At 54.7% G+C, this 57,671-nt stretch carries 54 protein-coding genes (1 of these 54 running past the window's edge); 20 read left to right on the plus strand and 34 right to left on the minus strand.

Going from position 1 to position 57,671, the window contains the following annotated elements:
• Both copD and yobA read right to left on the minus strand, forming a co-directional pair.
• Positions 1–576, minus strand: the 5' portion of a protein-coding gene (gene copD / locus C3708_RS15190; protein WP_095282370.1) for a copper homeostasis membrane protein CopD. 297 nt of this gene lie to the left of the window's left edge; the window shows 576 of its 873 coding nt (coding positions 1–576); it begins with the start codon at positions 574–576; its stop codon lies off the left edge, out of view.
• 1 nt (position 577) lies between these two features.
• Positions 578–952, minus strand: a complete 375-nt coding sequence (gene yobA, locus C3708_RS15195) for a CopC domain-containing protein YobA (RefSeq protein WP_095282371.1) — start codon at positions 950–952, stop codon at positions 578–580.
• Between the two features lie 137 nt (positions 953–1,089).
• On the opposite strand from yobA, the gene C3708_RS15200 reads away from it, so the two are divergent.
• The 3 genes from C3708_RS15200 to exoX all read left to right on the plus strand — a co-directional run bounded on the left by C3708_RS15200 (position 1,090) and on the right by exoX (position 2,772).
• Entirely contained in the window at positions 1,090–1,320 is a 231-nt protein-coding gene (locus tag C3708_RS15200; RefSeq protein WP_095282372.1) for a DNA polymerase III subunit theta, read from the plus strand.
• Between the two features lie 108 nt (positions 1,321–1,428).
• Positions 1,429–2,085, plus strand: a complete 657-nt coding sequence (locus tag C3708_RS15205; RefSeq protein WP_103949653.1) for a carbon-nitrogen hydrolase family protein — start codon at positions 1,429–1,431, stop codon at positions 2,083–2,085.
• 24 nt (positions 2,086–2,109) lie between these two features.
• The gene (gene exoX, locus C3708_RS15210; RefSeq protein WP_095282374.1) at positions 2,110–2,772 is read left to right on the plus strand and encodes an exodeoxyribonuclease X; all 663 of its coding nucleotides are present in this window, start codon (positions 2,110–2,112) and stop codon (positions 2,770–2,772) included.
• On the opposite strand, the gene ptrB is transcribed toward exoX, so the two are convergent.
• Together ptrB and C3708_RS15220 are read right to left on the minus strand one after the other, a co-directional pair.
• On the minus strand, positions 2,769–4,829 hold the full coding sequence (ptrB, locus tag C3708_RS15215; RefSeq protein WP_095282375.1) for an oligopeptidase B: 2,061 nt from the start codon (positions 4,827–4,829) through the stop codon (positions 2,769–2,771). The genes exoX and ptrB overlap by 4 nt on opposite strands.
• An 87-nt stretch (positions 4,830–4,916) precedes the next feature.
• Positions 4,917–5,567, minus strand: a complete 651-nt coding sequence (locus C3708_RS15220) for a tellurite resistance TerB family protein (protein ID WP_095282376.1) — start codon at positions 5,565–5,567, stop codon at positions 4,917–4,919.
• A 177-nt stretch (positions 5,568–5,744) separates the two neighbouring features.
• On the opposite strand from C3708_RS15220, the gene purT reads away from it, so the two are divergent.
• Complete coding sequence (purT, locus tag C3708_RS15225) at positions 5,745–6,923, plus strand: formate-dependent phosphoribosylglycinamide formyltransferase (protein WP_103949654.1); 1,179 nt, start codon at positions 5,745–5,747, stop codon at positions 6,921–6,923.
• Positions 6,924–6,982: 59 nt separating this feature from the next.
• On the opposite strand, the gene kdgA is transcribed toward purT, so the two are convergent.
• The 3 genes from kdgA to zwf all read right to left on the minus strand — a co-directional run bounded on the left by kdgA (position 6,983) and on the right by zwf (position 11,181).
• Complete coding sequence (gene kdgA, locus C3708_RS15230) at positions 6,983–7,621, minus strand: bifunctional 4-hydroxy-2-oxoglutarate aldolase/2-dehydro-3-deoxy-phosphogluconate aldolase (RefSeq protein WP_095282378.1); 639 nt, start codon at positions 7,619–7,621, stop codon at positions 6,983–6,985.
• Between the two features lie 39 nt (positions 7,622–7,660).
• A complete protein-coding gene (gene edd / locus C3708_RS15235; RefSeq protein WP_103946075.1) occupies positions 7,661–9,472 on the minus strand; it encodes a phosphogluconate dehydratase in 1,812 nt (603 codons plus the stop codon).
• A gap of 233 nt (positions 9,473–9,705) precedes the next feature.
• On the minus strand, positions 9,706–11,181 hold the full coding sequence (zwf, locus tag C3708_RS15240; protein ID WP_095282380.1) for a glucose-6-phosphate dehydrogenase: 1,476 nt from the start codon (positions 11,179–11,181) through the stop codon (positions 9,706–9,708).
• Positions 11,182–11,540: 359 nt separating this feature from the next.
• Between zwf and C3708_RS15245 the strand changes: the two genes are divergently transcribed.
• Positions 11,541–12,410: a MurR/RpiR family transcriptional regulator gene (locus C3708_RS15245; RefSeq protein WP_095282381.1), complete on the plus strand. Its 870-nt coding sequence runs from the start codon at positions 11,541–11,543 to the stop codon at positions 12,408–12,410.
• 106 nt (positions 12,411–12,516) lie between these two features.
• On the plus strand, positions 12,517–13,959 hold the full coding sequence (pyk, locus tag C3708_RS15250) for a pyruvate kinase (protein WP_095282382.1): 1,443 nt from the start codon (positions 12,517–12,519) through the stop codon (positions 13,957–13,959).
• A 49-nt stretch (positions 13,960–14,008) separates the two neighbouring features.
• On the opposite strand, the gene lpxM is transcribed toward pyk, so the two are convergent.
• The 3 genes from lpxM to znuA form a co-directional block, all read right to left on the minus strand.
• Positions 14,009–14,980, minus strand: coding sequence for a lauroyl-Kdo(2)-lipid IV(A) myristoyltransferase (gene lpxM, locus C3708_RS15255; RefSeq protein ID WP_103949655.1), 972 nt, complete (start codon positions 14,978–14,980; stop codon positions 14,009–14,011).
• Between the two features lie 118 nt (positions 14,981–15,098).
• A complete protein-coding gene (mepM, locus tag C3708_RS15260) occupies positions 15,099–16,418 on the minus strand; it encodes a murein DD-endopeptidase MepM (protein ID WP_095282384.1) in 1,320 nt (439 codons plus the stop codon).
• 15 nt (positions 16,419–16,433) lie between these two features.
• The gene (gene znuA, locus C3708_RS15265; protein ID WP_103946077.1) at positions 16,434–17,378 is read right to left on the minus strand and encodes a zinc ABC transporter substrate-binding protein ZnuA; all 945 of its coding nucleotides are present in this window, start codon (positions 17,376–17,378) and stop codon (positions 16,434–16,436) included.
• Between the two features lie 77 nt (positions 17,379–17,455).
• Between znuA and znuC the strand changes: the two genes are divergently transcribed.
• Both znuC and znuB read left to right on the plus strand, forming a co-directional pair.
• Positions 17,456–18,211, plus strand: a complete 756-nt coding sequence (znuC, locus tag C3708_RS15270) for a zinc ABC transporter ATP-binding protein ZnuC (protein ID WP_095282386.1) — start codon at positions 17,456–17,458, stop codon at positions 18,209–18,211.
• A complete protein-coding gene (gene znuB, locus C3708_RS15275; RefSeq protein WP_095282387.1) occupies positions 18,208–18,993 on the plus strand; it encodes a zinc ABC transporter permease subunit ZnuB in 786 nt (261 codons plus the stop codon). The genes znuC and znuB overlap by 4 nt, the downstream gene beginning before the upstream one ends.
• Before the next feature lie 94 nt (positions 18,994–19,087).
• Here znuB and ruvB read toward each other — a convergent pair whose 3' ends face one another.
• The 6 genes from ruvB to aspS form a co-directional block, all read right to left on the minus strand.
• Positions 19,088–20,098, minus strand: coding sequence for a Holliday junction branch migration DNA helicase RuvB (gene ruvB / locus C3708_RS15280; RefSeq protein WP_095282388.1), 1,011 nt, complete (start codon positions 20,096–20,098; stop codon positions 19,088–19,090).
• An 8-nt stretch (positions 20,099–20,106) separates the two neighbouring features.
• Entirely contained in the window at positions 20,107–20,718 is a 612-nt protein-coding gene (gene ruvA / locus C3708_RS15285; RefSeq protein WP_095282389.1) for a Holliday junction branch migration protein RuvA, read from the minus strand.
• Between the two features lie 80 nt (positions 20,719–20,798).
• Positions 20,799–21,320, minus strand: coding sequence for a crossover junction endodeoxyribonuclease RuvC (ruvC, locus tag C3708_RS15290; RefSeq protein ID WP_095282390.1), 522 nt, complete (start codon positions 21,318–21,320; stop codon positions 20,799–20,801).
• Positions 21,321–21,474: 154 nt separating this feature from the next.
• A complete protein-coding gene (locus C3708_RS15295) occupies positions 21,475–22,215 on the minus strand; it encodes a YebC/PmpR family DNA-binding transcriptional regulator (protein ID WP_064326513.1) in 741 nt (246 codons plus the stop codon).
• 141 nt (positions 22,216–22,356) lie between these two features.
• On the minus strand, positions 22,357–22,800 hold the full coding sequence (gene nudB / locus C3708_RS15300; protein ID WP_095282391.1) for a dihydroneopterin triphosphate diphosphatase: 444 nt from the start codon (positions 22,798–22,800) through the stop codon (positions 22,357–22,359).
• A gap of 1 nt (position 22,801) precedes the next feature.
• Positions 22,802–24,574 (minus strand): aspartate--tRNA ligase, encoded by a 1,773-nt coding sequence (gene aspS, locus C3708_RS15305; protein WP_103946081.1) that lies wholly within the window; start codon positions 24,572–24,574, stop codon positions 22,802–22,804.
• A gap of 264 nt (positions 24,575–24,838) precedes the next feature.
• On the opposite strand from aspS, the gene C3708_RS15310 reads away from it, so the two are divergent.
• From C3708_RS15310 to cmoB, 5 genes are read left to right on the plus strand one after another with little or no spacing between them, the layout of a single operon-like run.
• Positions 24,839–25,405 carry a hydrolase gene (locus tag C3708_RS15310; protein WP_103946082.1) on the plus strand — a complete coding sequence of 189 codons (567 nt, stop codon included), beginning with the start codon at positions 24,839–24,841 and terminating at the stop codon, positions 25,403–25,405.
• Positions 25,402–26,220 carry a DUF72 domain-containing protein gene (locus C3708_RS15315; protein WP_103949656.1) on the plus strand — a complete coding sequence of 273 codons (819 nt, stop codon included), beginning with the start codon at positions 25,402–25,404 and terminating at the stop codon, positions 26,218–26,220. Before C3708_RS15310 ends, C3708_RS15315 begins: the two co-directional genes overlap by 4 nt.
• A 49-nt stretch (positions 26,221–26,269) precedes the next feature.
• Positions 26,270–26,665, plus strand: coding sequence for an MAPEG family protein (locus C3708_RS15320; protein WP_100779772.1), 396 nt, complete (start codon positions 26,270–26,272; stop codon positions 26,663–26,665).
• 40 nt (positions 26,666–26,705) lie between these two features.
• On the plus strand, positions 26,706–27,446 hold the full coding sequence (gene cmoA, locus C3708_RS15325) for a carboxy-S-adenosyl-L-methionine synthase CmoA (protein WP_095282396.1): 741 nt from the start codon (positions 26,706–26,708) through the stop codon (positions 27,444–27,446).
• Positions 27,443–28,414 (plus strand): tRNA 5-methoxyuridine(34)/uridine 5-oxyacetic acid(34) synthase CmoB, encoded by a 972-nt coding sequence (cmoB, locus tag C3708_RS15330; RefSeq protein WP_095282397.1) that lies wholly within the window; start codon positions 27,443–27,445, stop codon positions 28,412–28,414. Before cmoA ends, cmoB begins: the two co-directional genes overlap by 4 nt.
• 163 nt (positions 28,415–28,577) lie before the next feature.
• On the opposite strand, the gene cutC is transcribed toward cmoB, so the two are convergent.
• Both cutC and C3708_RS15340 read right to left on the minus strand, forming a co-directional pair.
• A complete protein-coding gene (gene cutC, locus C3708_RS15335; RefSeq protein ID WP_103949657.1) occupies positions 28,578–29,321 on the minus strand; it encodes a copper homeostasis protein CutC in 744 nt (247 codons plus the stop codon).
• 85 nt (positions 29,322–29,406) lie between these two features.
• Positions 29,407–29,967, minus strand: coding sequence for a VOC family protein (locus tag C3708_RS15340; protein ID WP_103949658.1), 561 nt, complete (start codon positions 29,965–29,967; stop codon positions 29,407–29,409).
• A 239-nt stretch (positions 29,968–30,206) separates the two neighbouring features.
• Between C3708_RS15340 and argS the strand changes: the two genes are divergently transcribed.
• On the plus strand, positions 30,207–31,940 hold the full coding sequence (gene argS, locus C3708_RS15345) for an arginine--tRNA ligase (RefSeq protein ID WP_103949659.1): 1,734 nt from the start codon (positions 30,207–30,209) through the stop codon (positions 31,938–31,940).
• Positions 31,941–32,060: 120 nt separating this feature from the next.
• Here argS and C3708_RS15350 read toward each other — a convergent pair whose 3' ends face one another.
• The 5 genes from C3708_RS15350 to flhB form a co-directional block, all read right to left on the minus strand.
• A complete protein-coding gene (locus tag C3708_RS15350) occupies positions 32,061–33,200 on the minus strand; it encodes a glycoside hydrolase family 105 protein (protein WP_095282401.1) in 1,140 nt (379 codons plus the stop codon).
• A 4-nt stretch (positions 33,201–33,204) separates the two neighbouring features.
• Positions 33,205–34,788: an MFS transporter gene (locus tag C3708_RS15355; RefSeq protein ID WP_095282402.1), complete on the minus strand. Its 1,584-nt coding sequence runs from the start codon at positions 34,786–34,788 to the stop codon at positions 33,205–33,207.
• A gap of 261 nt (positions 34,789–35,049) precedes the next feature.
• A complete protein-coding gene (locus tag C3708_RS15360; protein WP_095282403.1) occupies positions 35,050–35,442 on the minus strand; it encodes a flagellar protein FlhE in 393 nt (130 codons plus the stop codon).
• Entirely contained in the window at positions 35,442–37,520 is a 2,079-nt protein-coding gene (flhA, locus tag C3708_RS15365) for a flagellar biosynthesis protein FlhA (protein ID WP_095282404.1), read from the minus strand. Before flhA ends, C3708_RS15360 begins: the two co-directional genes overlap by 1 nt.
• Positions 37,513–38,661 carry a flagellar biosynthesis protein FlhB gene (flhB, locus tag C3708_RS15370; protein WP_095282405.1) on the minus strand — a complete coding sequence of 383 codons (1,149 nt, stop codon included), beginning with the start codon at positions 38,659–38,661 and terminating at the stop codon, positions 37,513–37,515. Before flhB ends, flhA begins: the two co-directional genes overlap by 8 nt.
• A gap of 506 nt (positions 38,662–39,167) precedes the next feature.
• Here flhB and C3708_RS15375 point away from each other — a divergent pair.
• From C3708_RS15375 to C3708_RS23920, 5 genes are all read left to right on the plus strand, one after another.
• On the plus strand, positions 39,168–39,743 hold the full coding sequence (locus C3708_RS15375) for a fimbrial protein (RefSeq protein WP_103946089.1): 576 nt from the start codon (positions 39,168–39,170) through the stop codon (positions 39,741–39,743).
• Positions 39,744–39,870: 127 nt separating this feature from the next.
• The gene (locus tag C3708_RS15380) at positions 39,871–40,563 is read left to right on the plus strand and encodes a molecular chaperone (protein ID WP_103949660.1); all 693 of its coding nucleotides are present in this window, start codon (positions 39,871–39,873) and stop codon (positions 40,561–40,563) included.
• A 6-nt stretch (positions 40,564–40,569) separates the two neighbouring features.
• Positions 40,570–43,116 (plus strand): fimbria/pilus outer membrane usher protein, encoded by a 2,547-nt coding sequence (locus C3708_RS15385; protein WP_103949661.1) that lies wholly within the window; start codon positions 40,570–40,572, stop codon positions 43,114–43,116.
• The gene (locus C3708_RS23915; protein WP_233210421.1) at positions 43,106–43,528 is read left to right on the plus strand and encodes a hypothetical protein; all 423 of its coding nucleotides are present in this window, start codon (positions 43,106–43,108) and stop codon (positions 43,526–43,528) included. Before C3708_RS15385 ends, C3708_RS23915 begins: the two co-directional genes overlap by 11 nt.
• A 6-nt stretch (positions 43,529–43,534) precedes the next feature.
• Entirely contained in the window at positions 43,535–44,251 is a 717-nt protein-coding gene (locus C3708_RS23920) for a fimbrial protein (protein WP_233210422.1), read from the plus strand.
• Positions 44,252–44,294: 43 nt separating this feature from the next.
• Here C3708_RS23920 and cheZ read toward each other — a convergent pair whose 3' ends face one another.
• The 11 genes from cheZ to C3708_RS15445 all read right to left on the minus strand — a co-directional run bounded on the left by cheZ (position 44,295) and on the right by C3708_RS15445 (position 55,904).
• Positions 44,295–44,939 carry a protein phosphatase CheZ gene (gene cheZ, locus C3708_RS15395; protein WP_095282409.1) on the minus strand — a complete coding sequence of 215 codons (645 nt, stop codon included), beginning with the start codon at positions 44,937–44,939 and terminating at the stop codon, positions 44,295–44,297.
• Between the two features lie 10 nt (positions 44,940–44,949).
• Positions 44,950–45,339 carry a chemotaxis response regulator CheY gene (gene cheY / locus C3708_RS15400; protein ID WP_095282410.1) on the minus strand — a complete coding sequence of 130 codons (390 nt, stop codon included), beginning with the start codon at positions 45,337–45,339 and terminating at the stop codon, positions 44,950–44,952.
• A 16-nt stretch (positions 45,340–45,355) separates the two neighbouring features.
• A complete protein-coding gene (locus tag C3708_RS15405) occupies positions 45,356–46,405 on the minus strand; it encodes a chemotaxis response regulator protein-glutamate methylesterase (RefSeq protein WP_095282411.1) in 1,050 nt (349 codons plus the stop codon).
• Positions 46,402–47,268, minus strand: a complete 867-nt coding sequence (gene cheR / locus C3708_RS15410) for a protein-glutamate O-methyltransferase CheR (protein ID WP_095282412.1) — start codon at positions 47,266–47,268, stop codon at positions 46,402–46,404. Before cheR ends, C3708_RS15405 begins: the two co-directional genes overlap by 4 nt.
• A gap of 19 nt (positions 47,269–47,287) precedes the next feature.
• On the minus strand, positions 47,288–48,889 hold the full coding sequence (gene tap, locus C3708_RS15415) for a methyl-accepting chemotaxis protein IV (RefSeq protein ID WP_095282413.1): 1,602 nt from the start codon (positions 48,887–48,889) through the stop codon (positions 47,288–47,290).
• A 43-nt stretch (positions 48,890–48,932) separates the two neighbouring features.
• Positions 48,933–50,600 carry a methyl-accepting chemotaxis protein II gene (gene tar, locus C3708_RS15420; protein WP_103949662.1) on the minus strand — a complete coding sequence of 556 codons (1,668 nt, stop codon included), beginning with the start codon at positions 50,598–50,600 and terminating at the stop codon, positions 48,933–48,935.
• Between the two features lie 84 nt (positions 50,601–50,684).
• Complete coding sequence (locus tag C3708_RS15425; RefSeq protein ID WP_095282415.1) at positions 50,685–51,650, minus strand: spore coat U domain-containing protein; 966 nt, start codon at positions 51,648–51,650, stop codon at positions 50,685–50,687.
• Positions 51,647–54,031, minus strand: a complete 2,385-nt coding sequence (locus tag C3708_RS15430; protein WP_103949663.1) for a fimbria/pilus outer membrane usher protein — start codon at positions 54,029–54,031, stop codon at positions 51,647–51,649. Before C3708_RS15430 ends, C3708_RS15425 begins: the two co-directional genes overlap by 4 nt.
• Complete coding sequence (locus tag C3708_RS15435) at positions 54,007–54,756, minus strand: molecular chaperone (RefSeq protein WP_095282417.1); 750 nt, start codon at positions 54,754–54,756, stop codon at positions 54,007–54,009. The genes C3708_RS15430 and C3708_RS15435 overlap by 25 nt, the downstream gene beginning before the upstream one ends.
• Before the next feature lie 15 nt (positions 54,757–54,771).
• Positions 54,772–55,320 carry a spore coat U domain-containing protein gene (locus tag C3708_RS15440; RefSeq protein ID WP_103949664.1) on the minus strand — a complete coding sequence of 183 codons (549 nt, stop codon included), beginning with the start codon at positions 55,318–55,320 and terminating at the stop codon, positions 54,772–54,774.
• Positions 55,321–55,334: 14 nt separating this feature from the next.
• Positions 55,335–55,904 (minus strand): spore coat protein U domain-containing protein, encoded by a 570-nt coding sequence (locus C3708_RS15445; RefSeq protein ID WP_095282419.1) that lies wholly within the window; start codon positions 55,902–55,904, stop codon positions 55,335–55,337.
• Between the two features lie 433 nt (positions 55,905–56,337).
• Here C3708_RS15445 and C3708_RS15450 point away from each other — a divergent pair, with 433 nt between their 5' ends.
• Complete coding sequence (locus tag C3708_RS15450) at positions 56,338–57,597, plus strand: dicarboxylate/amino acid:cation symporter (RefSeq protein ID WP_095282420.1); 1,260 nt, start codon at positions 56,338–56,340, stop codon at positions 57,595–57,597.
• Positions 57,598–57,671: the final 74 nt, after the last annotated feature.

Consider the following 57,671-nt stretch of genomic DNA (forward strand, 5'->3'; position numbering starts at 1 on the left):
ACGCGAAAAACGCATCATGGTATAGATGGCCTGCACGCGCCAGCGCCCTTTTGCCAGCCGCATGCAAAACACCAGCGGGAGCAACGCGCCAACCCAGGTCGCTGCGCTGAGCAAATGAACTGCGTGATTAATCCGCTGCAGAACGCCCGGAACGCCGTCGCGCATCGCCGCATGACCAACACCCGCGAGTAAAATAAACTGGCCGATGGCGAGCAACAGCAACAGGCGCGCGCTTTTCGCAGGTGCAATCCAGGCCGCACAAGCGGTGAGGAGTGCCAGCACGATTTGCCACAGCCAGACGCCGCCAAACCGCGTGCTGGCGACCGCCTGCCAGATTTCCGGCTGAATAACGTCACCCCAGCCGTCGCCCATTAATCCGCCCTGCACCGCCAGCATCAACAGCGCCGTGAACAGGCTCACCAGCGCGGCCATTTTTTGCTGCCACTGGAATCGACGCGTCATCAGCCTGTGCAGGGAAAACGGAGCCAGCCATGCGCTGTAAAACGCATTGCCGAATATCAGCATCAGCGCCGCAAAATGCACAAAACGCAGAGCGACGTAACTGAACGCCAGCATCTTATTTCACGCTAAAGTGATAGCTGCCTTTAGTTTTATGGCCGTCAACAGAGACGACATGCCAGTCAACAGCATAGCTACCCGGCGTCAATGGCTGCTCAATAGGCACAATCAGCTGCGTGTTGTCGTTTTCTGCACGCTTCACCGCGCCGATTTTAACAATCTGCTGTTTATCGCCGGTGATTGAAACACCGCTGAATTTAGGCTCAATTCCTTCCGAAAAATTGAGCGTCAGCGCCTGTGGGGCAGCGGTCACAGCTGCGTCGGCAGCCGGGTACTGATGCTTCAAATGGGCATGAGCTAGCGCGGCAGGTACCGTCGCCACGGAAAACAGAAATGTCAGAGCGCAAGCCGCGCGGGATGCAGTGAATACCATATCAATCATTCCTTTGGGTTATGTCTATATGACAGAGGATAACTCTGTATAATATCTGAGTCGAGGACGATCCTGTGCAGGCTTGTCAACGCAGAGCAACCACGGTAAGGTCAGCGCCGCATAATCAGGAGAAGGCAATGAAGATCAATCTGGCTACTATCCCCCAGGATGAAATGGACAAAGTGAATGTCGATCTCGCGGCGGCGGGCGTGGCATTCAAAGAGCGCTATAACATGCCGGTTATCGCGGAAGTCGTTGAGCGCGAGCAGCCCGCTCATCTGCGCGACTGGTTTCGCGAGCGCTTAATTGCCCATCGTCTTAAATCCGTCACGCTGTCGCGCTTACCGTACGAACCTAAAGTTAAGTAAACCCGGCGCGTCGTTACACTTCCTTACATGGATTGTGGCAGGATAGAAAAACCCTGAAGTATTCAGGTGTATTATCAATCCCTGAGACGAGTGTATAAGGAAGTCACGATGTCCCAATGGAATATTGCCGCCGCGCAGTATGCCCCCCGGCATAACTGCATCGATGCCCACGTGCAGCATCATCTTCGCTTTATCAACGCAGCCGCCCGTCAGCAGTGCCACTTGCTCGTTTTCCCTGAACTCTCTCTGACCGGCCCTGCCGACGCCGATGCCGCGTTGCCCGACGCGCCCAGCGAGCAAGCATTAGCCCCCCTCGTCGAGGCGGCGCATACTCTGTCTATTACCGTAATTGCCGGCATCACTGTGGAAATCGGCGGTGAGCGTCAGAAAGGTTTGGCCCTCTTTTCCCCGAATCAGACTCACGTTTTACGCTATTCGCAGGGCAGCGGTGCGTGCCTGACGCCGGGTAACACGCAGCTTACGATTGTGGATGGTCAAACGGAACGATTGAGTCTCGATCCCCAGGCGGCGTTATTCACCTGTAGCCAGGCGGTCGGTGAGATGCGCTGGCGTGATTCCATCAGCCGCCTGCAACGCTTTGCCCATAAATATGCCATTACCGTGCTGATGGCGAATTCAGATGGTCACAGCGCACTTTGGGATTCTAGCGGACAATTGATTGTGCGCGCCGACCGGGGTGAGCTGTTATTAACCGGAACATGGGGCAAGCAGGGTTGGCAAGGTGATATCATTCCTTTACGCTAACGTTTTTACGGCCAGGAGTGAGCCATGCTGCGTGTAATCGACACCGAAACCTGTGATCTTCAGGGCGGGATTGTAGAGGTTGCGTCCGTTGACGTGATTGACGGACAGATCGTTAACCCCATGAGCCATCTGGTTCGGCCCGATCGCCCTATTAGCGCACAGGCGATGGCGATTCATCGCATCACCGAATCGATGGTGGCGGACAAACCGTGGATTGAAGAGGTGATACCGAACTACTTCGGCAGCCCGTGGTACGTAGCGCATAACGCCAGTTTTGACCGCCGCGTGTTACCGGAGATGCCCGGCGAGTGGATTTGCACCATGAAGCTGGCCCGTCGCGCCTGGCCGGGAATTAAATACAGCAATATGGCACTGTATAAATCCCGTAAGCTCAGCGTGAAAACGCCGGAAGGGTTACATCATCACCGTGCGCTGTACGATTGCTACATCACGGCGGCGTTACTCATTGATATTATGAATAACACTGGCTGGACGCCGGACGAGATGGCGACCATCACCGGTCGCCCCGCTCTGCTGACCACCTTTACCTTTGGTAAATATCGTGGCAAACCGGTGTCCGAAGTGGCCGAGCGCGATCCGGGCTATCTGCGCTGGTTATACAACAACCTCGACCGCATGAGCCCGGAGTTGCGCCTGACGCTGCGTCATTATCTCGACGAAGCCTAATCCGCCGCGTGGCCTGGCAGCGTCTCTTGCGCCAGGCCAATCAGGAATGCATATTCAAGTGCCACGCCTTCATAGGATTTAAATCGCCCTGATTTCCCGCCGTGACCAGAATCCATATCGGTACAGAGCAAAAGGAGATTATCGTCGGTTTTTAGCTCTCGCAGTTTCGCCACCCATTTCGCCGGTTCCCAATACTGCACCTGAGAATCATGCAGGCCGGTGGTCACCAGCATATGCGGATAGGCCTTCGCTTCGACATTATCGTACGGGCTGTACGCTTTCATGTAGCGATAGTAGGTTTCGTCCTGAGGGTTGCCCCACTCTTCAAATTCGCCCGTCGTTAACGGAATTGACTCATCGAGCATCGTGGTCACGACGTCAACGAACGGCACCTGGGCGACGATACCTTTAAACAGCTCTGGGCGCTGGTTAATCACCGTCCCCATCAGCATCCCACCTGCGCTGCCGCCCATGCCAAAGCACAGTTTCGGACAGCCGTAGCCCAGTGCAATCAAGCCATCGCACACGTCGAGATAGTCGTTGAAGGTGTTTTTCTTTTTCAGGAACTTGCCTTCTTCGTACCAGTGCTGACCCAATTCCCCGCCGCCGCGAACGTGTGCAATAGCGAACACAAATCCTCGATCGAGCAGACTGAGTCTGCTGCCACTAAAATCGGCGTCCATGCTGGCACCGTATGAACCATAGCCATACACCAGCAGCGGATTTTTGCTCTTGCGGAAATGATCTTTGTGATACACCAGCGATACCGGTACTTCCACGCCGTCTCGCGCCGTTATCCACAGATGCTCGCTGCGATAGTGGCTGGCATCAAAACCAGCCACTTCGGATTGCTTCAGCACTTTCCGCTGTCCGGTATTCATATCAAGCTCGAACAACGTGTCGGGGGTGGTCATCGACGAATAGCCATAGCGCAGACGCGAGGATTCCGGCTCCGGGTTATAGCCAATCCAGGTCACGTACGCCGGATCGTCAAAGGCGATCCCCACCACTTCGCGCGTTTTACGGTTGATTTGTCGGATACTGGTCAGCCCGCGCTGGCGCTCTTCCACCACCAGCCAATCGGTAAAGAGCGTGAAGCCCTCCAGCATCACCTGCTCGCGCGCCGGGATCAGCACTTCCCATTTACGCTCATCGCGCACTTTGGTTTTATACAGGCCAAAATTTTTGCCTTCCCGATTTGAGCGCAGATAGAACGTGTGCTGGAAATGGTCAAGGCTGTACTCGTGGTCTTTGCGGCGCGGTAAAAAACAGAGAGGCTGCGCGTCGGGCAGTTCTGCATCGAGCAGCAGCACTTCGGTGGTGGTGGCGCTGGCCAGCGAGATAATGACATAGTGACGCGAGGTGGTTTTGTGCAGGCTAACGTAAAAAGTGTCGTCCTTTTCCTCGTACACCAGCTCATCGTTGCCAGAGGATGTCCCTACGGTGTGCCGCCAGACCTGATAAGGCAGCAGCGTCGAGGCGTGCTTTTTGACGTAATAGACCGTTTCGGAATCATTCGCCCAGACAAAATCGGACGAAACGTTGTCCAGCATTTCCGGATACCAGTTTCCCGTTTCCAGATTACGAAAACGCAGGCCGTACTGGCGGCGAGACAAGTAATCTTCCGCCAACGCCATAATGGTGTTATCGGGTGAAATCCCCATCCCACCGAGAGTATAAAATTCGCTGTGCGCCGCGCGCTGATTGGCATCGAGCAGCGTTTCCCACTCGTCCCATTCCGCACAAAGCACTGACTGGCGCTGGTAAATGGCGTATTCGCTGCCCGGCTCGTAAAGATGGCGATAGCGGTAGCCGTTTTTGGTCCAGGGCGCGGAGATATCGCGCTGCGGCACACGCGCGACCATTTCTGTCAGCAGGCTGTCCTGAAGCGCCTGCTGCGAAGACATCACCTTTCGGCCGTAATCATTTTCCTGGTGAAGGTAATCAAGCACTTCCGGCTGCGCACGATCGTCGTCGCGCAGCCAATAGTAATTATCAATGCGCGTATCACCGTGGGTGGTGAGCGCTTTGGGAATGCGTCGGGCTTTTGGCAACATATCAGTTTTTCTTTTTGGTTTTACACCCTATAAGGGTGGCAAAACGCACGCACGATGCAAGCGAAACGTGACAGCTGCCGGGTAAAATTAACCCTGTAATGCCTGTTTTTGCTGTTGAATATCCTGTTCAATCCCTTCGCGCACGTCCTGCGGAATTTTTAGCGCATCACCAAGCGCATTCAGATAGCTGCGCTCCATAAAGTGATCGATATCGATAGCCGCTGCACTCAGGAAATAAAGCTCAAGCGCCTCTTCCTCGTTTTTCACACTTTGCGCCAGACGGTTTGGGTCCAGCGGTTGTTCAATCGCCTGCGCCACCAGCGCCCGGCCCTGCTGTTCAACACCCGCTTCGCGCATTTGCTGTTCGATAGCGGCGCGTTCTTTGTCATCAATATGCCCGTCGCTTTTAGCGGCAAACACCAGCGCCAGAATCAGTCGTTCGGTGCGCAAATCCATCGGCGTAACTTGCTGACCAAATTGCGGCTCATCCTGATGGGCGGTGCGCACTTTATCTTTGTATTTGTTCCATAACACCGTTCCGGCGATGGCACCGCCACCCGCCAGCAACGCGCCGGTGCCGTATTTCGCCAGCAATTTACGCGAGGATTTATTGGCTACCAGCAGGCCTGCCAGCCCGCCGAGCGCTCCAGGCACCAGCAGCTTACTCAGCCCCTCTCCGCCCGTTGACGACGCCTTTTGCCCTAACATGGACTGCAATTGATTCAACCAGCCTGACATGATTTTCCCCACTTAACGGTTCGCAATGGTTACAGCCTATGCGAGGTGATGTCAGGAAATGTCTGTCGGCACTAAAGAAGCGCAAATTTCCCGGGCACATCATCACGCTGGCTTCTGAGGGAAGACAGACGCAAACGTTTTCGTTTATACTGCGCGCAACTTTTTCAGGGGGAATTTATGACTCTTTTAGGAACTGCACTGCGTCCAGCCGCGACGCGCGTCATGCTGTTGGGTTCAGGCGAACTGGGAAAAGAAGTGGCTATTGAGTGCCAGCGCCTGGGCGTAGAAGTGATCGCCGTCGATCGGTATGCCGATGCGCCCGCCATGCACGTGGCACACCGCTCATACGTGATCAATATGCTCGACGGTGATGCCCTTCACGCACTGATTGAGCAGGAAAAACCTGATTATGTGGTCCCGGAAATCGAAGCTATCGCCACCGATACACTGATTGCCCTGGAGCACGAAGGACAGCGCGTAGTCCCTTGCGCCCGAGCGGCAAAACTGACCATGAACCGGGAAGGCATTCGCCGTCTTGCCGCAGAAGAGTTAGCGATTCCCACATCACGCTACCGCTTTGCCGATGGAAAAGACGATTTCCTGCAGGCCGTGGAACAGATTGGTTACCCGTGCATCATTAAGCCGGTGATGAGCTCCTCCGGCAAAGGCCAGAGCTTTATCCGTGACGCATCCGCACTTGATAAGGCGTGGGATTACGCCCAACAAGGCGGCCGCGCAGGTGCCGGGCGCGTCATTGTTGAAGGCGTAGTGAAGTTTGATTTCGAAATCACCCTGCTGACGGTCAGCGCGGTGGACGGCGTGCATTTCTGCGACCCGATTGGTCATCGTCAGGAAGATGGCGATTATCGTGAGTCCTGGCAGCCGCAGCAGATGAGTCAACTGGCGCTGGAGCGCGCGCAGGAGATGGCCCGTAAAGTGGTGCTGGCGCTGGGCGGTTACGGTCTGTTTGGCGTTGAGCTGTTCGTCTGCGGTGATGAGGTGATTTTCAGTGAAGTCTCGCCACGTCCGCACGACACCGGGATGGTGACGCTGATTTCACAGGATCTTTCGGAATTCGCCCTGCACGTGCGGGCATTCCTCGGCTTGCCGGTCGGCGGCATTCGTCAGTATGGCCCGGCTGCTTCCGCCGTGATCCTGCCGCAGCTAACCAGTCAGAATGTGACCTTCGGAAACGTTGAAGCCGCTGTCGGCGCGGGTTTGCAGCTGCGTCTGTTTGGTAAACCGGAAATTGATGGAAGCCGTCGTCTGGGCGTAGCGTTAGCCACAGGTGAAAGCGTGGAAAGTGCGGTTGAGCGCGCGAAAAATGCAGCGCAGGCCGTCAGTGTGAAGGGATAAAAAAAGCCGGGTGGCGCTGACGCTTACCCGGCCTACTTTTCAGAGTTTAACGACGGATATTACTTCGCGCCTTCAACCGCTTCACGCGCCAGCTTAGTAATGCGATCCCAGTCGCCCGCTTCCAGCGCATCCGCCGGGACCAGCCAGGAGCCACCGATACACAGAACGCTTTTCAGCGCCAGGTAGTCACGGTAGTTCGCTGGAGAGATGCCACCCGTTGGGCAGAAACGCACCTGAGAGAACGGACCCGCGATCGCCTGCAACGCTTTGGTGCCGCCGTTAGCTTCAGCCGGGAAGAATTTGAACTCTTTCAGGCCGTAATCCATACCCAGCATCAGCTCGGACACGGTGCTGATCCCAGGGATCAACGGAATAGTGCCTTCTGTTGCGGCTTTCAGCAGCGGCTCGGTCAGGCCTGGACTGATGGCGAACTGTGCGCCCGCTTCAGTCACTTCCGCCAGTTGCTGTGGATTCAGAACCGTACCGGCACCGATAATCGCATCCGGCACTTCTTTCGCGATAGCGCGAATCGCGTCCATCGCGCAAGCGGTACGCAGTGTGACTTCCAGAACACGAACACCACCTGCAACCAGCGCTTTCGCCATTGGGACGGCATGCTCCAGTTTGTTCACCACGATAACCGGCACTACCGGGCCAGTTGTCAGGATTGCTTCTGCACTTGTTTTCCAGTTTTTCATCAGTGTTTTTCTCTCGCCAGATCGTTAATTCTTGTCGTCTTAAAACGTAATACAGGTTGCGCCCTGCTCTGCACCGGAGAGTTTCTCGCGCAGTGCACTGAACATTTCGCGTCCTGTTCCCACACGCGACGCGCTCAGGTCAGGAATATGCGGCTTACGGGCTGCAAGTTCGGCTTCATCCACCAGCAGGGTCAGTTCGCCTGTCTGGCCATTGACGCGGATAATATCGCCATCGCGGACTTTCGCCAGTAACCCACCGTCGTAAGCTTCGGGAGTGACGTGGATCGCTGATGGCACTTTACCTGATGCGCCAGAGAGTCGTCCATCGGTGACCAACGCAATTTTGAAACAGCGGTCCAATAATACACCAAGTGGTGGCATAAGTTTATGTAATTCTGGCATGCCGTTGGCTTTTGGTCCCTGATGGCGAACGACCACCACGCAGTCTTTGTTCAGCAGACCCGCTTCGAAGGCCGGCAGCACGTCGTGCTGGCTTTCGAAAATCACCGCAGGAGCTTCGACAATCTGGTTTTCAACCGGCACTGCGGAGGTTTTCATCACCGCGCGACCGAGGTTTCCGCTCAACACTTTGGTGCCGCCGTGATGGGAGAATGGCTTCGCGAAAGTGGCGATAACCTGCTCATCGAGAGAATCCTGCGCGCCTTCGCGCCAGTCGAGCTGGCCGTCGTTCAGCCACGGCTCCAGGGTGTAACGTTGCAGGCCAAAACCGGCCACCGTATTGACGTCTTCATGCAGCAGCCCGCCTTTCAGCAGCTCGCGGATCAGCACTGGTACGCCGCCCGCCGCCTGGAAGTGGTTGATATCTGCCGGGCCGTTCGGGTAGAGACGCGCCATCAGCGGCACAATTTCTGACAGATCGGAGAAATCATCCCAGTTGATCTGTATACCCGCCGCACGCGCCATCGCCACCAGATGCATAGTGTGGTTGGTGGAACCGCCGGTCGCCAGCAACGCGACGATCCCGTTGACGATCACTTTTTCGTCGACCATTTTACCCAGCGGCATCCACTCGTTGCCGTTGCCGGTCAGACGCGTCACCTGGCGTGCGGCGGCTTCGGTCAGCGCCTGACGCAGCGGAGCATCCGGCTGAACGAACGACGAACCAGGTAGCTGCATCCCCATGAACTCCACCACCATCTGGTTGGTGTTGGCAGTGCCGTAAAACGTACAGGTACCCGCGGCGTGATATGACGCGGCTTCGGCTTCCAGCAGTGCGCTGCGATCCACTTTGCCTTCGGCGTACAGCTGACGGATGCGGACTTTTTCTTTATTCGGTAAACCGCTCGCCATCGGGCCAGACGGGACGAAAATGGCGGGTAAATGGCCGAATGACAACGCCGCCATCGCCAGACCTGGTACAATCTTGTCGCACACACCGAGGTACAGCGCACCGTCAAACATATTGTGGGACAGCCCCACCGCCGCGGACATCGCGATAATTTCACGGCTCAACAGGGACAGTTCCATTCCGTCCTGGCCCTGGGTCACACCGTCACACATGGCGGGCACACCGCCCGCAACTTGCCCGACCGCATTGGCGCTGTGCAGCGCTTTGCGGATAATTTCCGGGTAATGTTCATATGGCTGATGGGCGGAGAGCATATCGTTGTAGGAGGTGATGATCGCAATATTGTTACGCAGCATGCTTTTCAGCGAGGCTTTATCGTCCGGCTGGCAGGCGGCGAAACCGTGGGCCAGGTTACCGCAAGCGAGTTGCGAACGATGTACCGTATCGGTCTTCGCCTGCTGGATGCGGGCGAGGTAGGCAGAACGCGTCTCTTTTGAGCGCTCAGTAATGCGTTGTGTTACGCGTAACAATACAGGATTCATAGAAGCTCCTCTAATTTATCTGTCCTGGCTCGGGAGTTAACAAGGTGAATCGCTTGTATTAACAAGGCTGAAACGCTTGCAGTCCGTAGCTCGGGGGCAAAATCGCTGCAGCCAGTGTAATAAAAAAAGCTCCACGGGTGAATCCACGTGGAGCTTAAATGCTTAAAAATTGTGCCACAATCTGTGTTAGATCATGTTACCGGTAAAATAACCCGTTCGGATTAGCTTCCGGCTTACTCGAACTCGTTCCAGGAACGGCCATCGCGGGTGATCATCGCCACTGAAGCGACCGGTCCCCAGGTACCTGCCTGATACGGTTTAGGCGCATCCTGATCGGCGGCCCAGGCTTCAGTAATGGAGTCGACCCATTTCCAGGCTTCTTCCACTTCATCACGACGTACGAACAGCGCCTGAATACCACGCATGGTTTCGAGCAGCAGACGCTCGTAAGCATCGGCCAGGTGCGTTTCGTTAAAGGTTTCGGAGTAGCTCAGGTCCAGCTTGGTGGTCTGCAGGTTGTGCTTATGATCCAGACCCGGCACTTTGTTCAGCACCTGAATATCCACGCCTTCATCAGGCTGCAAACGGATAGTCAGCTTGTTCTGCGGCAGTTCCTGCCAGGACTCTTTGAACAGGTTCAGCTCTGGGTTTTTAAAATAAACCACCACTTCAGAACATTTGGTCGGCAGACGTTTACCGGTGCGCAGGTAGAACGGAACACCCGCCCAGCGCCAGTTATCGATATCAACGCGGATCGCCACAAACGTTTCGGTGTTGCTGGTCTTGTTCGCACCCTCTTCTTCCAGGTAGCCAGGGACTTTTTTGCCCTGCGCGAAACCAGCGGTGTACTGACCGCGAACGGTTTTCTCACGTACATTCGAGCGATCGATACGACGCAGAGATTTCAGCACTTTCACTTTTTCGTCGCGAATGTTGTCCGCTGACAGGTCAGACGGCGGAGACATGGCGATCATGCACAGGATTTGCAGCAGGTGGTTCTGAATCATGTCGCGCATCTGGCCGGCCTGGTCAAAGTAACCCCAACGGCCTTCGATGCCCACTTCTTCAGCCACGGTAATTTCGACGTGATCGATAGTGCGGTTGTCCCAGTTGTTGGCAAACAGGGAGTTCGCGAAACGCAGGGCCAGCAGGTTCAGAACCGTCTCTTTACCCAGATAGTGATCGATACGGTAAACCTGGCACTCTTCAAAGTACTCGCCCACCTGGTCATTGATTTCGCGGGAAGTGGCAAGCGAGGTGCCCAGCGGTTTTTCCATAACGACACGCGCAGGCTTGGCGTTGAGCTTCGCTTCGCCCAGGCCTTTGCAGATCGCGCCAAAGGTGCTTGGCGGCATGGCGAAATAGTTGATCGTGACGCGGTTTTCCTGGTCCAGCATTTTGCCCAGACGGCCAAATGCTTTGGTGTCATTGACGTCGAGGTTGCAGAAATCAAGACGTCCACTCAGCGCATCCCACAAACTTTCATCGATCTTTTCTTTCATGAACGTTTCGAGCGCTTCACGCACCACTTTGATGTAGGCGTCTTTATCCCAGTCAGCGCGGCCCACGCCCAGGATGCGAGTATCCGGGTGGATCTGGCCTGCTTTTTCCAGTTGATACAGGGAAGGCAGCAATTTCCGGCGTGCAAGATCGCCTTTCGCGCCGAAAATGACCAGGTCACATGCCTGGGCTGTTTGCGTTACCGCCATGTCATTCTCCTCAGTTGGATATCCTGGTGCTTTTGCCAGAATATCGTTGTAATTTTATTACAATGCACTGTACTGCTTTTACGTCATTCCCGAAACCATTAGCGCTTAACGTCGCGTGCGATAACGCGATTTTTCTCGGTTTACGCGCTTCAGTGACGGCAATCACTGCGAATCTGTTGATTCCTGGTTGCGAGCGGGTCGTTGAGAAAACCCGACCGCGATCAAGTAATGAAAAAAAACAACATTATTTCATGTTCTTCATTACCCTTCTGCAAGGCCACAGGGGTATATTCTTCCTAATTCGAATCACGATTTCATCAATTAATGAAATCGTTTCCACCCATGAGCGTCTTGTCAAAATGAACATGCTGGAAAAAATCCAGTTTCAACTGGAACACCTTAGCAAATCCGAGCGTAAAGTGGCTGAAGTTATTCTCGCCTCTCCAACGCAGGCCATTCATTCCAGCATCGCCGCTCTGGCGCAGGAGTCGGGTGTCAGCGAGCCCACCGTTAACCGTTTTTGTCGTAGCCTTGAGACGCGCGGGTTTCCCGATTTTAAACTGCATCTGGCTCAAAGTCTGGCAAACGGCACGCCCTATGTAAATCGTAATGTCGATGAAGATGACAGCGTAGAGGCTTATACCGGTAAAATATTTGAATCCGCGATGGCGACGCTCGACCACGTGCGTCAGTCGCTGGATAAAGCTTCGCTTAATCGCGCCGTTGATTTACTGACTCAGGCGAAGAAAATCGCCTTCTTCGGACTGGGTTCTTCAGCCGCTGTTGCGCACGACGCCATGAACAAATTTTTCCGCTTTAATGTCCCGGTTATTTACTCCGATGACATTGTGCTGCAACGCATGAGCTGTATGAATTGTAACGAAGATGACGTGGTGGTGCTGATCTCCCACACCGGGCGCACCAAAAGTCTGGTGGAACTGGCGCAGCTGGCGCGTGAAAACGATGCCATGGTGATTGCACTCACCACCGCAGGCACCCCCCTGGCGCGAGAAGCGACGTTAGCCATCACCCTGGACGTGCCGGAAGATACGGATATGTACATGCCGATGGTCTCCCGACTTGCACAATTAACCGTCATCGACGTGCTGGCTACCGGTTTTACACTGCGCCGTGGCGCGAAATTCAGAGATAACTTGAAGCGGGTCAAAGAAGCGCTCAAGGAATCGCGTTTTGATAAAGAATTGCTCATTAAGGGCGATGTACCCTAAATGTTTTTATAAGGTTGTTACTTTTTTCGGTATTCGGTAAGTTTCTACACAGCACCGAATCTATGTTCACGCAACACCAAAGTTGTTTCAGTCAACGGAGTATTACATGTCCAGAAGGCTTCGCAGAACCAAGATCGTGACCACTTTAGGCCCGGCAACCGACCGCGATAATAATCTTGAGAAAATTATCGCCGCAGGCGCCAACGTGGTACGCATGAACTTCTCTCACGGTACGCCAGAAGATCACAAATTACGTGCAGATAAAGTCCGTGAGATCGCGGCAAAACTGGGGCGTCATATCGCCATCCTCGGCGACCTGCAGGGTCCGAAGATCCGCGTATCGACGTTTAAAGAAGGCAAAGTTTTCCTCAACATCGGCGATAAATTCCTCCTCGACGCCAACCTCGGTAAAGGCGAAGGCGACAAAGAGAAAGTGGGCATCGACTATAAAGGTCTGCCTGCTGACGTAGTGCCGGGCGATATCCTGCTGCTGGATGATGGCCGCGTGCAGCTTAAAGTGCTGGAAGTTCAGGGCATGAAAGTGTTCACCGAAGTGACCGTTGGCGGCCCACTTTCCAACAACAAAGGCATTAACAAACTCGGCGGTGGCCTCTCTGCCGAAGCGCTGACCGACAAAGACAAAGCCGACATCATCACTGCAGCGCAGATTGGCGTCGACTACCTTGCCGTCTCCTTCCCGCGCTGCGGCGAAGACCTGAACTATGCTCGCCGTCTGGCGCGCGATGCAGGTTGCGACGCCAAAATCGTTGCGAAAGTAGAACGTGCGGAAGCCGTTTGCAGCCAGGACGCGATGGATGATGTGATTCTGGCCTCTGACGTGGTGATGGTTGCCCGTGGCGATTTGGGCGTTGAAATTGGTGACCCGGAACTGGTCGGTATTCAGAAAGCGTTGATCCGCCGTGCGCGTCAGCTGAACCGTTCTGTCATCACTGCGACCCAGATGATGGAATCAATGATTACCAACCCAATGCCGACGCGCGCAGAAGTGATGGACGTGGCCAACGCCGTACTGGACGGTACCGATGCGGTCATGTTATCAGCAGAAACGGCAGCAGGTCAGTATCCGGCTGAAACCGTGGCAGCCATGGCGCGCGTATGCCTGGGCGCAGAAAAAATCCCAAGCATTAATGTCTCCAAACACCGCCTGGACATTCAGTTTGATAACGTGGAAGAAGCGATTTCCATGTCCGCGATGTACGCGGCAAACCACCTGAAAGGTGTAACTGCGATCATCACCATGACCGAATCCGGACGCACTGCGCTGATGACGTCCCGTATCAGCTCCGGTCTGCCGATTTTCGCCATGTCTCGTCATGAGCGCACTCTGAATCTGACCGCGCTGTACCGTGGCGTTACGCCGGTTTACTTCGACAGCACCAACGACGGTGTTGCGGCGGCTAACGATGCGGTCAATCTGCTGCGCGACAAGGGCTATCTGGTTTCCGGTGATATCGTTATTGTGACTCAGGGTGACGTCATGAGCACCATCGGTTCGACGAACACCACTCGCGTGATGACCGTCGAGTAATATCGGCAGTTGTTGTAGCCAAAAAAATCCCCCGTCTCCGGGGGATTTTTTATTTCTTCACGAACAACTCTTTACGCTTATACGGCTCTTTCTCGCCGGGTTTACGCGTCTTAAGCAATTTCAGAATCCACGTGTACTGCTCAGCATGCGGGCCGACGAGGATTTCGACCTCTTCGTTCATCCGGCGTGCGATGGTGTTGTCGTCAGCTTCCAGAAGATCGTCCATCGGCGGTCGCACTTCGATGGTCAGACGATGGGTTTTGCCATCGTAAATCGGGAACAGCGGTACAACGCGGGCGCGGCAGACTTTCATCAGCCGACCAATCGCAGGCAGCGTAGCTTTATAAGTGGCAAAGAAATCGACAAATTCGCTGTGCTCAGCACCGTGATCCTGATCCGGCAAATAGTAGCCCCAGTAACCCTCACGCACCGACTTAATGAACGGTTTGATGCCATCGTTTCGCGCATGAAGGCGGCCACCAAAACGACGGCGGACGGTGTTCCACACATAATCAAAAATTTTGTTACCCTGGTTATGGAACATGGCTGCCATTTTCTGGCCCTGAGAAGCCATTAACATCGCGGGAATGTCCACGCCCCAGCCGTGCGGCACGAGGAAAATGACTTTTTCGTCGTTACGACGCATCTCATCGATAATCTCCAGCCCTTTCCAGTCTACGCGCTTCATGACCTTTTCCGGCCCGCGCAGCGCCAGCTCACCCATCATCGCCATCGCCTGTGGCGCAGTGGTGAACATGGCGTCAATAATCGCTTCGCGTTCGGCGTTGGTCTTTTCAGGGAAACAGTAATAAAGATTGATCTGCGCGCGACGACGCGCGCTTTTGCCCAGCCGTCCGGCTAACAGGCCAATTTTACCCAGCACCGGGTCACGTACAGATGCAGGAAGCAGCGCAATGCCCGCAAAGGCATAAACACCCAGCCACGCGCCCCAGTTGCGCGGGTGACGAAAAGATTTCTCAAACTCGGGAATGTATTCACTGTTGTTTTTTTGGGTTTCCATGCGGGTTCCAGGGTCTGGTGAAGCACAAAATAATAATGAGTTAGTGTAGCGAGGCAGGCTGCATCGCACAAAAGAAAAAGCCGGTGCATCTCTGCACCGGCTTTACAATAACGACAGGTTAGTCGAAGCGCAGTTGCGGCATAACCTCTTTAACCTGGGCCAGATAGTCGGTGCGATCTTTACCGGTCAGGCCTTCGGTGCGTGGCAGTTTCGCCGTCAACGGATTTACCGCCTGCTGGTTAATCCACACTTCATAGTGCAGATGCGGGCCAGTGGAGCGTCCGGTGTTGCCCGAAAGCGCAATGCGGTCACCGCGTTTCACTTTCTGTCCCGGCTGAACCAGCAGCTTACGCAGGTGCATGTAGCGGGTGGTGTAGGTGCGCCCGTGACGAACCGCCACGTAATATCCCGCCGCGCCGCTGCGTTTAGCGATAACCACTTCGCCGTCACCCACGGAAAGCACTGGCGTGCCCTGCGGCATCGCGAAGTCAACACCACGGTGCGGTGCTACGCGACCCGTAACCGGGTTCAGGCGACGCGGGTTAAAGTTGGACGATATACGGAACTGTTTCGCCGTCGGGAAACGCAGGAAACCTTTCGCCAGACCCGTACCGTTGCGGTCATAGAACTTACCGTCTTCAGCACGAATAGCGTAATAATCTTTGCCTTCTGAGCGTAAGCGCACACCCATCAGTTGGCTCTGTTCACGCTTGCCGTCCAGCATTTCGCGGGACATCAGAATCGAGAATTCGTCGCCTTTTTTCAGTTTTCGGAAGTCCATTTGCCACTGCATGGCTTTGATCACCGAACTGATTTCGCCGCTGGTTAATCCGGCTTCGCGCGCGCTGGCCACAAAGCTGCCACCCACGGTGCCTTTCAACACATTGTTGACCCAGTCGCCTTGCTGCATTTCGCTGGTCATTTTGAAACCGTTTCCAGACCGATCGTAGGTACGGGTTTCACGACGTGAGACTTCCCAGGTCAGACGCTGCAAATCGCCATCGGCGGTCAGCGTCCAGGATAATTGCTGGCCAATTTTGAGGTTACGCAGATCTTTATCGGATGCGGCGAGCTGGCTGATATCACCCATCTCAATACCGTACTGATTGAGAACGCTGCTCAACGTATCGCCCGTCGAGACAACGTATTCATGGATGCCAGCTTCGTTCGCGGTTTTGTCATCCAGCTCATCCTGAGGAATCGCTTCGTCTTCCTGAGCAGCCTGATCGATAGGCTCGCTGGCATCGGGCAGTAAGGAACGAATTTCGCTCTTTTCCAGCTCGATGGTTTTAATGATAGGGGCTGAATGTGGGTGGTACACATAGGGCCGCCAGACGGCGACCGCTAAGGTGAGAACTGTCAGGGACCCCAGCATAACGCGGTGGGGTCTGGGCAGATTATTAAATGCCAGGGCGACAGAGCGGGCTATCTGTTGCACGTGTTCACTTCCTCGTTAATCTCCTTTCAGGCAGCTCGAATACTGGTTCGCCAATTGGCTGAGGAACTGCGAGTAACTCGCCTTGCTCAGCTGAATATTGGTTCCAAGCGGGTCCAGGGTTCCCATGCGCACGGACGTTCCCCTGGCCACGGCTTCAACGACCGCTGGCCTGAACTGTGGCTCAGCAAAAACGCATGTCGCTTTTTGCTCAACCAACTGTGTTCTGATTTCATGTAAACGCTGCGCACCGGGCTGAATTTCCGGGTTGACGGTGAAGTGACCCAGCGGGGTCAGGCCGTAGTGTTTTTCGTAGTAGCCATAGGCGTCATGAAAAACGAAATACCCTTTACCTTTCAGCGGTGCGAGCTCGTTACCCACCTGCTTATCGGTTGCGGCTAATTGTGCCTCAAAATCCTTCAGGTTGGCGTCTAGTTTGGCTCGACTTTGCGGCATAAGTTCCACTAATTTGTCATGGATTGCAACCGCTGAGAGCCGCGCTATCTCTGGGGAGAGCCAAAGATGCATGTTGTACTCGCCGTGATGGTGATGGTCGTCACCTTTTTCACCCTCGGCATGATCATGGTCGTGATCGCTGTCGTCGTCGTCAGCCCCTTTCATGAGCAACGGTTTCACGCCAGAAAGCTCAGCAATGGTGACCTGTTTTTGCGGCGGAACTTTACTCGCTGATTTTTGCATGAACGCTTCCATCTCTGGACCAATCCAGACCACTAAGTCCGCGTTCTGTAAGCGTTTTACATCGGATGGACGCAAAGAATAATCATGCTCGGAAGCACCGTCAGGCAGTAAAACCTGCGTTTCTGTCACGCCATCGGCGATGGCCGAAGCGATGAATCCCAGTGGTTTAAGCGAAGCGACAACGGCGGCGTTAACATCTTGTGCTGCTGAACCCCAAAGGCCAGCGGATAATGCTGCGAAAAGAAGCGTATTTTTATGTAACATAATGCAACTTATTATCGTAATGAATGCGTGGAATGTGATATTATAACATTCGTTGACTTCTGCAAGCTTAAATTGACATGACGACTTTAGTTTCTCTCGAAAATATCTCGGTTTCTTTTGGTCAGCGCCGCGTCCTCTCTGACGTCTCGCTGGACCTCAAACCCGGCAAAATTTTAACCTTGCTCGGCCCAAATGGCGCGGGCAAATCGACCCTGGTGCGCGTGGTTCTTGGCTTAGTAGCACCTGATGCAGGCGTCATCAAGCGCGACGATAAACTGCGCATTGGCTATGTTCCGCAAAAATTGCATCTGGATGCCACGCTGCCGTTAACGGTCGGTCGTTTTTTACGACTGCGCCCGGGCACGCGCAAAGACGATATTCTCCCTGCGCTGAAACGCGTCCAGGCCGGGCATCTGGTCGAAGCACCGCTGCAAAAACTCTCCGGCGGTGAGACCCAGCGTGTGCTGCTGGCCCGCGCGTTGCTGAGTCAGCCTCAGCTACTGGTGCTCGACGAGCCCACTCAGGGCGTGGACGTGAATGGACAGGTTGCTCTGTACGACTTAATCGATCAGCTGCGTCGTGAGCTGGATTGCGCCGTGCTGATGGTCTCTCACGACCTGCATCTGGTGATGGCGAAAACCGACGAAGTGCTGTGCCTTAATCACCATATCTGCTGCTCCGGTACGCCAGAAGTGGTGTCGATGCACCCGGAATTTATCTCCATGTTTGGCTCTCGCGGGGCTGAACAGCTCGGCATTTATCGCCACAACCATAATCATCGCCATGATTTACAGGGACGGATTGTCCTGCGTCGGGGAAATGGACACTCATGATTGAATTGTTATTACCCGGCTGGTTAGCCGGGGTGATGCTCGCTTGCGCCGCGGGCCCGCTGGGGTCTTTTGTCGTCTGGCGCCGGATGTCTTATTTCGGCGATACGCTGGCGCACGCCTCATTACTGGGTGTGGCGTTTGGCTTATTGCTGGATGTAAATCCTTTTTACGCCGTTATCGCGGTGACACTGCTGCTCGCAGCTGGGCTGGTATGGCTTGAAAAGCGCCCTCACCTCGCGGTGGATACACTGCTGGGGATTATGGCGCACAGTGCGCTGTCGCTCGGTCTGGTGGTAGTGAGCCTGATGTCGAACATTCGCGTCGATTTAATGGCGTATCTGTTTGGCGATCTGCTGGCAGTGACGCCGGAAGATCTGATCTCTATCGCCATCGGCGTCGTTGTGGTGCTGGGAATTTTGCTGTGGCAGTGGCGTAATTTGCTGGCGATGACCGTCAGCTCAGATTTGGCTTTTGTCGATGGCGTCAAACTTCAGCGGGTGAAACTGCTGCTTATGCTGGTGACGGCACTGACAATTGGGGTAGCAATGAAGTTTGTCGGTGCGCTGATCATCACGTCGCTGCTGATTATCCCGGCAGCCACCGCGAGGCGCTTTTCGCGTACGCCGGAGCAAATGGCGGGGATTGCAGTGATTGTTGGGATGATTGCCGTTACCGGCGGATTAACCTTCTCAGCCTTTTACGACACGCCAGCCGGCCCGTCTGTGGTGCTGTGCGCTGCGCTGATGTTTATCTTCAGCATGATGAAGAAACCTGCCAGCTGAATAGTGTCCCCGGTGGCGCTGCGCTTACCGGGGTTACAGGTGTCGTTGTAGGCCGGACAAGGCGTAGCCGCCATCCGGCTTTTTCCGCAGCGAACTACGGCATTTCCGGTGGCGTAATCCCGAAGTGATTCCACGCGCGTACCGTTGCCATTCGTCCACGCGGCGTGCGCTGTAAAAAGCCCTGCTGAATCAGATACGGCTCCAGCACGTCCTCGATGGTTTCCCGCTCTTCACCAATCGCCGCCGCCAGGTTGTCCAGCCCGACCGGCCCGCCAAAGAATTTATCCAGAATCGCCAGCAGCAGCTTGCGGTCCATATAGTCAAATCCTTCCGCATCGACGTTCAGCATGTCCAGCGCCTGCGAGGCGATATCCAGCGAAATGGTGCCGTCGTGTTTCACTTCAGCGAAGTCACGCACACGACGCAGGAGACGGTTGGCGATACGCGGCGTACCCCGCGAACGTTTAGCCACTTCAAACGCGCCTTCATCGCTCAGCTCAAGTCCCATAAAGCGCGCGCTACGACCAACGATGTACTGCAGATCGGCCACCTGATAGAACTCAAGTCGCTGCACAATGCCGAAGCGGTCGCGCAGTGGCGAGGTCAGTGAACCCGCACGGGTAGTGGCGCCAATCAGGGTAAATGGCGGCAGGTCAATTTTAATTGAGCGCGCCGCCGGACCTTCACCAATCATGATATCCAGCTGATAATCTTCCATCGCCGGATACAGCACCTCTTCGACCACCGGAGACAGACGGTGGATCTCATCAATAAACAGCACGTCGTGCGGCTCGAGGTTGGTCAGCATCGCCGCCAAATCCCCTGCTTTCTCAAGCACCGGGCCAGAGGTGGTGCGCAGATTCACGCCCATTTCGTTAGCAACGATATTCGCCAGCGTGGTTTTACCTAAGCCTGGAGGGCCAAAAATCAGCAGATGATCGAGGGCATCCCCGCGAAGTTTCGCCGCCTGGATAAAGATTTCCATCTGTGAGCGAACCTGTGGCTGGCCAATGTACTCTTCCAGCAATTTCGGACGGATAGCGCGATCCACCACATCCTCTGGAACACTGCTGGCTGCCGAAATCAGGCGGTCTGCTTCAATCATCCTCTACCTCACAATGCCGCGCGGAGCGCTTCACGAATCAGGGTTTCACTGCTGGCATCCGGTTTGGCGATTTTGCTCACCATCCGGCTGGCTTCCTGTGGTTTATAGCCCAGCGCCACCAGCGCAGCCACTGCTTCTTGCTCTGCGTCGTCGTCCGTTGGGCCGTTCGGTGAAGTCAGCACCAGATCGGACGCTGGCGTAAACAGGTCGCCATGCAGACCTTTGAAGCGATCCTTCATTTCGACAATCAGGCGCTCGGCGGTTTTTTTGCCAATCCCCGGCAGCTTGATCAGCGCAGCGGGATCTTCACGCTCAACGGCATTCACAAACTGCTGGGCCGACATACCGGACAAAATGGCCAGCGCCAGCTTAGGACCGACGCCGTTAGTTTTAATCAGTTCGCGGAACAGCATACGTTCCTGCTTATTATTAAAGCCGTACAAGAGCTGCGCATCTTCACGCACCACGAACTGGGTGAAGACAATCGCCTCTTTCCCTGAGTCCGGGAGTTCATAGAAACAGGTCATCGGCATATGGACTTCATAGCCCACGCCTCCCGCTTCCAGCAGAACTAACGGGGGTTGTTTTTCAATGATGATGCCTCTGAGTCTGCCAATCACATGCTGCTCCTGCGTGAGATGCTAATTTAACTTCTGCCATCATAAAAAAAGGCTGGATGTTTATCCAGCCTCTTTTGTGATTATCGTAACCGACCCCGCGCCAGATTGAGCCGCGAATCGCTCATTTGCATGGCGTTCTGGCTCACATGACAGTGGGTTATCGCAATCGCCAGCGCATCGGCGGCATCCGCCTGCGGATTAGCCGGGAGCTTTAGCAAGGTTCGCACCATGTGCTGTACCTGCGTTTTCTCTGCTGCGCCATTGCCGACGACCGTCTGTTTGACCTGCCGCGCCGCATATTCGAACACCGGTAAATCCTGGTTGACCGCCGCGACAATCGCCACGCCGCGCGCCTGACCCAGTTTCAACGCCGAGTCGGCATTTTTCGCCATAAACACCTGCTCGATGGCAAAAAAGTCCGGCTGAAACTGGGTGATGATTTCCGACACGCCCGCGTAAATGAGCTTAAGACGCGACGGTAAATCATCCACTTTAGTACGAATACAGCCACTGCCCAGATACGTCAGTTGACGACCGACCTGGCGGATAACGCCATAACCGGTGATGCGTGAGCCGGGGTCAATCCCGAGAATAATCGACATCACGCGTCTCCGGTGATAACGGGGCGGTGATACGCTAAATCTTTCAGCTCACAGGAAGGCGGCCACGCAGCGAATCCCCAGGAGCGTAGATGAACTACGTGACTGGGGTGAACGAGGAGAGCCAACGCACCTGTGGGCTTAAAGATGACGCGAATCACAGGGTCGCGGCGACCTCATCAGAGATCTCGCCGTTATGATAAACTTCCTGCACGTCGTCGCAGTCTTCCAGCATATCGATCAGACGCAGCAGTTTTGGCGCGGTTTCCGCATCCATGTCTGCTTTGGTCGATGGGATCATCGACACTTCAGCGTTGTCCGCTTTCAGACCTGCCGCTTCCAGCGCATCACGCACTGCGCCCATCTCTTCCCAGGCGGTGTAGACGTCAATCGCACCGTCGTCGAAGGTCACAACGTCTTCAGCACCCGCTTCCAGCGCCGCTTCCATGATCGCGTCTTCGTCGCCTTTCTCGAAGGAAATCACGCCTTTTTTGCTGAACAGGTAAGCCACGGAACCGTCGGTGCCCAGGTTGCCACCGGTTTTGGTAAACGCATGACGCACTTCGGCAACGGTACGGTTACGGTTGTCAGACAGACACTCAACCATGACCGCTGTACCGCCAGGGCCGTAACCTTCATAAATGATGGTTTCCATGTTCGCGTCGTCATCGCCGCCCACGCCACGTGCGATGGCACGGTTCAGGGTGTCACGCGTCATGTTGTTAGACAGTGCTTTATCAATCGCTGCGCGCAGACGTGGGTTAGAACCCGCATCGCCGCCGCCCAAACGGGCTGCCGTCACCAGCTCGCGAATGATTTTAGTAAAGATCTTACCGCGCTTGGCATCCTGTGCCGCTTTACGGTGTTTGGTGTTGGCCCACTTACTATGACCTGCCATAAAAAACTCTCCAAAATTATCCTTCGCCTTTCAGCTTCCAGATGCGTTGGCTGCGCCCGCTTACACCCATCACTTACTGAAGTAAGCTCAGGGTGACTCTCGGTCTTGCCGCCTTCCTGAGAACTGAAATTCTTGGGAAAACTAGTTAACGTTAATTACAAATTCTTCAATCGCCTGCCGGTTGCTCCATGACTTGGTCAAGGTAGCGGCAACGGCTGCATCAACCCAGCGGTAGGTTAGATGTTCCGTAAACACGATCTGCCGTTCATGGGGAAGCGCAAGACAGAACCACGATTCCGTATTGCGCTCAATTCCCGGCGCATAGCGATGACGTAAATGGCTAAAAATTTCAAACTCCACCGTGCGCTGACAGTCCTTCAGGGTCAGTTGCTCCTGAGCAACATTAATGGTGACCTCTTCATTTACTTCACGCGCGGCGGCCTGCAACGCGGTTTCACCCTCTTCCAGGCTGCCGGTAACCGACTGCCAGAAATCGGGATCGTCGCGTCGCTGTAACATCAGCACCCGCCTAGTGTCCTGCGCGTAAATCACCACTAAGACCGAAACGGGACGCTTATACTCCATATCAGTTTTTCTCTTCCTTTTTCACCACGTCGATGCCCAGCTCAGCCAGAGAGGCCGGGTTAGCAAAGCTTGGCGCTTCGGTCATCAGACACGCAGCGGCGGTGGTTTTCGGGAAGGCAATTACATCACGAATGTTATCGGTACCGGTCAGCAGCATGGTCAGGCGATCCAGACCAAACGCCAGGCCTGCGTGCGGAGGCGTGCCGTATTTCAGGGCGTCCAGCAGGAAGCCAAACTTCTCGCGCTGCTCTTGCTCGTTAATGCCCAGAATGCCGAACACGGTCTGCTGCATTTCGCCGCTGTGGATACGCACGGAACCGCCGCCCACTTCATAACCGTTGATCACCATATCGTAGGCGTTCGCCACGGCCTCTTCCGGTGCCGCTTTCAGTTCGCTCGCGGTCATGTCTTTCGGCGCGGTGAACGGGTGGTGCATTGCCGTCAGGCCGCCTTCACCGTCTTCTTCAAACATTGGGAAATCAATCACCCACAGCGGAGCCCATTTGGCTTCGTCGGTCAGGCTCAGGTCTTTACCCAGTTTGAGGCGCAGTGCGCCCAGCGCGTCGGCAACCACTTTCTTGTTGTCAGCGCCGAAGAAGATCATGTCGCCGTCCTGTGCGCCAGTGCGCTCAAGAACCGCTTCCACGATGTCTGCGTTCAGGAATTTCGCCACCGGGCTGGTGATCCCTTCGATGCCTTTCGCACGTTCGGTGACTTTAATATAAGCCAGGCCTTTCGCGCCGTAGATTTTCACGAAATTGCCGTAGTCATCAATTTGTTTACGGCTCAAGCTTGCGCCACCAGGAACACGCAGGGCAGCCACGCGGCCTTTCGGATCGTTAGCCGGGCCGGAGAAGACGGCAAATTCGACTGCTTTCAGCAGGTCAGCGACGTCCACCAGCTCCATCGGGTTACGCAGGTCGGGTTTGTCAGAACCGTAACGACGCTCTGCTTCTGCGAAGGTCATGATCGGGAAATCGCCCAGATCCACACCTTTCACGTCCTGCCACAGACCACGTACCAGCGCTTCCATGATTTCGCGCACCTGTGGTGCGGTCATGAAGGAAGTCTCGACGTCGATCTGGGTAAATTCAGGCTGACGGTCAGCGCGCAGGTCTTCGTCGCGGAAGCATTTCACGATCTGATAGTAGCGATCGAAACCGGACATCATCAGCAGCTGTTTGAACAGCTGTGGAGACTGCGGCAGCGCGTAGAATTTGCCTTTATGTACGCGTGAAGGGACCAGATAATCGCGCGCGCCTTCCGGCGTGGCTTTGGTCAGCATCGGGGTTTCGATATCGAGGAAACCGTGGTCGTCCATGAAACGACGCACCAGGCTGGTGATCTTCGCGCGGGTTTTCAGGCGCTGAGCCATTTCCGGGCGACGCAGATCCAGATAGCGATATTTCAGACGCGCTTCTTCGGTGTTGACGTGGTTGGAGTCAAGCGGCAGCGATTCTGAACGGTTGATGATGGTCAGGTCGGACGCCAGCACTTCGATGGCACCCGTCGCCATATCGGCGTTGATGTTTTTTTCGTCACGCGCACGCACGGTGCCGGTGACCTGGATGCAGAACTCATTACGCAGTTCGGAGGCCAGTTTTAACGCGTCCGCACGATCCGGATCGAAGAACACCTGCACGATGCCTTCACGGTCACGCAAATCGATGAAGATAAGGCTACCAAGATCACGACGACGGTTGACCCAACCACACAGGGTCACCTGCTGTCCAACGTGGGACTGACGCAACTGCCCGCAATATTCTGTACGCATGAGATATCCCTTAATTTAGCCGCAGGCTAAATGTCGCCTGAGTTACAGGCTACTATGTCGCAGCTTTCTGTATGTCACAACTGGATGAAAAAAGGCGGCTATTATACTGGAAATTCCGCCGTACGATAAGAGAGAAGCTTGCCAGACGCGCGATTGCTGCACTCTTATTGCGCATTCTCACAAAAATTAACAAAATTATCCGATCTTACTTACCCTGTATCATCGTAAGGTGTGACGGACGCTAATTTCTTGACTGGAGTAATGATGTTAACACTTGATGCCACCAAAACCGCGCTTGTTGTGATTGATTTGCAGGAAGGTATTCTGCCGTTCGCCGGCGGCCCGCACACGGCTTCGGATGTGGTCAGCCGCAGCGCACGTCTTGCGGATAAATGTCGCGCCAGCGGATCGCCGGTGGTGATGGTACGCGTGGGCTGGTCAGCCGATTTCGCCGAAGCGCTGAAACAGCCGGTGGATGCGAAAGCGCCTGCCGCCGCGCTGCCCGCAAACTGGTGGACGTATCCTGAAACTCTGGGCAAACAGGATAGCGATATCGAAGTCACCAAACGCCAGTGGGGCGCGTTCTATGGCACCGATCTGGAACTCCAGCTGCGCCGTCGTGGGATCGACACCATCATCCTGTGCGGGATTTCCACCAATATCGGCGTGGAATCCACCGCGCGTAACGCCTGGGAACTGGGCTTTAATCTGGTGATTGCCGAAGACGCGTGCAGCGCCGCCTCGGCGGATCAGCATCAGGGCAGCATGACCCATATCTTCCCGCGTATTGGCCGCGTGCGCAGCACCGACGAGATCCTTAGCGCGTTATGATCTACCTGGGACTTCCCCAATGGTCGCACCCGAAATGGGTGCGCCTGGGCATTACCAGCCTTGAAGAGTATGCCCGCCATTTTAACTGCGTGGAGGGCAACACCACGCTGTACGCCCTGCCGCGCGCGGAGATCGTCGCACGCTGGCGGGAGCAAACGACCGATGACTTCCGCTTCTGCTTTAAATTCCCGGCGACCATTTCGCACCAGGCCGCGCTGCGCCAGTGCGGAGATTTAACCGAGGAGTTTTTCGACAGGATGTCGCCGCTGGCGAACCGCATTGGCCAGTACTGGTTGCAACTGCCCGCCACCTTTGGCCCGCGCGATCTGCCCGCGCTGTGGGGTTTTCTCGACGCCCTTCCCCGCGAATTTACTTACGGCGTGGAAGTTCGTCATCCAGAGTTTTTCGCCAAAGGTGAAGCGGAACAGGCGCTTAACCGTGGATTGCATGAACGCGGTGTGAATCGTGTCATTTTGGACAGTCGTCCGGTCCATAGCGCCGTGGCGCATAGCGAAGCCATTATCGACGCCCAACGTAAAAAACCGAAAGTGCCGGTTCATGCGGTCGTCACCGCCCACAACCCGATGGTGCGGTTTATCGGCAGCGACAATATGCAGCAAAACCGCGAGATGTTCGACGTCTGGCTGCAAACACTGCCGAAATGGGAGCAAACCACCACGCCTTACCTGTTCCTGCACACGCCGGACATCGCCCAGGCGCCTGAACTGGTCGATGCACTGTGGCAAGCCTTGCAGGCTGCGGTTCCGTCCCTTGGACCTGCCCCGTCGATCCCACAACAATCTTCTCTTTTCTGACGTCAACCCCTATCATAGAAGTGCCATCTGCCAAAAACAGGGAGTTTGTATGGTCAGCGCACTGTACGCGGTGTTAGGTGCATTACTACTGATTAAGTTTTCGTTTGACGTTGTGCGCCTGAGAATGCAATACCGCGTCTCATACGGTGACGGTGGGTTTTCGGAGCTTCAAAGCGCCATTCGCATTCATGGTAATGCGGTGGAGTACATTCCCATTGCGCTGATTTTGCTGCTGCTCATGGAAATGGACGGCGCAGAAACCTGGATGGTTCACGTCTGCGGTCTGTTATTGATCGCCGGGCGACTGATGCATTATTACGGCTTCCACCACCGCTTATTCCGCTGGCGTCGTTCCGGCATGAGCGCGACCTGGTGTTCGCTTTTGCTGATGGTGCTGGCTAACCTGTGGTATATGCCGTGGGAGTTGGTTTTCTCTTTCCATTAGCGCACAATACGCCACTTTATTTTTCCCGGATTTTTACGTTATGTCTGATCGCGACACGCTTTTTTCCGCGCCTATCGCCAGTCTGGGCGACTGGACCTTTGATGAACGGGTAGCCGAAGTCTTCCCGGATATGATCCAGCGCTCTGTTCCAGGTTATTCCAATATCATCTCTATGATCGGCATGCTGGCTGAACGCTTCGTTCAACCCGGTACGCAGGTTTATGACCTGGGTTGTTCACTGGGCGCCGCGACGCTGTCGGTTCGCCGTAACGTGCATCACGAAGGCTGCAAAATCATTGCGGTCGATAATTCTCCGGCAATGGTCGAGCGCTGCCGCCGTCATCTGGACGCTTACAAAGCCCCCACCCCGGTTGACGTCATTGAAGGCGATATCCGCGATATCAAGATCGAGAACGCCTCAATGGTGGTACTGAATTTTACCCTGCAGTTCCTGGTGCCTGAAGATCGCCAGTTGTTGCTGGACAAAATTTACGCGGGGTTGAACCCTGGCGGTGCGCTGGTGTTATCGGAAAAATTCAGTTTTGAAGATGCCAACGTCGGCGAGTTGCTGTTCAACATGCATCATGATTTTAAACGTGCCAATGGTTACAGCGAGCTGGAGATCAGCCAGAAGCGCAGCATGCTTGAAAACGTGATGCTGACCGACTCGGTCGAAGCACACAAAACGCGCCTGCGTAAAGCCGGTTTCGAGCACAGCGAACTTTGGTTCCAGTGCTTTAACTTTGGTTCCCTGGTCGCTCTGAAAGGGGACAACGCATGATCGACTTCAGCAATTTCTATCAGCTCATCGCCAAAAACCACCTCTCCCACTGGCTGGAAACCCTGCCTGCGCAGGTCGCGGCCTGGCAGCGTGATTCTCTGCACGGTCAGTTTAAGCAGTGGAGTAATGCGGTGGAGTTTTTGCCGGAAATGACCCCGTATAAGCTGGACTTATTGCATAGCGTCACCGCCGAAAGCGCCGAGCCGCTGAGCGAAGGCCAACTGCTGCGTCTTGAAAAGCTGATGCGCAACCTGATGCCGTGGCGCAAAGGGCCGTTTTCTCTCTACGGCCTGAACATCAATACCGAGTGGCGTTCCGACTGGAAATGGGATCGCGTTTTACCGCACCTGTCAGATTTGACCGGTCGCACGATTCTGGATGTGGGCTGCGGAAGCGGGTATCACCTGTGGCGCATGATTGGCGCGGGTGCACATCTGGCAGTCGGGATCGATCCAATGCAGCTGTTCCTGTGTCAGTTTGAAGCCGTGCGCAAACTGCTGGGCAACGACCAGCGCGCGCACGTTCTGCCGCTGGGCATTGAGCAACTGCCTGCGTTGAATGCCTTTGATACCGTCTTCTCGATGGGCGTGCTGTATCACCGCCGCTCGCCGCTGGAACATCTGTGGCAGTTGAAAGATCAACTGGTCAGTGGTGGCGAACTGGTGCTGGAAACGTTGGTTATCGAAGGCGACGAAAACGCGGTGCTGGTTCCCGGCGATCGCTATGCGCAAATGCGTAACGTCTACTTTATCCCGTCCGCGCTGGCGCTGAAAAACTGGCTGGCGAAATGCGGTTTTGTGGATATCCGCATTGTGGATGTGTGCGTCACGTCGACTGAAGAGCAGCGCCGCACCGAGTGGCTTACCACTGAGTCGCTGGCCGAATTCCTCGACCCGAACGACAGCAGCAAAACCATCGAAGGCTATCCCGCGCCGATGCGTGCGGTATTGATTGCGACTAAGCCGTGATTTGCCCGGCGGCGCTTCGCTTGCACGGTCCTACTGTTTTGTAGGCCGGGTAAGGCGAAGCCGCCACCCGGCGAAATATAAAAAAAGGCCCCTGTTGAAATTGCAGGGGCCTGGTACAAGCAAGCATCATATTGGGCGACATGATGCGCGGTAAAAATCGTTGCTACACGTGAAACTGCTCAATCATTGATTTCATTACCGCAACCGACTCTCCATCTACGCCGTAGCGGGAGTACTCATCCGCTTCTGCATCTGTCGACATTGATAATCCTGTATTGCGATATCGCATAGGCGAAGGCGTCCACTTGCCTGCCGAGCTGTGAAGCTCTTCTACCCCTGCGTTTAAAAACGTTTCCAGATTGCTGGCGCGAACGCCCGCACCCGCCATTATTATTGGAACACCGGAATATGCTTTTAGTTCCATAATTAATTGCAGTCCTTTTTCAGCGCTCGACTGCTGGCCGGATGTTAGGATGCGTGCCACGCCTAATTCCGCCAGATTTTCAAAGGCTTGAACAGGGTCTTTACACATATCAAAGGCACGATGAAACGTCACCGCCATCCCTTTTGCCGCCGCCATAATCTGGCGCATACGCGGCATATCAACGTTGCCGTCTTCATCAAGCAGGCCGATCACCAGACCGGGGAAACCCAGCTCGCGCACTGTAGCGACGTCTTCCAGCATCGCGTCAAACTCACCCGCCGAGTAGCAAAAATCTCCGCCGCGCGGGCGAATAATCGGGTGAACGGGAATGGTCACCGATTTGCGAACCGACTTCAGTACGCCGTAGGACGGCGTCAAACCGCCCTCTTTCGGCGCGGCGCACAGTTCTACGCGATCGGCCCCGTTTTGTTGCGCCGTGACAGCACATTCCATGCTGTAACAACAAATCTCCAGTAGCGCCACATTTCCTCCTTAAATCCACGGTAATAAACCATCATGCCACGCCGCAAAACGGCGGACTCAGCGTGAGTTCACACTCTTTTGCTGCTCATGCTTCACTGGCGACAATTTGCTCGATAGTCCAGGGGTGAAATTTCACCGTGACTTTTCCATCAGTCACGGCCAGCGTCGGGTTCGGCAGACGCTCGCGTTCCCCTTTTGGCGAGCTGGTTTTCACGAAAATGCCGGACTGGCTCAGACCGTCATCGGATAACAGCGCCAGCGCACGTGCATTCAGCGTTTCAGGGTCACCCGGCAGTACGATTTCGATATGCTCCCAGCCCTCAATCGGATAACGTTTTTCGCCCGGCCACGGTAATTCGACCACGCTAAACTGCCAGTGGGCCACGCACACCGGTTGATGCAATTTGAACAGGCAAATCGGGCGACCGTTGATCTCGTTTTCTGACAGCAGTTCACCGCACTGTTCAAATCCGCGACGCCAGCGCTCCGCCGTCGCATTCTGATGACAGCGCAGGGAGATGTGATCGGCGTCGAGTGGTGCAATATCCAGCCCCAGTCGAGTGGCAAGTTCTGTGAACGCCTGGGTGAAACGCGGTAAATTTGCGGAAATATCATGCAGTTCGTCTATGGATTGCCAGTTCGTCATCAGCGGTTCTCTTATCCTGTCGCAAAGCGGCTAATTTACCGTGTTGACGGCTGGCAACCAACCGCAGATTTCACGTTTTACCCGTTGCATGTTTATGCACTATTTCATCGCCTGTTTTCTGAGCGCGCTTAAGCCTGTGCAATGCTGACGTCAGAGGGCATTTGCAGTATACTCCGGCCCTAAATTCTCAAACTGGTGTGGGTTGTAGTGGGCCCACAGCAAAAATGTAAGGTATCCAGGTGAATATTCAGGCTCTTCTCTCCGAAAAAGTCAGTCAGGCACTGATTGCCGCAGGCGCTCCTGCGGATTGCGAACCTCAGGTTCGCCAGTCAGCAAAAGTACAGTTTGGCGACTATCAGGCCAATGGCGTGATGGCAGTTGCTAAAAAACTGGGCATGCCGCCACGACAACTCGCTGAGCTGGTGCTGACGCATCTGGATCTCAACGGCATTGCTCATAAAGTTGAGATTGCAGGTCCTGGCTTTATCAATATTTTCCTCGACCCGGCATTTCTCGCAGGCCACATTGACGCTGCGCTGAAATCTGAGCGTCTGGGCGTAGCCCTGCCAGAAGCGCAAACTGTCGTTATCGATTACTCTGCCCCCAACGTGGCGAAAGAGATGCACGTCGGCCACCTGCGCTCCACCATCATCGGTGATGCGGCGGTGCGCACCCTGGAATTCCTCGGTCATAAAGTGATTCGCGCGAACCACGTGGGCGACTGGGGTACGCAATTCGGGATGCTGATTGCGTACCTTGAGAAGCAGCAGCAGGAAAACGCGGGCGAAATGGCGCTGGCAGACCTGGAAGGTTTCTACCGCGAAGCCAAAAAACATTACGACGAAGATGAAGTCTTCGCCGAGCGCGCGCGCAGCTACGTCGTCAAACTGCAGGGCGGCGATGCCTACTTCCGCGAAATGTGGCGCAAGCTGGTTGACATCACCATGTCCCAGAACCAAATCACCTATGACCGTCTGAATGTCACCCTGACCCGCGACGACGTTATGGGCGAAAGCCTCTATAACCCAATGCTGCCGGGCATTGTGGCCGATCTGAAAGCCAAAAAACTGGCGGTAGAGAGCGAAGGCGCAACGGTTGTGTTCCTTGATGAGTACAAAAACAAGGACGGCGAACCGATGGGCGTGATCATCCAGAAAAAGGATGGCGGCTATTTGTATACCACCACCGATATCGCCTGTGCGAAATACCGTTACGAAACGCTGCATGCGGATCGCGTGCTGTACTACATCGATTCCCGTCAGCATCAGCACCTGATGCAGGCGTGGACTATCGTGCGTAAAGCCGGTTACGTGCCAGATTCCGTTCCGCTGGAACACCACATGTTCGGCATGATGCTGGGTAAAGACGGTAAGCCGTTCAAAACCCGCGCCGGTGGTACCGTGAAGCTGTCCGATCTGTTGGACGAAGCGCTGGAACGCGCGCGTCGTCTGGTGGCTGAGAAGAACCCGGATATGTCTGCGGATGAGCTGGAAAAACTGGCGACGGCTGTGGGTATCGGCGCGGTGAAATACGCGGATCTGTCAAAAAACCGTACCACCGATTACATCTTCGACTGGGATAACATGCTGGCCTTCGAAGGCAATACCGCGCCGTACATGCAGTATGCCTACACCCGCGTGCTGTCCGTGTTCCGTAAAGCCGACATCGACGAAAGTGCGCTGGCGAATGCTCAGGTGGTGATCAACGAAGATCGCGAAGCACAGCTTGCTGCCCGTCTGCTGCAGTTCGAAGAGACGCTGGCTGTCGTTGCCCGTGAAGGGACGCCGCACGTGATGTGTTCTTACCTGTACGATCTGGCGGGTCTGTTCTCTGGCTTCTACGAGCACTGCCCAATCCTGTCTGCTGAAAGCGAAGAAATCCGCAACAGCCGCCTGAAACTGGCGCAGCTGACCGCGAAGACGCTGAAGCTGGGGCTGGATACGCTCGGTATCGAAACCGTAGAGCGTATGTAAAAAAAGAAACCCGGCGATGGCCGGGTTTTTTGTCCGTGTTTTTCGTAGCCCCGGTAAGCGCAGCGCCACCGGGGAAAATGCCTGATGGCGCTGCGCTTATCAGGCCTACAAAATCGCAACCTAGAAATACTTGCGTAAATACTCCGTCAGACACAGAATCGCCATTGCCTGGCCATACGGCATGGAGGTCAGCGGTATCTGCCGATAAAACTCCAGATTACTGCCCATCCCCGTACCAAACGACGTTTGCAACAACTCCCCTTCCGGCGAGATATTATTCACAATTCCACGAATGGCTTTTTCTGCCACGTCGGCGTATTCCGCGCCAACGTAGCGCTTACGCACCGCTTTTAAAATCCCGTAGGCAAACCCAGCCGTGGCGGATGCTTCAAGATACGAGTTCGGGTCGTCCAGCAGCGTGTGCCACAAACCGCTTTCGTCCTGACACGTCGCCAGCGCCGCGATTTGTGCGTTGAGCACCTGCACCAGATAACGACGCACCGCGTTGTTTTCCGGCAGATCCACCAGCTCAAGGAAGTCCGGGATAACCATCGTCAGCCAGCTGTTCCCGCGCGCCCAGCGGGCCTTCGCGAAGTTATGCTGCCCGTCGTAATTCCAGCCGTGGAACCACAGGCCCGTCTCCCGGTCCATCAGGTTTTGCACGTGCAGCAGGAACTGGTAAGTCGCTTCTTCAACGTACTCCGGGCGGTTAAGTAATTTGCCGATTTTTGCCAGCGGCAGAACGGTCATCATCAGCGTGTCATCCCACATCTGCTGATGGTTCTCTTCGGCAAGCGTAATGTGCTGCATCCCGCCGTGATCCGTGCGTGGCATGTCGTTCATCGCCCATTCTGCCCAGCTCTCCAGCCACGGCAGATACGTGGCGTTTTTCGTCTCCTCATAGCGATACGCCAGGGTCAGGAACGGGGCCATCGTATTGACGTTTTTGGTGGTCGCGCCTTCGGCAAAGCGATCGGCAAACCAGCCGTCGATGATGTCACGCATCTGGCCATTGCCGGTCTGGCAGTAATACTGCCAGATACCGTATAGCCCGACGCCGTGCGTCCATTCCCATCCCGCCCAGCCTTTGGTGTCGATCACGCGACCGTCGTCGAGGCGCAGCAAAAATTCGCCGGTTTTATCGTGAATGTTCACCAGGTTGTGCGTCACCTTTTCAATCAGCGATTTCAATTCATCCCTGGCAATAAAATGCTCAGGCTGACGCAGTAACGGGCTATGTTTGACGGGCCAAACCTTCATAATCTTAACCTCTGTGATATGTCGAATTCAGTACCGCGCGGTCCTTCAGGGAAGGTGCCACCGGCTTATTGCGATTCAGATAACCAATATTGTTGTTGCCCCACAGGGATTCGTACGGCATCCCGGCCAGCAGCTCGACTGTCTCGCGCGCCTGCACCGTGGCGGTCTCCGGCATAGCACGGCCAGACTCGCGCATTTTGGCGGTCTCTTCGCGCAGGGTGCTGTGGGTTTGCAGATTCAGTTTGAAGCGCAGGGAAACCAGGAAACCGCAGAAAAGCACCAGAATAGTACCGACGCTCAGGATCATCAGAATGGTGTGGCTCACTTCCTCTGGCTGAACTTTCTGACCGCTGACAAAGCCGGACATCTGCATCACGATACCTACCAGCATGATGGCCCCCGCCTGGGAAGCTTTGCGCGTCAGCGTCATAATGCCAGCGAAGATCCCTTCGCGGCGCTGGCCGGTGATGACTTCATCCACGTCGGCAATGTAGGTGTAGATATTCCACGGCACATAGTTGATACCGCCGCGACCGAGGCCAGCCACCGCCGACACCAGCAGCAACAGCGCATAAACGTCGCTCAGCCCTGCGTAATAGAGCACTGCGTAGGAAATGGAAGCCAGACCGAACAGCACCACCACCATCCGATAGGACGGAGCTGGTCCAAAGCGGATACACAGTGGAATCATGGCGATCACCGCGATGAACTGGAAGATAGCCATCGTTCCCAGCAAGTTCGAGGCCATTGATGCTTCCTGCATCAGCACGAACACCACGTAATAGGTAAACACGGCGTTGAACACATCCTGTGCGATATAACCGCCCAGATACATCCCCAGATGCTGGCGGAAAATCTTCACCCGCAGCGTAGAGCTTAACTCGACAAACAGGCGGTTCAGGCTCTGACGGAGGTTGAGTTTTTTCTTCTCCTCTTCGGCGCGCAGCGCTGCTTCCGACCACTCTTCACGCGGACGTTCCCAGGTGAAGAACCAAACGAACGTCAGCATCATCGCGCACAGCACGGAGAACACCAGGCTCGCATAGAAGAAGGAGATGGCGTTGTCTTTCCCGAAGTGGGTCAGCAGAATACCCGGCAGGAACGAGGCCAGAATCGCCGACATTTGTGCCATCGAAATACGCGCGCCAGAGAATTTGGTTTTCTGTTTGAAATCGTCAGTCATTTCCGGGACTAAGGTTTCGTAAGGCACCAGAATCATGGTGTACACGATATCGAAGATCAGATAGGTGACCAGGTAGTACCAGAAGCTCATGTCCCCTACCCACATCATCGAGTAGCTGAAGACGCAGGGAATGCCGAGCAGGATAAAGAACTTACGCCGGCCAAAGCGTTTGCCAAGCCAGGTGGTACCAAAGTTATCGGTCAGGAAGCCCATCAGCGGACTGACCACGGCGTCCAGCACCCTGGCCGCCGCAAAGATAAATGTCGCCTCAATAGGCGAGAGTCCACAGAAGGTCGTATAAAAATATAACAGCCAGGCCGCCGTCAGTGCGGTCGTACCTGCCCCAAGAAAATCGCCTGAGCCATAAGCCAGGTAATTTTTGAGCCCAATTTTACGTGTTTTCATTGCCGTCAACCCTTTAAGTGTTGGGAGACTCCCTGTATGCAAACCTCGTCCGGGAGTTTTTACACGGCTACAGTAAAAGCATCGTCATATTGATACCTTTCTGTTTCTGCCACTGCATGAGGGCGAATGGCAATAATGCAAAGAGAATAACTACGCGTGTCACTGATTTATAAAACAGCGTTTCTTTTGCATCAAAAGGCGGGGTCATTTTTTGCGAGCCAGCCGTCAGTTTCTGCTGACGGCTGGCGAAAAGGCAGGCAATTAGCGGTAGTTGACGATCACTTCGTTACTCTGAACTTTCAGCGCGGGGATCAGGCGTCCACCACCCGGCACTTCCCAGACAAAGCGCAGCGGTTCAACGGCGGGCACGCCGTCGAACGCGCGCGTAGTCCCACTTTCGCCATCAATTTCGGTACAGCGTGTTTGCGAGCACAGCCGCACGCGTAGCCCGGCGGGTGTCGGGCCGATCAGCTGATAGCGCCAGACCACCAGCGTCATCAAACCAGAAGCGGGCTCAGAGGCAGTCAGCGGTCGCGACGAGGCCGATACGCCACGATTGTTGAGCGTGATACCGATACTGCTCGCCTGCCACGTTCCCTCGCCTGCGGCCTGTGCCATCAGCGGGAACAACAAAATCCATAACCAGTGACGCATTATTTCCCTCCAATGGTCGCCGTCATACGAATATGGCGGTTATCCGACAGCTCCAGATTCGACAGCACCACCAGCTGCGTCAGGCTACGGCGCAAGAAGCGCGACAGCAGCGGACGCAGGGCGTGATTGACCAGCAGAACCGGCGGTGCGCCAAGCATCTCCTGACGCGCCAGCGCCTCTTGCGTCTGGGCCAGCAGTCGGTCGGCCAGGCCCGGTTCGAGGCCGCCACCGCCCTGCAACGCCTGCAACAGCAGACGCTCAAGCGGCGTATCGAGGCCAATCACCTGCACTTCGCCATTCCCCGGGAACCACAGTTGCGTTATGGCTCGGCCTAACGCCACACGTACCACGGCGGTGAGTTCGTGCGGATCGCTTTGCAACGGCGCATGTTCTGCCAGTGTTTCCAGAATGGTGCGCATATCGCGGATCGGCACTTTTTCGTCGAGCAGATTTTGCAGTACTTTGTGCAGCGTCGTTAGCGTCACTACGCCCGGCACCAGATCTTCGGTCAGCTTCGGCATCTCCTGCGTCACGCGATCCAGCAACTGCTGCGCTTCCTGGCGACCAAACAATTCCGCCGAGAACTGACCAATCAGGTGGTTGAGATGCGTCGCGACCACGGTGCTGGCTTCAACAACCGTGTAACCCTGAATCTGCGCCTGCTCTTTCAGGGCGCTTTCAATCCAGATTGCGGCCAGACCAAAGGCCGGGTCGATCGTCTGCTCGCCTGGCAGCGTACCCGCCGCCGTGCCTGGGTTAATCGCCAGCCAGCGTCCAGGGTAGGCATCGCCGCTGCCAATCTCCACGCCTTTCATCAGAATGCGATAGCGTGCCGGTGGCAGGTCCATGTTGTCGCGGATGTGAACCACCGGAGGCAGGAAGCCCATATCCTGAGCGAATTTTTTACGGATACTGCGAATGCGCCCGAGCAGTTCGCCGTCCTGCTGGAAATCGACCATCGGTATCAGACGATAACCCACTTCCATTCCGAGGGAATCTTCCAGCTGGACATCATTCCACGTGGCTTCAACCGCCTGATTATTGTCCGGCATTTTAACCGGCGTCGGCTCTGCGACCGGTTTGGTATCGCGTCCGCGCAGCCACCAGGCCAGACCGAGCAATGCAGCGGTAAACAGCAGGAAGACGAAGTTTGGCATGCCCGGCACCAGACCCAGCAAGCCAAGCACCGCCGCAGACAGCACCAGCACGTTTGGATTGGTGAACAACTGGCTGACCATCTGCTGGCCAACGTCTTCGTCGGTACTCACGCGGGTCACAATAACGCCCGCTGCGGTAGAGATAACGAGGGCTGGGATCTGCGCCACCAGGCCGTCACCGATAGTCAGCAGCGTATAGCTTTCCGCCGCATGGCCCATGTCCATGCCGTGCTGGAGAACACCCACCAGCAGGCCGCCGACAATGTTGATAACCATGATCAGGATACCGGCGATGGCATCGCCGCGAACGAACTTACTCGCACCGTCCATCGAACCGTAGAAATCGGCTTCCTGGGTCACGTCGGAGCGGCGTTTTTTCGCTTCATCTTCGCCAATCAACCCGGCATTCAGATCGGCGTCAATAGCCATCTGTTTGCCCGGCATCCCGTCCAGCACGAAACGTGCGCCAACTTCAGCGATACGGCCCGCACCTTTGGTGATAACCATAAAGTTGATGATAACGAGGATCACGAACACCACGATACCGATAGCAAAGTTACCGCCAACGAGGAAGTGACCAAAGGCCTCAACCACTTTACCCGCCGCCGCCCCGCCGGTATGTCCGTCCATCAAAATGATACGCGTGGACGCGACGTTCAGCGCCAGGCGCAGCAACGTCGTGAACAGCAGGATGGTCGGGAATGCAGCAAAATCAAGGGTTCGCTGGGTAAACATCGCCACCAGCAGCACCATGATGGATAGCGCAATGTTGAAGGTAAAAAGCAGGTCGAGGATAAATGCTGGCAACGGCAGCACCATCATCGACAGAATTAGCAGGATGAGAATCGGCCCGGCAAGAATTTGCCATTGCGTCGATTTCATGTTGCCGGGCAGGCGCAGCATTGCCACCAGATTAGCCATCAGTGTCCTTCTCGTTCATAAAATCCAGTGCTTCAGGCACCGGAAGATTTTCAGGTTTCACAGGTCGTTGACCGCCTGCTAAACGCCAGCGTTTCAGCTGCCAGACCCAGGCCAGCACTTCCGCCACTGCGGCGTAAAGCTGACCCGGTATTTGCTGTCCAATTTCTGCGTGACGATACAGAGCACGTGCCAGTGGCGGGGCTTCCAGTACCGGCACGCGGTGTTCTGCGCCAATTTCGCGGATGCGCAACGCAATTAAACCCGCCCCTTTCGCGACCACTTTAGGAGCGCTCATTTTGTTTTCGTCGTATTTCAGCGCCACGGAGTAATGGGTCGGGTTGGTGACGATAACGTCTGCTTTCGGCACATCTTCCATCATGCGACGTCGTGCCGCTGCGCGCTGCATCTGGCGAATACGCCCTTTAACGTGAGGATCGCCTTCCATCTGTTTGTACTCGTCACGAATATCCTGTCGGGACATGCGCAGCTTTTTGATATGGCTGTAAATCTGGAAGAACACGTCAAAGCCCACCATCGGGATAATGCTGAGCACCACCAGCAACGCGCACAGCCCCACCAGATTCATGGCATTGTTCATTGCCGTCAGAGGCGATTCGCTGATCAGGCGCATCATATCTGGCCAGTGATGCCAAAGGTAAAACCCGGCGGTGCTGCCCATCAAAGTGGATTTTAGAATCGCTTTCAGCAGCTCAGCGCCCGTTTGCGCCGAGAACATTTTTGCAATCCCCGGGAAGGGATTGAGCTTGGAAAATTTGGGTTGCAGCGCTTTACCGCTGAACACCAGCCCGCCCAGCATGACGGGGGAAACCAGCGCCACGATAACGACGCCGGCGATCAGCGGCAGGAGCGCAATCATGGCGTCTTTAATGAGCAGAATAATTTGGCTGAGGATAAGATTGGGATCGTTGACCATGCTGTGGTCAAAACGCAGGCCGGCAGAAAGCATACCCGCCAGTCTGCGGGCGAGCGACTCCCCTCCCAGCCAGATGATGCATACACCTACGATTAAGATCAGCAGGGATGTCAGCTCACGGGATCGTGGGATTTGCCCGTCCTCACGCGCCTTATCTAGTCGGTGGGGTGTGGGGGCTTCTGTTTTGTCGTCGCTGTCGTCTGCCACAGTGCGCGCTCTCTGCCCATTTCGTGGCGTTTATCTTGCCAGAGCACGCCCTAATCAATGGATGGAAAAGCCCGTATAAGGTGCCCTTTTTGTCCTGTTTGAGTTAAATCTTCCTGGTTTTATTGATAGCAACGTCCAAAAAAGGACAATATTTTTTGAAAAAAATTAATTCAAAAAGAATGGGGAATGAAAGCCAATTTTAATTATACCTATTAAACATTCACCCAACAGACTTCGATTATTAAACTCAACATAAACCATAAATTCGGCCCTTACTTATATTTCATAATTATTAGTATCAGCAAAAGAATAATCTTGGCAAATACTATTAGAAACCAAGTGTCACTTTACAAGCCCACGATTATCTTTTACGTTAAATAATATCAATTAAGCCACGACTACCTTTTAAAAAAAGTAATATTGCGTACTGGTGATAATGATCATTTCTGTCTATATTACTCCATCGTTATTACTCAACCCGTGCATAATTGTTAAGGACTTCATTTATGAATTTCAAAAAAAAGGTTGTTGTCGGTGCGTTTGTCGCCCTTGTTTCTGGAAGTCCCTTTGCGGCAGAAATGAATGCAGGGACGATTCATTTTACCGGTGAGATTATTGAACCCAGCTGTACCATCCAGGGCGATAATGGTTCGGACAGTACGGTTCCCCTTGGAACTTACCCTGCTTCATTATTCACAGACGTAGGAACGGAATCCACATTAATGCCCTTCTCTATCACCCTGACGGGGTGTCCGTTAAAAAGCGATGGCCTTCCTTCTGTTCAGCTAACCTTCAATGGCACAACAACCCTGACAGCGTCGAAAACTCTGCTCGATGTCAGTACGATCACCACGGCTGGCGACACGGCAGCAACAGGGGTCGGGATTGCAGTGACCCCAGACACCAAAGATACGCAGTATATCTCGATGGATGGCTCTGAAGGTCAAATTGCTATCGAACTTCCGACCAAAAAAGAGGACCTCATCAGGGCTGATTTTAACGCCCGATATAAGTCATTTTCTAAAACTGTCACTGCCGGCCCAGCCGATGCGGATATGACGGTAAATATTATCTATCGATAACAGTCTCGTTTTCCATTCACAATAATCTCCTGATAGTGGTTATTGAATGGTCGTTCATTGCAATAGCCAGGAGGCTAATTCTGGCTATTGCAAGCTATTTTATTTTCACCCAACGCAGGCATTGTTTATGCGTATTTTCACGCAGATTCTATTTTTACTCCCTGTCTTTTTGACATCGTTCAGCCATGCAGAGGGCATTCAGATCGGCCGTACGCGATTGATCTACGATGCCACTAAGAAAGAGATTTCACTGCCGCTGGTGAATAACGATAGCATCCTTCCGTGGTTGATTCAGTCGTGGACAGATACAGGCGATGGCAAAACACGCGGGCCATTTATCGTCACACCACCGTTATTTCGTCTCGATCCTCAGAAAGAACAGAGTCTGCGTATCGCATGGAATGGAACGGCTCTTCCCGATAACAAAGAGTCGCTGTTTTACATGAACGTTCGCACTATTCCCGCAACCGCTAAGGAAGACGACGATAAAAATGTTTTACGTCTGATCTATAAAACCCGTTTAAAGCTGTTCTGGCGCCCCGCAGGACTGGCAGGCACTCCCGTTGAGACGTGTAAAAACCTCCGTTTTTCCTTAAACGGGAGGCAATTAACGGTGAGCAATCAGGGCGCGTTTCACATCACATTCGACAGCTTACAGTTGGGCACCACCAGGATTGATAAAGCCGACATGGTGAGCCCTCAGTCAAACACGCTGATCCTCGTTCCAGAGAACACTACAGGCACCCTCGTCAGCTGGCGATGCATTACCGATTACGGCAATGCATCCGATAAATTTTCAACCACCCTGGCTCAGGATTAGAACAAAATGACATGCGGATTTTGTTCAACGCCCAGCTTGCGTCTTAATCCGTTCGCACGTTATTTGGGCGGCGTTTTACTGATAACGTCAAGCTTTGCCAGCGCGCGTGAATATCGCTTTTCGCCCTCTTCACTCGAGGGCGATATGCTGATGCAGCAAGATATTGACCTGTCACTTTTCTCGCGATCCAATGCGCAATTGCCCGGTACCTACTCCTCCAGAATTAGGGTCAATGAGACCCGGATTGATGACATGGATATCACCTATCTCACTAACCAGTCTGGGGAACTGGTGCCGCAACTCACGCCAAACACATTACGCCAATGGGGAGTGGATATTGATAAATATCCCAAATTAGCCGCATGGGATGCCAACAGCCCTCTGCCAAATCCGCTGGGTGACTACATTCCTCAGGCTTTCGCAAAGCTCGATTTCGCATCCATGACGCTGCATCTCAGCATTCCGCAGGCCGCCATTTACAGCCAGGGCAAAGATTATATTGCCCCTTCACGCTGGGACGACGGGGTTCCTGTGGCGTTTGCCGATTACGCATTTTCTGGCTCACAGAGTGAAGATGAGTCCAGTAACAGCTCAACGAGCCAGTATTTGAATTTACGCAGCGGCGCTAACCTCGGTGGCTGGCATCTGCGTAATTACTCGACCTGGAGTAAAACTGACGACGCAACCCGCTGGGATGCAATTAATACCTATGTGCAGCACGACATTGACGCAATGCGGGCTCAATTTACCGGCGGTGAAAGCAGTACGCGCGGAGAAGTCTTCGACAGCCTGCAGTATCGTGGCGTCAACATTGCTTCCGATGAAGAGATGCTGCCGTACAGTCAGCGTGGATATGCGCCGACTATTCGCGGTATCGCCAGCTCTAATGCTGAGGTTTCGGTACGCCAGAATGGCTATCTCATCTATCAGCAAAACGTTGCCCCTGGTGCTTTTGAGATAAACGATCTCTACTCCACCACTAACAGTGGCGATCTGGAGGTCACAGTAAAAGAGGCCGACGGAACTGAACACCGTTTTACTCAGCCTTATTCAAGCGTCTCGGTGATGCAAAGACCCGGGCAGATGAAGTATGAATTTACAGCAGCACGCTTTCGGGCTGACAGTGGCAGCGATCAAAATGAGCCCACGTTTACACAAGGCAGCCTTATTTATGGTCTGAATAATGCCACCACCCTGTTTGGCGGTATCACAGCATCTGAGGATTATCAGGCGGCGAACACCGGGGTGGGGATCGCGCTGGGGGCTTTGGGCTCAATCTCTGCAGACGTAACCTTTGCCAAAGCGACACTCGACAATGACACGCAAAGCACTGGTCAGTCGTACCGCCTACTCTATTCCGGCAAAGTGGATGCCACCAATACTAACTTCACACTGGCAAGCTACCGCTACTCCACCAGCGGTTACTACAGTTTTGCTGACGCCAACCAGAAATACGATCAGCACGAAGACGATCTCCTGTTCCGTTACAACAAGCGGAACCGCATTCAGGCCAGCATCAGTCAAAGTATTGCTGGCGTTAGCCTTTACCTGAACGGTTATCAGCAGGACTATTGGCAAACATCACAAAAAGAACGCAGCCTGTCAGCCGGAATAAACACTGTTATCGACAGTATCAGCTTCCATCTTGCGTACACCTACAGTGATAACAGCGACACACATAACGACCAGATGGTCTCTTTCGGCTTTAGTATGCCGCTCAGCCGATGGCTGCCCCGCGCCTGGAGCAGCTATAACCTAAGTAACAGCAAGCATGGCTATACCCAGCAAACTCTGGGGTTGAACGGAACACTACTGGACGACCAGCGCCTGAGCTACTCCTTGCAGCAGAGTCATTCGAACCATGATGGTGACGACACCAGCAGTGTGTACGCAAGCTATCGCTCGCAGTATGCCAATATGAACGCGGGCTATTACTATTCGTCCGATAACTCCCGGCAATCCAGCTATGGTCTTAGTGGCGCAGTAGTTGCGCATCCCTTAGGTATCACTCTCGCGCAGCCTTTAGGCAACCAGTTTGTCATCGTAAATGCCAACCATGCGTCGGGGGTTCGCTTCCAGAATCAGCGCGGTATTCAGACTGACTGGCAGGGAAATGCGGTGATTCCGTCTCTTAGCTCTTATCAGGAAAACCAAATCCGCATCGACACCACCAGCTTGCCGGAAGATGTCGATTCCAGTGACACCGCGATCACCGTCATTCCTTCCCGCAATGCTGCCGTCGTGGCGAAATTTGATGCTCACGTCGGCTATCGTGCCTTAATCAAATTAACGCGCCCCGATGGCAGACCGGTTCCCTTTGGCGCCATTGCGACCACTCTTTTACCCGTCATGAGCGGCATTATCGACGACACCGGTACGCTCTATTTAGCGGGCGTGCCAGACACGATCCAGATCGCGGTGAAATGGGGGAATGCCCAGGATCAGCAATGTATCGCCAGTGTTTCGCTGGCTTCCCCTGCGCCACCGTCTAACCCTACCGGCATCCGCACTGTTAATGCCCTTTGTCAGCAGGAACAATCACATGCACATTAAAGTTACCTCTTTCTGCTGGGGGCTTATCTGCCTCATTCTTCCTTTTTCAGCCCAGGCGGCAGTGACGGTATTACATGATTGTTTTAGCGGCCCTCAAGATTACAGCGTAACTTACGATCGCGATCTCACCGCGAGCGAAAACAAAGCCAACACCGATGTCGATATTCCCGAACACCTTATCGGTGCAGGCGCTGAAATGGAGGCCAATTGCAGCTGCCCCGGCACACTGACTGCGTCAACGCAGATCATGGAATTAACGCTGGCGGGTAGCCCGCTCACTCAGGGGACCAGCGGCTATGGCATTCTCACCGATAAAATTGATATCGACCTCAAAGGATACAGCGACGCCATTAACTCCCCCGACGGTTCGGGTTTAAATGGGCTCAACATAAACCAATACCCGACCATGTAAAGTTCGATGTCAAAAACGATCGAAACCATTAAAACAACCGAGGGAACAGCCAGCGTCTGCAGTGAGAGTACCAAAGTAAAAGATTCCGCGCCGACGCAGCGCAAATTCAAATGGAACGTTATTGGCGCTGTGCTTCACATTAAAAAACCGATTCTCGGCAAAGAACTCATTCCTTCAACGCTGGTGGTCCAGAACTACGCATGCCTTTATTTTGGTTCAGGCAGTTGTGACGTTAATACCGCACAGCTGGTTTCTAACATCTGGCTCAGCGGGTCGCTCTCTGCCCCCCTCAGTTGCACTATCAATGAGGGCAGCACTATTGAAGTTGATTTGGGCAACATCGTCAGCAAGCAATTCCGCTTTAAGGGACTGCCTCCACAAGGATTTACGTTGAAAGACATTGATATTAGCTACCACTGCGACGATAACGCCGTCGGGAATGACAACCGCATCAAATTGACGCTCAGTGCCGATCAGGGCGTGGTGGATAGCAGCGATCCGCTGATTGCCAAAATGATCGACAGGGATGATGCGGGGATCAGAATCTTTACTGACAACAACCAAAATGTGGCTCTCGACGGGAGCTACGCGTTTCCGATCACGATGGACAAACAGGGAAATGGCTCGGTACAAATCAAAGCGTCACCGGTCAGTACTACCAGCGAGTCGCCAGCACCGGGAAAAATGGAAGGGAATGTGACGGTCAAAATGGATTTACGCTAAGTGATTCTCAGGCTGCACACGCAGCCTGAGAATAGCTCGCCGATTAGAAGCCGAGGCTGTCCAGCAGATCGTCCACCTGGTCCTGGCTGGCGACAACGCCCGCCTTGGTGGTATCGAGCTGCGGGCCGTTAAGCAGGCTTTCAGTCTCACGTTTAGGACGCGCCGCAGGTTCTGGCATGTTTTCCAGCAGCACCATCAGCAACTGGCGCTCAATTTCCTGAATCACATCCATCATGCGCTTGATAACCTGGCCGGTCAGATCCTGGAAATCCTGCGCCATCATAATGTCCAGCAGCTGCGCATTGGTGAAACTGGTGTGTCCCGGTACATCGCCAAGATACTGGCGGGTATCCGTCACCAGCTCACGCGCATCGGACAGTTCGATAGGATTTTCGAACCACTCATCCCAGCGTTTGCTCAGTGCTTTAGCGCCCTTCTCCATCTCATCCTGGTGCGGTTGAGAGGCTTCAACGCTGTTCAGCGCGCGCTCTGCTGCCTGAGCGGTCATTTGCACAACGTAGTCGAGACGATCGCGCGCGTCAGGGATCGCTTCTGCGGCTTCCGCAATCGCCTGATCGAGGCCCAGCTCGCGCAAACTGTCGCGCAACATGCGCGTCAGGCTACCGATGCGGGCAATAATTTCGCTTGCCGAATGTTCTTCAACGGGTTTCATAGCAGGTTGCATCATCACCAACACCTCACATGCCGAGTTTCTCGAAGATCTTGCCGAGCTTCTCTTCCAGAGTCGCCGCAGTAAATGGTTTCACCACATACCCGCTTGCGCCCGCCTGTGCTGCTGCAATAATGTTCTCTTTCTTTGCTTCTGCCGTAACCATCAGAACCGGGAGAGAAGACATATTGCCGTCAGCGCGAATCGTTTTGAGCAGCTCCAGACCATCCATGTTAGGCATGTTCCAGTCAGAGATAACAAAACCAAAGCCACCGGCCTGCAGTTTGTTCAGGGCATCGACACCGTCTTCTGCTTCTTCAACGTTATTAAAACCCAGCTCTTTCAGCAGGTTGCGCACGATACGACGCATGGTGGAAAAGTCATCCACAACCAAAAATCTGAGCTCTTTGTCTGCCATAAAAAACTACTCCTCATTAAATACGTATTGCCTGTCCGGCACTGATTTTTGCCAGCATCTGCTGGCTTACCTGGCTAAGATCGACCACTTCGCTCACGCCACCCATATTGATGGCCTCGCGCGGCATGCCGAACACCACACAACTTGCTTCATTCTGCGCAATCGTCCAGGCGCCAGCCTGGTGCATCGCGAGCATTCCGGCGGCGCCATCGTTGCCCATCCCCGTCAGGATCACCCCAACGGCGTTGCGCCCCGCATGTTTCGCCACCGAATGAAACAGCACATCCACAGACGGACGGTGCCGGTTAACCGGAGGACCGTCATGAATCTTGATTTGATAGTTCGCACCGCTGCGCGCCAGTTCCATATGCTTATCGCCCGGGGCGATATACGCGTGACCAGGCAGAACGCGCTCGCCGTCCTCCGCCTCTTTCACGCTTATCTGACACAGTTTATTCAGACGCTCGGCGAACGAACGGGTAAAGCCTGGCGGCATATGCTGGGTAATAAGAATACCCGGGCTCGAGAGCGGCAATGGCTGGAGTACATGGCGAATTGCCTCTGTTCCTCCGGTTGACGCGCCAATCACCAGCAGTTTTTCCGAGCTTAAAAGTGGCCCGGCTTTCAGCGTCACCGGGACGCCCGCGGGTTTGTGCGCCGCCAATTTGGCCCGCGAGGCAGTGCGGATCTTCTCGGCGATCATCTCGCTATACGCGAGCATTCCCTCACGAATACCCAGCTGCGGTTTAGTGACAAAATCCACCGCCCCCAGCTCCAGCGCGCGCAGGGTAATTTCTGAGCCTTTCCCGGTTAGCGAGGACACCATCACAACCGGCATCGGGCGCAAACGCATTAACTTCTCAAGGAAATCAATGCCATCCATACGCGGCATTTCCACGTCCAGCGTCAGCACATCGGGGTTATATTTTTTAATTAAATCCCGCGCAACCAAAGGATCAGGCGCAGTCGCCACCATTTCCATGTCGCTGTGACTATTAATAATCTCGGTCATGATCTGGCGCATCAGCGCAGAATCATCGACAGACAACACCCTGATCTTACTCATGCTTTTTCCTTACTCAGCGCATAAACCGTCTGTCCGCGCAGGCTAAATTCGCGGGCTAGGTTGCTGAAATTCTCCGAATGCCCAGCGAACAACAAGCCATCTGGCTTGAGCAACGGGGCAAAACGGCGCAGGATCTCCTGCTGCGTCGTTTTGTCAAAATAGATCATGACGTTACGACAAAATATCGCATCAAAAGGACCTGGCACGTTGTACTGTTTATCGAGCAGGTTTACCGGAGCAAACTCCACGCAATTCGCCAGTTCCTGACGCACGCGAACCAGCCCTTCATGTGGACCTGTCCCGCGCATGAAGTAACGTTGCAGCTGCTGGGGCGACAGCGTTTTCAGCTCGTCCTGGCGATAAACTCCGTTTCGTGCTTTTTCCAGCACTTCGGTGTCGATATCGCTGGCGTACACTTTCCAGCGGCCAGGCGCCATACCCAGCGTGTCGGCAAGGGTTATCGCCAGTGAATAGGGTTCTTCCCCTGTCGACGCCGCTGCGCTCCAGACTCGGTATTCCCCGCTACGGCGACGGGCATGTTCCGCCAGCACCGGGAAATGGTGGCCTTCGCGGAAGAACGCCGTCAGGTTAGTGGTCAGCGAGTTAATAAACGCCTGCCACTCAGCGCTGTTTTGGTTCGCTTCCAGCATGCTGAGATAACGGCCAAAATCATCAAGCTCAAGTGTGCGTAAGCGCCGGACCAGACGGTTGTAGACCATGTCTCGCTTATGATCGGCAAGCACAATCCCCGCACGCTGGTAAATCAACTGACATATCCGACGAAAATGCGCGTCGGACAGCGCGAGGCGCTGGGTCATTTGCTGCAATAATGACGATTGCCCCGAGGGGGTTGGTGAGCTCATAGCGCCTTCTTAATCACTTTCAGGATACAACTGGCACGGCCTGAGACCGCCCGACTTCTGCTACTTTTTCGACTTGCTCTTTCACGTTAAATACTGCAACCAGACCGGTCAGATGATCGGCCTGGCTGGCGAGCTGGTCGGTAGCGGCCGCCGCTTCTTCAACGAGAGAAGCGTTCTGTTGCGTTACCTGATCCATCTGCGACACGGCCTGAGCAACCTGCTCAATGCCGCGACGCTGTTCATCTGAGGCGGACGCAATTTCGCCCATGATGTCGTTCACGCGCGTCACCGAAGTGACAATTTCCGTCATGGTGTGCGCGGCCGTATCAACCAGCTGTGATCCTTGCTGCACACGGGAAACGGACTCTTCGATCAACGTTTTGATCTCTTTCGCCGCGTTGGCGCTGCGGCTGGCGAGATTACGTACCTCGCCCGCAACGACGGCAAATCCACGGCCCTGCTCACCGGCACGCGCGGCTTCCACGGCGGCGTTCAGTGCCAGAATATTCGTCTGGAAAGCGATACCGTCGATCACGCTGATAATGTCGCCAATTTTCTGCGAACTGGTGGCGATTTGCTGCATGGTGCTGGCAACGTTTGACGCCTGATCGCCGCCTTTTTTAGCCGTCAGCGCCGCCTGTTTCGCCAGGTCCGATGCCTGACGCGCATTGTCTGCGTTCTGGCTAACGGTCGCGGTCAATTGCTCCATGCTGGCCGCCGTTTGCGCCAGAGAGGCCGCCTGCTGTTCGGTGCGTGACGATAAATCGTTATTCCCTTCTGCGATTTCAGAAATACCGGCGTGCATGGCGTAACTGCCCTGACGCACATCGGTCACCGTTTCACGCAGCGAGCCTTGCATCGCTTTCAGGCTGGCAAAAATGGCCGAGATTTCGTTTTTACCAAAGACCGCCACCGGGCGTGCCAGGTTGCCTTTCGCAATGCTGTCAAAATGACTGCTGATAATGGCCAGCGGTAATACGATCATCTTGCGCGACCAGAGCAATGCCCCGCCGGTCAACAACGCTGCCAGAATCACCACGGTGGCAAAAATCACGCCGGACATGTGGTAGCTGGCACGGCTGTCGTGGCTCGCCTCTTCGACGAACTGGTTCATGTCCTGCTGCCAGGCGTTAAAACTTTTATCGAATGCAGCCTGAGAATCCTGTACCGGCGCGGTCAGGAAGTCCGACAGCTGGTTGTTCTCAAGCCAGGTGGCCTGATGATCTAAATCGCTGTGCCACTGGGCATAGCCCTTTTGCATTTCAGCACTCAGCGCTTTGCCTTTTTCACTGACCGCATCCTGCGCCATGAAGGCTTTAAACTGCACATCGGCCTGTTTCAGACTGTCACGCGCGGTGGTCATCAGCGCCTTGATGTCGTCGGGCGGATAACTTAACGCCGTTAATGTGCCCGCTTTATTCAGCGCGGTACTGGCTTGTAAAAGCACCGCGCGCGTTTGTGCGAGCGAGGAGCGCTGCTGATTACTCGTCTCAACTTCCTGTAAGTTCTGATAGCCATCGCGAAAAGCCCAGAAAGACAACCCGTTACTGCCAACCTGCAACACACCGCAAAGAATCAGAATCAAAAACAGTGTGGTCGAGATACGAATACGATTTAACATCCACGCTCCCATCAAGCGGCAAGCAGCCGCAGTTAAATATCAATCAAAATGTTTCCCAGTTTTCATCTTGTCCGGCTGCCGTAGCACGCGTGTTGCTCATCCTTGCGGCAGGCGCAGCCCCGGCATGTGATGCCCGAGACGACGCCGAATTGACAGGTGTTGAGGTAAGGCGAAACGCCGAGACGGCCATCTTCAGACGGCTCGCCTGGTCTTCCAGTGCAGCGGCCGCCGCAGCGGACTCCTGCACCAGCGCGGCGTTTTGTTGTGTGACACGATCCATTTCCGAAACCGCCAGGGCCACCTGGTCGATTCCACGACTCTGCTCATCGGACGCCGAGGCAATTTCCCCCATGATATCGGTCACGCGAGTCACCGCATTTACGATATCGGTCATGGTTTCACCGGCGCTTTCAACCAGCACGGAGCCGGTATCGACGCGGGCGACAGAATCTTCAATCAGCGCTTTGATCTCTTTTGCCGCATTGGCGCTGCGACTGGCCAGGTTACGCACTTCGCCGGCGACCACGGCAAACCCGCGCCCCTGCTCGCCCGCTCGGGCGGCTTCAACGGCGGCGTTCAGCGCCAGGATGTTGGTCTGGAAGGCAATACCGTCGATCACGCTGATGATATCGGCGATCTTTTTCGAGCTACCGGCAATCTCATGCATGGTTTTCACCACGCCATCGACCACTTTGCCGCCCCGCTGTGCGGTTTCTGAGGCGCTTTCAGCCAGATGCGCGGCCTGACGAGCGTTATCGGCGTTTTGTTTCACCGTCGCGGTGAGCTCTTCCATGCTGGCGGCGGTCTCTTCCAGCGCAGAAGCCTGCTCTTCGGTTCGGGAGGAGAGATCGTTGTTGCCCATCGCAATTTCGCTGGTTCCGGTATAAATCGCATCCGATCCCTGACGCACGTTGGTCACGGTATCCGTCAGGGAGCGCTGCATGTGATCCACGCTGCTCGCCAGTTCGGTAATTTCATTGCGCCCGGAAATGTCGAGCGTTTTGGTCAGATCGCCGCTGGCAATTTCACGGATGTGCGCAATCACCCGGCCCAGCGGATTAAGCAGAATGGCGCGGATGCCATACCACACGCCAACCAACACAATCACTAACGCCAGGGCCAGGATCGCCATCTGCCATTTGGCAAAACGGTAGTCGTTCTGGCTTTCGTTGAACGCGGTGTGATACTGCTCGCTGCTGGCAGCGGCGTATTCGCTCAGCGCCTTGCCGAGGGCGTTTTGCATCCCCTGCGTTGGCTGTGCGAAATAGGCGTCCATGTTGCCGCTTTCAAGGAACTGAATCAGCTCCGTCAATCCGGCTGCATACTGAGTGTATTTTTCGTCGATGTTCTGACTCACCTCGGCCATCGCAGGCATCGGCGTAATTTTTTTGAAGGCGTCGTAATGTTTTGCGGCGTCGGCAAGGGTGGCACGCGCATTTTTCAGCAGATCGGTTTTAGCACTGCTCTGCTGATTATTCGGGTCCATCATCATGCGAGCGGAGGAACGACTCAGGTTGATACGCGTTTGCAGCATCAGGTCCCAGGTCGATGTCAGCTCACTTTGCTGGAGTCGTAAATCGTTCGACGTCGCAAAGCTCTGCTGGTTATTTTTTAAGGATGAGAAAAACAGCCCACCGGAAATAAGCTGAAGAAGTGCGAAAATGACCAGCACCATCATCAGCATCGTGACAACGCGGATACGGTTCAACATACAACACCTTCTCTAAGATTTATTAACGGTGTTATCGGCAAAGGCCGCAGGAACTTTACATTTGCGAAAGGGAAAAGCGTCAGTTCAGAAAGCGACGTCAACGATCAGGGTGTCGGTATAGGTTCCGGCGGGCGGAGTGGTCTGGCTGGTGAGCACTTTGGCGGTGTAGTTGTAGGTACGCAAAAGCCCGTCGGTGCTCAGTTGCGATGAGGCGGCGCTCGCCCAGCGCTCGGTACCGCTGCCGCCCCAGCGGTTAGTGGTCGCCTCTTTATAGATGTCGTAACTCATAAAGTTATTGCCGCTCATCATCCGGCGCACGCCATTCGACGCGTTGGCACCATTGTTGATGCCGATGGTGTAGGTGCTGCCTTTGGTGCAGGTGACGGAAATTGCCTGGGAGACGGTTGGAAAGTTTTGCACCAGCGGCGCACTATTGAAATTGACGTTGGGCGTGGTCATCGCGCTGCAATCGTTGGTTACGTTCATATTCAGCGTAATGCTGGTGGTGGCGGTGCCGGTTTGCGGCGTGAGGCACAGCCCGACGGCCCCGACGGAACAGACGTTGTAGTTGATGCTAAAGGTCAGCACCACCTGATACGGCCCCGCCGTCACGTTTTGCCCCGCCACCGTGCGAAAATAGAGCGGAATATTGTACTGCTTTGCCCCCAGCAGGTTGAGCAGCGTGGCGCCGCTCCAGGTATAAGCTTTGGCAATTTGCACTTCACTGCTGCCGGAACATCCCGACAGCCCGCAGAGCCGCGTAGGGATCACATCGGTGATGGTGGCATTGTCCGTGCGTTTCATGGTCGCGCGGCTGTTGGCCGAGACGGTCGCAGCGGTGTAGTTCAGGGTCACAGAGTCATTGGTGAGCAAGTTCAGGATCGCATCGCAGCTCACCACCAGGGTACCGGTGGTTTCGACTTCCCCCGTTCCGCTTAAGGCAAATGAGGTGACGCTGCCGAAATTCGCATTGACGGTGCTGATGACACAGGCCGCCCAACTGCCACCCGACATCATCAGCAGAAAAAGGGCGAGCAGCAGGCGTTTCACGGGGCCTCCCGACACGTCAGCGGGCCGAAGGTTTGCAATTTATGCTCCGGATTGGCGCCAATACTGAGCGTGGTATAACAGCGTTTTCCCTCAGGCAAGATGACTTCCAGCGGGTTAACGTCGGTCAGATTTTCAAGCCAGGCGATGCCGTCATACCCGACCACTGCCGCACTGCGCGAGGCGCGTCGTACCTGGCTGCCGACCGGGATCGCCTGTCCTTGCGCGTCATGCAGAATCACACTCGCCACCCGCTCCTGTTCCATCGGGAAATCCACCAGATAACCGCTGTGGCGGCGGATTGCCACGCGGCGCTCGGTCTCTTTAAGACGCGTATCGGCGGGTAAATTCAGCGTGTTGATACTGTAACTGGCCGGATAGTAGGCCGACACGCCGCTGACCAGCAGATAGCCATTACGGTTGGTTTTGCCGACCGGCTGGTTTTCATAATTGACCGGCACGTCCGGATGCCCGTCAGTGCTGATCACCACGAAGGCGTCGTTGATTTTGTTGGCCGCGAACAGCTCGTTATCCATCAGCACAATCGAACCCATCGCCTCGCCCCACCAGGTCATCATGTCCCGTTCGCCGTATCCCCCGCCCTGCAGTTCAATATTGTTGTTGCGCCAGCCGAGCGTCCCCTGCTGATAGTTGTTGGATCTTGACTGGTTCGCCCACGCCATATTCCAGCTCAGCCCGCCGTCCGTCGGCATCGAGTGGTTGTAGTTGATCCGCTGAGTGCTGCCAGAATCCGGCGTATTTTCAAAGGTGACGGCGGCGCTGTCCCGCTCGCCAATCGGAATTTGCAGGGACATCGCCACCGTCCAGTCCCCGCGCTGCTGGTCGCGGCTGGCGGCAAGATAAATACTGCTACTTCCCCACAGGTTGCGGCTCCACGACAGGTTCAGCAGCTCAGTTTTCTGGCTGTCGAAACTCTCGACGCCAATCCACGCTGCGCCAATATTGCCGTAGTTGCCGAGATTAAAGGTCAGCGAATATTGGTCAGTATTGCGACTGAGGCTGGCGATGGGCTGATCGTGCTCATCATAAATAGTCGGCTGATCGTACAGCGCCAGGTTGCCATACCCGCGATCGCGCCGTGAATGCTGGGTAGCCAGGCTAAACGCACTGGTGCTGTACTGATAGCCCCAGTTCACCTGCCCGCCGTTATCGCCGCGCATCTGACTGTGGGTATAAGAAGAGTTCACCACGCCAAATTGACCCAGTTTAAGCACCGCCCCCGCCCCGCCCAGAGCCAACTCTTCTGCCCCTTCGCCGTGCCCTTCCAGCGTCAGCCAGTCGGTCACGCCGTAGCGATATGACCCACTCCCCGCCGCGGGACCGTAATCAAAATTCTTAATGCCGTAGTTGCGACGCAGGCTGCCTAAGGTGACGGCTCCGTCGCTCAGCCCCTGTTTGAGCAGATCGCTGGTGACATAAAACGGCATGGTGGTACTGACCTGACGCCCAAGCGCATCGGTGGTGATTAATACCGCATCCCCAGCGCCATTGATGTAAGGCAGATTGGTCAGGGTGAACGGGCCGGGCTGGAGTTGCGTGGAGCCTGAGCGATAGCCGTTGATGAACAGATCCACCGACGTCGGCACCGCGGCTTCGCCGGAAAATTCCGGCAGCGGCCAGGTGACCAGGTCCGGGCGCAGAGAGAAGTCGCGTCCGTAGCTAATTCCGCCCATGCGCACGCTGCTGCTCCAGCTCAGGGCATCGCTGATCACATCTCCGGCGGTCCAGGTGGTGGCGTCATCTTCATTGGTGAACATCATGGTCGTGTCGTAGCGCACGTACCCTTCCTGCTGACCATTGTCTCCGGCAAAGCTTTTACGCGTATAGCCGGTAGATGAGAGCGAACCGTTTTCATTGAAATAGCGGAATTCGTGCCAGAGCGAAGCCTGGCCACCGATGTGTTCGGTGTGATTGGTATAGAGATCGTAATTGAGCAGCGCGCCTTTACCGTAACGGGGTTTACTTTGCGCATTTTCCCCGCCGAACGGCGTAATGCGGGCCGATACCCAGTCGCGCGGCACACTGAGCAACAGGCGCTGGGCAGCACTGTCATATTCGACACGCACTTTTGCCAGTTTTGATAAATCGACTTCACCCGTTGGCACTTGCTCCGGCGGCAACCCGGCGCGTAGCAGATCGGCACTGGAGATAAAAAACGTGCCGTTGCGCTGCGTGACGGGGACCACCAGTCCAGTGTCGTAGTGGTTTATCACTACCGAGAGCTGAAATACTGCTTCGCTGTTGAGTGCCTGCGCATCCGGCGGTGGCGGTAAACTGTCATCACCGGTTTCGGCCCAGGCGCTTGTTGTGACGCAAAGCAGGATTATCATCGCCGGTTTCAGTGGACGGGCGCCGACTGCCATTGCGTGTTCCCGGCATTAATTTGCGCACTCATCTGGCGGGCCTGTTGCACACCCGCCGGAAGCGGCCAGCTGCGGGTGCTGTCCGGGAGAACATAGCCCAGCAGACCGTCGGCGATGGTCCGTTGATCCAGCGCCACCTGACTTAAGCGGACGTGAACATCCCCCCGATTACGCACCTGTAATGCGGGTTTTCCGTCCTCCTGGATAATCTTCCAGCTCAGGTTTTGCGTGTCGGCCAGGGCATGGTGTGCACCTTCTTTGATGGTCGGGATCCCCTGGCCGTAAACAAACAGCGGAATGGAATAACGCATCTGGATTTTCAGCCCGATTTCCGGCTGGGATTTGTCTCCGGGCTGGGGGATTTCATCCACGATAATGCGGTAGGCTTGCTCAACGCCCATCGGGATATTGCTTTGTTTGATCAAGCGAATCAGTTGTTTACCGTCTTTGCCGATGGTCACAATCGGCGGGCTGGCGACCACATCCTGCTGGGCGGTGTAGCGCTCGAATCCGTTCTCCTGCTTCCAGCGCATAATCCGCACTTGCATGGTGGTTGCGCTGTTTCCCTGATTCTGGATCCACAGCTCCGTGGCTTTGGTATCCGCAGAGAGCCAGGGGTCAATCGGCCACAGCAGTATGGTCGCCGCCGCATTCGCCCGGTTTGCCATCACGGCCAATATGGCCCACATCCCCAGTACGCCATAGCGAGTAAATGATGACTTCATTGACCTTCTCCCTTTTCACCATGACAAGGTCACGGTGAGTTGATCTGAATACGTTCCGGCGGGGCTAAACCCCGTCAACAGCGCCACACCAAAGAGCGGTAGCGCAATGTTATTGCTGTTGGTATAGGTCACCGGCACAGCCTGATTGACCCCGATCTCACTGTTTGCTGCCAGCGAACTGCTGCTGTACAGGCGGTATGCCACCATTTCGGTGCCGCTGGCGCGCTGCATACGGCGCACCGAAGCGTAATGTTGTCCTCCATCGATGCTCATGCTCAGCGCAACATTCGGCGTGCAGGCGATAGATAACGATCCGTTGGGCACAAAACTGGTATTCACCTGCCCTGTCGCCACGCCTGAGCGGCTACCAAAATTCAGCGATCCAAGCACCCCGCCCGTGCCCGTCGTCACCGAGCAACCAGGGGTGATCGTCGCGGATACCTGAAATGACTGCGAGGTGACCGCATGCGCCATTCCCGCAGGCCATACGCCAACGATGAGTGCAAAAAAAAGGCGCAGTTTTCCCTCTGCGATTTTACGCAGACGTGCAAAAGCAATGGTCATTTCTGGCGCTTAGGCTAGTAGGTCACGCTAACGTTAATGGTGTCCGTATAGGTTCCTGGAACCACAGTCACGCTGTTGCCGCCCCCAGTAATTCGGCCATACAAGGTGTAACTGTCGACGCCGCCTGCGGTGGAGGCCACCGGAAGCGGTGCGTTATTGGCGACTATGTTGTTAAATCCGCTGTCGCTAAACAGGCTATAGGCCACGCCCTGTGCGGTGTTAGCGGTGTTGACCAGATAGCGGGCTGGCGTGCCTGGTGTACCGACAACGGTGCCCGGCGCAGTGGAGTTGGTATTCCCGGTAATCGCTACCGTATAGCTGGCGGTCGTACACTGAATGGTGAAAGTGTTGCCCCCGCTGGCACCCGCTAGCTGGGTGGTGAGGGTCGAGAAGGTGGCGGGATGCGTCCCGAAGTCGAGGCTACCGAAGTTAATACCGTTTTGCGTCGGAGAGCCGTTGATCAGGCAACCGTTGGTTAAGGTCAACGTCGCGCCGATGGTCCCGCTGCTGGTCACCGCCATCGCCTGATGCGCCGCTAACGCCAGCATACTGCCCGTACAGATCAGAAGGAGTTTATTTTTCATTTACAGCCCTCCAGTAAATGTTGCCCTTCATTTTCGTATTTTATTGATACCACTCAATCTGTTAGCACCACTAAACATTCCCAATCAGCGCTTATTGAGAATTTAGTTTATGGATCAGGGTTCAACCACTTAGGCTGTTTTGACTCATACTTTTGCCGTATTGCTCTGTTATTCATTTTTAAAACAATGAGTTATGTTTTTTAAAACATGCTTAACGCCCCCTAAACAGAGGATATATTCATCATAATGTGATTAGCGTCACAATATATCGCGTCATTATGAACAACAAATTTAATAAAACTTAAAAAATTGTTGTATCTCCATACGCTTTACTTCAATTTATGCGATGAATGCATTGGCGCGCTGAAATTAAAAAATTATATGACTCAGCGCACTGATGAAAACTTAGGCGCATAACAGAGGGTCTTTTTTCGTGGCAAGTGCAAACAAACTCACGCTGTTCATCGTGATTTTCATGCTGGCGGGTATTCTTTCAGGGGCAGTCATTCACGAGTACGCGTCACCCGACGCTATCGCGACCTGGGCAGACAACATCACACTCCTCACCGATATTTTCCTCCGACTGATCAAAATGGTTATCGCTCCGCTGGTGTTTAGCACACTGACGGTGGGCATCATGAAACTCGGCGAAACGTCCACCATTGGTCGCGTCGGCGGCAAAGCCATGGTGTGGTTTATCAGTTCCTCAGTGCTGTCTATTCTGGTGGGCTTATTTATCGTCACGCTGGAACAACCCGGCGCGGGCCTGAATCTGGCGATCCCGGTTGAATCTGTTGATACAGGGCTGGCCGTCAGCGGCATGTCATTAAAGGGATTCCTGTCGCACACCATCCCGACCAGTATTGTCGGCGCGATGGCGAATAACGAAATTCTGCAGATCGTGGTCTTCTCAATGTTCTTCGGCATTGGCGGCGCGTCTCTCGGCGAGAAATTCAACGCTCCGCTCGTTGCGGCGCTGGATGTGGTGTCTCACATCATGCTGAAAGTGACGGGATACGTAATGTACGTTGCGCCACTGGCTATTTTCGCGGCGATCTCATCGGTTATTGCGACGCAGGGGCTGGGTATTTTGCTTAACTACGCGTCATTTATTGGCGGATATTACGTAGCCATTCTGCTCACCTGTCTGGTGCTGCTGGCTGTGGGCTATATGGTGCTGAAAAAAGAGGTCTTCCGCCTGGTCAGCATGCTAAAAGATCCGGTTCTGGTGGCGTTTACAACCAGTAGTTCGGAAGCGGCGTACCCGAAAACGCTGGAACAACTCACCCGCTTTGGCTGCTCACGCAATATCGTGTCATTCGTTTTGCCAATCGGTTATTCCTTTAACCTGGTAGGCTCAATGGTGTATTGCTCTTTTGCGTCGATGTTTATCGCCCAGGCTTATAATATCCATCTGAGTTTTGCCGAAGTGACGGTTCTGATGCTGACACTGATGCTGGCCTCGAAAGGCATCGCCGGCGTACCACGCTCGGCGCTTGTGGTGTTAGCTGCAACCATTCCGAGCTTCCATATTCCAGTGGCGGGTATTTTGCTGCTGATGGGGATCGATCATTTCCTCGATATGGGCCGTTCCGCGATTAACGTGCTGGGCAACGGCATTGCAACCGCGATGCTGGCACAAAATGAGGGACTGCTGGAAGAAGAGCCGGAGCTGGTGCAGCAGGAAGCGTAAGACGTAAAAAAGCCGGGTAGCGCTGACGCTTACCCGGCCTACAACGTGATTTCCGTAGGCCCGTGCAAGCGCAG

This window comes from Lelliottia sp. 7254-16, assembly GCF_002922995.1.
GTDB lineage: Bacteria > Pseudomonadota > Gammaproteobacteria > Enterobacterales > Enterobacteriaceae > Enterobacter > Enterobacter jeotgali.

What these genes read in the sequence shown, in the direction of transcription:
- ptrB (WP_095282375.1), bottom strand. Translation starts at nt 4,829, where the DNA reads ATGTTGCCAAAAGCCCGACGCATTCCCAAAGCGCTCACCACCCACGGT.
- nudB (WP_095282391.1), bottom strand. Translation starts at nt 22,800, where the DNA reads ATGGAGTATAAGCGTCCCGTTTCGGTCTTAGTGGTGATTTACGCGCAG.
- C3708_RS15405 (WP_095282411.1), bottom strand. Translation starts at nt 46,405, where the DNA reads ATGAGTAAGATCAGGGTGTTGTCTGTCGATGATTCTGCGCTGATGCGC.
- cheY (WP_095282410.1), bottom strand. Translation starts at nt 45,339, where the DNA reads ATGGCAGACAAAGAGCTCAGATTTTTGGTTGTGGATGACTTTTCCACC.
- cheZ (WP_095282409.1), bottom strand. Translation starts at nt 44,939, where the DNA reads ATGATGCAACCTGCTATGAAACCCGTTGAAGAACATTCGGCAAGCGAA.
- purT (WP_103949654.1), top strand. Translation starts at nt 5,745, where the DNA reads ATGACTCTTTTAGGAACTGCACTGCGTCCAGCCGCGACGCGCGTCATG.
- C3708_RS23920 (WP_233210422.1), top strand. Translation starts at nt 43,535, where the DNA reads ATGTCAAAAACGATCGAAACCATTAAAACAACCGAGGGAACAGCCAGC.
- pyk (WP_095282382.1), top strand. Translation starts at nt 12,517, where the DNA reads ATGTCCAGAAGGCTTCGCAGAACCAAGATCGTGACCACTTTAGGCCCG.
- C3708_RS15200 (WP_095282372.1), top strand. Translation starts at nt 1,090, where the DNA reads ATGAAGATCAATCTGGCTACTATCCCCCAGGATGAAATGGACAAAGTG.
- znuC (WP_095282386.1), top strand. Translation starts at nt 17,456, where the DNA reads ATGACGACTTTAGTTTCTCTCGAAAATATCTCGGTTTCTTTTGGTCAG.
- C3708_RS15320 (WP_100779772.1), top strand. Translation starts at nt 26,270, where the DNA reads ATGGTCAGCGCACTGTACGCGGTGTTAGGTGCATTACTACTGATTAAG.
- C3708_RS15445 (WP_095282419.1), bottom strand. Translation starts at nt 55,904, where the DNA reads ATGAAAAATAAACTCCTTCTGATCTGTACGGGCAGTATGCTGGCGTTA.
- edd (WP_103946075.1), bottom strand. Translation starts at nt 9,472, where the DNA reads ATGAATCCTGTATTGTTACGCGTAACACAACGCATTACTGAGCGCTCA.
- C3708_RS15355 (WP_095282402.1), bottom strand. Translation starts at nt 34,788, where the DNA reads ATGAAAACACGTAAAATTGGGCTCAAAAATTACCTGGCTTATGGCTCA.
- tar (WP_103949662.1), bottom strand. Translation starts at nt 50,600, where the DNA reads ATGTTGAACCGTATCCGCGTTGTCACGATGCTGATGATGGTGCTGGTC.
- ruvB (WP_095282388.1), bottom strand. Translation starts at nt 20,098, where the DNA reads ATGATTGAAGCAGACCGCCTGATTTCGGCAGCCAGCAGTGTTCCAGAG.
- aspS (WP_103946081.1), bottom strand. Translation starts at nt 24,574, where the DNA reads ATGCGTACAGAATATTGCGGGCAGTTGCGTCAGTCCCACGTTGGACAG.
- C3708_RS15385 (WP_103949661.1), top strand. Translation starts at nt 40,570, where the DNA reads ATGACATGCGGATTTTGTTCAACGCCCAGCTTGCGTCTTAATCCGTTC.
- C3708_RS15295 (WP_064326513.1), bottom strand. Translation starts at nt 22,215, where the DNA reads ATGGCAGGTCATAGTAAGTGGGCCAACACCAAACACCGTAAAGCGGCA.
- C3708_RS23915 (WP_233210421.1), top strand. Translation starts at nt 43,106, where the DNA reads ATGCACATTAAAGTTACCTCTTTCTGCTGGGGGCTTATCTGCCTCATT.
- zwf (WP_095282380.1), bottom strand. Translation starts at nt 11,181, where the DNA reads ATGGCGGTAACGCAAACAGCCCAGGCATGTGACCTGGTCATTTTCGGC.
- C3708_RS15220 (WP_095282376.1), bottom strand. Translation starts at nt 5,567, where the DNA reads ATGTCAGGCTGGTTGAATCAATTGCAGTCCATGTTAGGGCAAAAGGCG.
- exoX (WP_095282374.1), top strand. Translation starts at nt 2,110, where the DNA reads ATGCTGCGTGTAATCGACACCGAAACCTGTGATCTTCAGGGCGGGATT.
- C3708_RS15360 (WP_095282403.1), bottom strand. Translation starts at nt 35,442, where the DNA reads ATGCGTCACTGGTTATGGATTTTGTTGTTCCCGCTGATGGCACAGGCC.
- C3708_RS15440 (WP_103949664.1), bottom strand. Translation starts at nt 55,320, where the DNA reads ATGACCATTGCTTTTGCACGTCTGCGTAAAATCGCAGAGGGAAAACTG.
- C3708_RS15310 (WP_103946082.1), top strand. Translation starts at nt 24,839, where the DNA reads ATGTTAACACTTGATGCCACCAAAACCGCGCTTGTTGTGATTGATTTG.
- C3708_RS15430 (WP_103949663.1), bottom strand. Translation starts at nt 54,031, where the DNA reads ATGGCAGTCGGCGCCCGTCCACTGAAACCGGCGATGATAATCCTGCTT.
- znuA (WP_103946077.1), bottom strand. Translation starts at nt 17,378, where the DNA reads ATGTTACATAAAAATACGCTTCTTTTCGCAGCATTATCCGCTGGCCTT.
- cheR (WP_095282412.1), bottom strand. Translation starts at nt 47,268, where the DNA reads ATGAGCTCACCAACCCCCTCGGGGCAATCGTCATTATTGCAGCAAATG.
- C3708_RS15350 (WP_095282401.1), bottom strand. Translation starts at nt 33,200, where the DNA reads ATGAAGGTTTGGCCCGTCAAACATAGCCCGTTACTGCGTCAGCCTGAG.
- kdgA (WP_095282378.1), bottom strand. Translation starts at nt 7,621, where the DNA reads ATGAAAAACTGGAAAACAAGTGCAGAAGCAATCCTGACAACTGGCCCG.
- znuB (WP_095282387.1), top strand. Translation starts at nt 18,208, where the DNA reads ATGATTGAATTGTTATTACCCGGCTGGTTAGCCGGGGTGATGCTCGCT.
- cmoB (WP_095282397.1), top strand. Translation starts at nt 27,443, where the DNA reads ATGATCGACTTCAGCAATTTCTATCAGCTCATCGCCAAAAACCACCTC.
- flhA (WP_095282404.1), bottom strand. Translation starts at nt 37,520, where the DNA reads ATGGCTAATCTGGTGGCAATGCTGCGCCTGCCCGGCAACATGAAATCG.
- C3708_RS15315 (WP_103949656.1), top strand. Translation starts at nt 25,402, where the DNA reads ATGATCTACCTGGGACTTCCCCAATGGTCGCACCCGAAATGGGTGCGC.
- lpxM (WP_103949655.1), bottom strand. Translation starts at nt 14,980, where the DNA reads ATGGAAACCCAAAAAAACAACAGTGAATACATTCCCGAGTTTGAGAAA.
- C3708_RS15205 (WP_103949653.1), top strand. Translation starts at nt 1,429, where the DNA reads ATGTCCCAATGGAATATTGCCGCCGCGCAGTATGCCCCCCGGCATAAC.
- C3708_RS15435 (WP_095282417.1), bottom strand. Translation starts at nt 54,756, where the DNA reads ATGAAGTCATCATTTACTCGCTATGGCGTACTGGGGATGTGGGCCATA.
- ruvC (WP_095282390.1), bottom strand. Translation starts at nt 21,320, where the DNA reads ATGTCGATTATTCTCGGGATTGACCCCGGCTCACGCATCACCGGTTAT.
- C3708_RS15375 (WP_103946089.1), top strand. Translation starts at nt 39,168, where the DNA reads ATGAATTTCAAAAAAAAGGTTGTTGTCGGTGCGTTTGTCGCCCTTGTT.
- C3708_RS15380 (WP_103949660.1), top strand. Translation starts at nt 39,871, where the DNA reads ATGCGTATTTTCACGCAGATTCTATTTTTACTCCCTGTCTTTTTGACA.
- C3708_RS15245 (WP_095282381.1), top strand. Translation starts at nt 11,541, where the DNA reads ATGAACATGCTGGAAAAAATCCAGTTTCAACTGGAACACCTTAGCAAA.
- yobA (WP_095282371.1), bottom strand. Translation starts at nt 952, where the DNA reads ATGGTATTCACTGCATCCCGCGCGGCTTGCGCTCTGACATTTCTGTTT.
- cmoA (WP_095282396.1), top strand. Translation starts at nt 26,706, where the DNA reads ATGTCTGATCGCGACACGCTTTTTTCCGCGCCTATCGCCAGTCTGGGC.
- C3708_RS15340 (WP_103949658.1), bottom strand. Translation starts at nt 29,967, where the DNA reads ATGACGAACTGGCAATCCATAGACGAACTGCATGATATTTCCGCAAAT.
- tap (WP_095282413.1), bottom strand. Translation starts at nt 48,889, where the DNA reads ATGTTAAATCGTATTCGTATCTCGACCACACTGTTTTTGATTCTGATT.